This is a genomic window from Mesorhizobium sp. Primo-A (genome assembly GCF_003997175.1).
Lineage (GTDB): Bacteria > Pseudomonadota > Alphaproteobacteria > Rhizobiales > Rhizobiaceae > Mesorhizobium > Mesorhizobium ciceri.
In genome coordinates this window covers 225,535-279,434 of sequence record NZ_RZTG01000012.1, presented here as the reverse complement: position 1 = coordinate 279,434, position 53,900 = coordinate 225,535, and the positions used below count along the sequence as shown (strand labels likewise).

The 53,900-nt window shown below is 62.6% G+C and carries 54 protein-coding genes, 1 pseudogene and 1 riboswitch; of the genes and pseudogenes, 31 read left to right on the top strand and 24 right to left on the bottom strand.

The window, feature by feature from the left end; genetic code table 11:
* The first annotated feature begins 128 nt into the window (after positions 1–128).
* Together ribB and EOC83_RS23255 are read left to right on the top strand one after the other, a co-directional pair.
* Complete coding sequence (gene ribB / locus EOC83_RS23260; RefSeq protein WP_013532799.1) at positions 129–1,229, top strand: 3,4-dihydroxy-2-butanone-4-phosphate synthase; 1,101 nt, start codon at positions 129–131, stop codon at positions 1,227–1,229.
* 33 nt (positions 1,230–1,262) lie between these two features.
* Positions 1,263–1,805 (top strand): GNAT family N-acetyltransferase, encoded by a 543-nt coding sequence (locus EOC83_RS23255; RefSeq protein WP_063167667.1) that lies wholly within the window; start codon positions 1,263–1,265, stop codon positions 1,803–1,805.
* A gap of 37 nt (positions 1,806–1,842) precedes the next feature.
* Here the strand turns inward: EOC83_RS23255 and EOC83_RS23250 are convergent, their stop codons facing one another.
* Entirely contained in the window at positions 1,843–3,066 is a 1,224-nt protein-coding gene (locus tag EOC83_RS23250) for an MFS transporter (RefSeq protein WP_063167668.1), read from the bottom strand.
* A 120-nt stretch (positions 3,067–3,186) separates the two neighbouring features.
* On the opposite strand from EOC83_RS23250, the gene EOC83_RS23245 reads away from it, so the two are divergent.
* Complete coding sequence (locus EOC83_RS23245) at positions 3,187–3,795, top strand: TetR/AcrR family transcriptional regulator (protein ID WP_013532796.1); 609 nt, start codon at positions 3,187–3,189, stop codon at positions 3,793–3,795.
* 284 nt (positions 3,796–4,079) lie between these two features.
* Positions 4,080–5,063, top strand: a complete 984-nt coding sequence (locus tag EOC83_RS23240; protein ID WP_063167669.1) for a hypothetical protein — start codon at positions 4,080–4,082, stop codon at positions 5,061–5,063.
* 122 nt (positions 5,064–5,185) lie between these two features.
* On the opposite strand, the pseudogene bluB reads toward EOC83_RS23240, so the two are convergent.
* A pseudogene (bluB, locus tag EOC83_RS33300) lies at positions 5,186–5,803 on the bottom strand (5,6-dimethylbenzimidazole synthase); the annotation flags it as partial.
* Positions 5,804–5,913: 110 nt separating this feature from the next.
* A riboswitch (cobalamin riboswitch) is annotated at positions 5,914–6,094 on the bottom strand.
* A 121-nt stretch (positions 6,095–6,215) separates the two neighbouring features.
* Between bluB and EOC83_RS23230 the strand changes: the two are divergent.
* From EOC83_RS23230 to EOC83_RS23205, 6 genes are all read left to right on the top strand, one after another.
* Positions 6,216–7,142 carry a histone deacetylase family protein gene (locus EOC83_RS23230; protein ID WP_063167671.1) on the top strand — a complete coding sequence of 309 codons (927 nt, stop codon included), beginning with the start codon at positions 6,216–6,218 and terminating at the stop codon, positions 7,140–7,142.
* 3 nt (positions 7,143–7,145) lie between these two features.
* Positions 7,146–7,397 carry an exodeoxyribonuclease VII small subunit gene (locus EOC83_RS23225; protein WP_013532792.1) on the top strand — a complete coding sequence of 84 codons (252 nt, stop codon included), beginning with the start codon at positions 7,146–7,148 and terminating at the stop codon, positions 7,395–7,397.
* A gap of 110 nt (positions 7,398–7,507) precedes the next feature.
* On the top strand, positions 7,508–7,774 hold the full coding sequence (locus tag EOC83_RS23220; RefSeq protein WP_013532791.1) for a DUF2277 domain-containing protein: 267 nt from the start codon (positions 7,508–7,510) through the stop codon (positions 7,772–7,774).
* Between the two features lie 39 nt (positions 7,775–7,813).
* Positions 7,814–8,734, top strand: a complete 921-nt coding sequence (locus EOC83_RS23215; protein WP_063167672.1) for a pirin family protein — start codon at positions 7,814–7,816, stop codon at positions 8,732–8,734.
* Positions 8,735–8,876: 142 nt separating this feature from the next.
* The gene (gene dxs / locus EOC83_RS23210; protein WP_063167673.1) at positions 8,877–10,790 is read left to right on the top strand and encodes a 1-deoxy-D-xylulose-5-phosphate synthase; all 1,914 of its coding nucleotides are present in this window, start codon (positions 8,877–8,879) and stop codon (positions 10,788–10,790) included.
* 148 nt (positions 10,791–10,938) lie between these two features.
* Positions 10,939–11,232, top strand: coding sequence for a hypothetical protein (locus tag EOC83_RS23205; RefSeq protein ID WP_024503606.1), 294 nt, complete (start codon positions 10,939–10,941; stop codon positions 11,230–11,232).
* Positions 11,233–11,320: 88 nt separating this feature from the next.
* Here the strand turns inward: EOC83_RS23205 and EOC83_RS23200 are convergent, their stop codons facing one another.
* Both EOC83_RS23200 and EOC83_RS23195 read right to left on the bottom strand, forming a co-directional pair.
* Positions 11,321–12,472, bottom strand: a complete 1,152-nt coding sequence (locus EOC83_RS23200; protein ID WP_063167674.1) for a GNAT family N-acetyltransferase — start codon at positions 12,470–12,472, stop codon at positions 11,321–11,323.
* Positions 12,469–13,464 (bottom strand): sterol desaturase family protein, encoded by a 996-nt coding sequence (locus EOC83_RS23195; RefSeq protein ID WP_063167675.1) that lies wholly within the window; start codon positions 13,462–13,464, stop codon positions 12,469–12,471. Before EOC83_RS23195 ends, EOC83_RS23200 begins: the two co-directional genes overlap by 4 nt.
* Before the next feature lie 326 nt (positions 13,465–13,790).
* Here EOC83_RS23195 and EOC83_RS23190 point away from each other — a divergent pair, with 326 nt between their 5' ends.
* A complete protein-coding gene (locus tag EOC83_RS23190) occupies positions 13,791–14,555 on the top strand; it encodes a TlyA family RNA methyltransferase (protein ID WP_063167676.1) in 765 nt (254 codons plus the stop codon).
* Positions 14,552–15,793: a class I SAM-dependent RNA methyltransferase gene (locus tag EOC83_RS23185; protein ID WP_063167677.1), complete on the top strand. Its 1,242-nt coding sequence runs from the start codon at positions 14,552–14,554 to the stop codon at positions 15,791–15,793. Before EOC83_RS23190 ends, EOC83_RS23185 begins: the two co-directional genes overlap by 4 nt.
* Before the next feature lie 16 nt (positions 15,794–15,809).
* On the opposite strand, the gene EOC83_RS23180 is transcribed toward EOC83_RS23185, so the two are convergent.
* Both EOC83_RS23180 and EOC83_RS23175 read right to left on the bottom strand, forming a co-directional pair.
* The gene (locus EOC83_RS23180) at positions 15,810–16,469 is read right to left on the bottom strand and encodes a transglutaminase-like cysteine peptidase (RefSeq protein WP_063167678.1); all 660 of its coding nucleotides are present in this window, start codon (positions 16,467–16,469) and stop codon (positions 15,810–15,812) included.
* A 198-nt stretch (positions 16,470–16,667) separates the two neighbouring features.
* Positions 16,668–16,823, bottom strand: coding sequence for a hypothetical protein (locus EOC83_RS23175; RefSeq protein WP_244514273.1), 156 nt, complete (start codon positions 16,821–16,823; stop codon positions 16,668–16,670).
* Positions 16,824–16,864: 41 nt separating this feature from the next.
* Here EOC83_RS23175 and EOC83_RS23170 point away from each other — a divergent pair, with 41 nt between their 5' ends.
* Entirely contained in the window at positions 16,865–17,158 is a 294-nt protein-coding gene (locus tag EOC83_RS23170) for a hypothetical protein (protein ID WP_063167679.1), read from the top strand.
* A gap of 23 nt (positions 17,159–17,181) precedes the next feature.
* Here the strand turns inward: EOC83_RS23170 and tldD are convergent, their stop codons facing one another.
* Together tldD and EOC83_RS23160 are read right to left on the bottom strand one after the other, a co-directional pair.
* Entirely contained in the window at positions 17,182–18,594 is a 1,413-nt protein-coding gene (tldD, locus tag EOC83_RS23165) for a metalloprotease TldD (RefSeq protein ID WP_024503610.1), read from the bottom strand.
* Positions 18,595–18,751: 157 nt separating this feature from the next.
* Complete coding sequence (locus EOC83_RS23160; protein WP_013532781.1) at positions 18,752–19,306, bottom strand: invasion associated locus B family protein; 555 nt, start codon at positions 19,304–19,306, stop codon at positions 18,752–18,754.
* Positions 19,307–19,565: 259 nt separating this feature from the next.
* On the opposite strand from EOC83_RS23160, the gene coxB reads away from it, so the two are divergent.
* The 12 genes from coxB (at position 19,566) to rnhA (ending at position 29,301) form a co-directional block, all read left to right on the top strand.
* Positions 19,566–20,582, top strand: coding sequence for a cytochrome c oxidase subunit II (gene coxB, locus EOC83_RS23155; protein WP_032809847.1), 1,017 nt, complete (start codon positions 19,566–19,568; stop codon positions 20,580–20,582).
* A gap of 38 nt (positions 20,583–20,620) precedes the next feature.
* Entirely contained in the window at positions 20,621–22,273 is a 1,653-nt protein-coding gene (gene ctaD / locus EOC83_RS23150) for a cytochrome c oxidase subunit I (RefSeq protein WP_013532779.1), read from the top strand.
* Between the two features lie 59 nt (positions 22,274–22,332).
* Positions 22,333–23,292 carry a heme o synthase gene (locus tag EOC83_RS23145; RefSeq protein ID WP_127224168.1) on the top strand — a complete coding sequence of 320 codons (960 nt, stop codon included), beginning with the start codon at positions 22,333–22,335 and terminating at the stop codon, positions 23,290–23,292.
* Positions 23,293–23,294: 2 nt separating this feature from the next.
* Positions 23,295–23,453, top strand: a complete 159-nt coding sequence (locus EOC83_RS23140; protein ID WP_013532777.1) for a hypothetical protein — start codon at positions 23,295–23,297, stop codon at positions 23,451–23,453.
* Positions 23,453–24,085, top strand: coding sequence for a cytochrome c oxidase assembly protein (locus EOC83_RS23135; protein WP_027164147.1), 633 nt, complete (start codon positions 23,453–23,455; stop codon positions 24,083–24,085). Before EOC83_RS23140 ends, EOC83_RS23135 begins: the two co-directional genes overlap by 1 nt.
* A 1-nt stretch (position 24,086) precedes the next feature.
* Positions 24,087–24,968: a cytochrome c oxidase subunit 3 gene (locus tag EOC83_RS23130; RefSeq protein WP_024503615.1), complete on the top strand. Its 882-nt coding sequence runs from the start codon at positions 24,087–24,089 to the stop codon at positions 24,966–24,968.
* Positions 24,969–25,059: 91 nt separating this feature from the next.
* Complete coding sequence (locus tag EOC83_RS23125) at positions 25,060–25,551, top strand: L,D-transpeptidase family protein (protein WP_063167681.1); 492 nt, start codon at positions 25,060–25,062, stop codon at positions 25,549–25,551.
* A gap of 21 nt (positions 25,552–25,572) precedes the next feature.
* The gene (locus tag EOC83_RS23120) at positions 25,573–25,959 is read left to right on the top strand and encodes a DUF983 domain-containing protein (protein ID WP_024503617.1); all 387 of its coding nucleotides are present in this window, start codon (positions 25,573–25,575) and stop codon (positions 25,957–25,959) included.
* The gene (locus tag EOC83_RS23115; protein WP_063167682.1) at positions 25,956–26,711 is read left to right on the top strand and encodes an SURF1 family protein; all 756 of its coding nucleotides are present in this window, start codon (positions 25,956–25,958) and stop codon (positions 26,709–26,711) included. The genes EOC83_RS23120 and EOC83_RS23115 overlap by 4 nt, the downstream gene beginning before the upstream one ends.
* Before the next feature lie 88 nt (positions 26,712–26,799).
* Positions 26,800–27,810: a 4-hydroxy-3-methylbut-2-enyl diphosphate reductase gene (gene ispH / locus EOC83_RS23110; protein WP_063167683.1), complete on the top strand. Its 1,011-nt coding sequence runs from the start codon at positions 26,800–26,802 to the stop codon at positions 27,808–27,810.
* Between the two features lie 5 nt (positions 27,811–27,815).
* Positions 27,816–28,778 carry a homoserine kinase gene (locus EOC83_RS23105; RefSeq protein WP_063167684.1) on the top strand — a complete coding sequence of 321 codons (963 nt, stop codon included), beginning with the start codon at positions 27,816–27,818 and terminating at the stop codon, positions 28,776–28,778.
* Between the two features lie 4 nt (positions 28,779–28,782).
* Positions 28,783–29,301 (top strand): ribonuclease HI, encoded by a 519-nt coding sequence (gene rnhA / locus EOC83_RS23100; protein WP_027164143.1) that lies wholly within the window; start codon positions 28,783–28,785, stop codon positions 29,299–29,301.
* A gap of 133 nt (positions 29,302–29,434) precedes the next feature.
* Here the strand turns inward: rnhA and EOC83_RS23090 are convergent, their stop codons facing one another.
* The 3 genes from EOC83_RS23090 to EOC83_RS23080 all read right to left on the bottom strand — a co-directional run bounded on the left by EOC83_RS23090 (position 29,435) and on the right by EOC83_RS23080 (position 31,357).
* Positions 29,435–29,911, bottom strand: coding sequence for a DUF2938 domain-containing protein (locus EOC83_RS23090; RefSeq protein WP_013532768.1), 477 nt, complete (start codon positions 29,909–29,911; stop codon positions 29,435–29,437).
* Between the two features lie 72 nt (positions 29,912–29,983).
* Positions 29,984–30,466, bottom strand: coding sequence for a peroxiredoxin (locus EOC83_RS23085; protein WP_027164142.1), 483 nt, complete (start codon positions 30,464–30,466; stop codon positions 29,984–29,986).
* 84 nt (positions 30,467–30,550) lie between these two features.
* The gene (locus tag EOC83_RS23080) at positions 30,551–31,357 is read right to left on the bottom strand and encodes a protein-disulfide reductase DsbD domain-containing protein (protein ID WP_063167685.1); all 807 of its coding nucleotides are present in this window, start codon (positions 31,355–31,357) and stop codon (positions 30,551–30,553) included.
* Between the two features lie 170 nt (positions 31,358–31,527).
* Between EOC83_RS23080 and EOC83_RS23075 the strand changes: the two genes are divergently transcribed.
* On the top strand, positions 31,528–32,136 hold the full coding sequence (locus EOC83_RS23075; RefSeq protein ID WP_013532765.1) for a YqgE/AlgH family protein: 609 nt from the start codon (positions 31,528–31,530) through the stop codon (positions 32,134–32,136).
* A 5-nt stretch (positions 32,137–32,141) separates the two neighbouring features.
* Here EOC83_RS23075 and EOC83_RS23070 read toward each other — a convergent pair whose 3' ends face one another.
* Genes EOC83_RS23070 through EOC83_RS33605 form a run of 5 tightly spaced genes read right to left on the bottom strand, consistent with a single transcriptional unit; the run spans position 32,142 to position 38,480 of the window.
* Positions 32,142–35,030 (bottom strand): EAL domain-containing protein, encoded by a 2,889-nt coding sequence (locus EOC83_RS23070; protein ID WP_063167686.1) that lies wholly within the window; start codon positions 35,028–35,030, stop codon positions 32,142–32,144.
* Positions 35,031–35,033: 3 nt separating this feature from the next.
* Positions 35,034–35,630: a GNAT family protein gene (locus tag EOC83_RS23065; RefSeq protein WP_013532763.1), complete on the bottom strand. Its 597-nt coding sequence runs from the start codon at positions 35,628–35,630 to the stop codon at positions 35,034–35,036.
* 15 nt (positions 35,631–35,645) lie between these two features.
* Entirely contained in the window at positions 35,646–36,938 is a 1,293-nt protein-coding gene (locus EOC83_RS23060) for a pitrilysin family protein (protein ID WP_013532762.1), read from the bottom strand.
* Positions 36,939–36,952: 14 nt separating this feature from the next.
* On the bottom strand, positions 36,953–38,350 hold the full coding sequence (thrC, locus tag EOC83_RS23055) for a threonine synthase (RefSeq protein ID WP_013532761.1): 1,398 nt from the start codon (positions 38,348–38,350) through the stop codon (positions 36,953–36,955).
* Position 38,351: 1 nt separating this feature from the next.
* Entirely contained in the window at positions 38,352–38,480 is a 129-nt protein-coding gene (locus EOC83_RS33605) for a hypothetical protein (protein ID WP_263499029.1), read from the bottom strand.
* Between EOC83_RS33605 and EOC83_RS23050 the strand changes: the two genes are divergently transcribed.
* Positions 38,479–39,210 (top strand): hypothetical protein, encoded by a 732-nt coding sequence (locus tag EOC83_RS23050; protein ID WP_013532760.1) that lies wholly within the window; start codon positions 38,479–38,481, stop codon positions 39,208–39,210. The two genes, EOC83_RS33605 and EOC83_RS23050, sit on opposite strands and share 2 nt — an antisense overlap.
* Positions 39,211–39,252: 42 nt before the next feature.
* On the opposite strand, the gene EOC83_RS23045 is transcribed toward EOC83_RS23050, so the two are convergent.
* Positions 39,253–39,939 (bottom strand): HAD family phosphatase, encoded by a 687-nt coding sequence (locus EOC83_RS23045; protein WP_013532759.1) that lies wholly within the window; start codon positions 39,937–39,939, stop codon positions 39,253–39,255.
* Positions 39,940–40,114: 175 nt separating this feature from the next.
* Between EOC83_RS23045 and EOC83_RS23040 the strand changes: the two genes are divergently transcribed.
* A complete protein-coding gene (locus EOC83_RS23040; RefSeq protein WP_013532758.1) occupies positions 40,115–41,248 on the top strand; it encodes a site-specific DNA-methyltransferase in 1,134 nt (377 codons plus the stop codon).
* A gap of 66 nt (positions 41,249–41,314) precedes the next feature.
* Here the strand turns inward: EOC83_RS23040 and EOC83_RS23035 are convergent, their stop codons facing one another.
* Positions 41,315–41,926, bottom strand: coding sequence for an HAD family phosphatase (locus EOC83_RS23035; RefSeq protein WP_013532757.1), 612 nt, complete (start codon positions 41,924–41,926; stop codon positions 41,315–41,317).
* The gene (gene mutY / locus EOC83_RS23030) at positions 41,919–43,124 is read right to left on the bottom strand and encodes an A/G-specific adenine glycosylase (RefSeq protein WP_013532756.1); all 1,206 of its coding nucleotides are present in this window, start codon (positions 43,122–43,124) and stop codon (positions 41,919–41,921) included. The genes EOC83_RS23035 and mutY overlap by 8 nt, the downstream gene beginning before the upstream one ends.
* Before the next feature lie 53 nt (positions 43,125–43,177).
* On the opposite strand from mutY, the gene EOC83_RS23025 reads away from it, so the two are divergent.
* The 3 genes from EOC83_RS23025 (at position 43,178) to smc (ending at position 48,152) form a co-directional block, all read left to right on the top strand.
* On the top strand, positions 43,178–43,678 hold the full coding sequence (locus EOC83_RS23025; RefSeq protein ID WP_013532755.1) for a DUF721 domain-containing protein: 501 nt from the start codon (positions 43,178–43,180) through the stop codon (positions 43,676–43,678).
* Between the two features lie 163 nt (positions 43,679–43,841).
* Positions 43,842–44,585 carry a DsbA family protein gene (locus EOC83_RS23020; protein WP_013532754.1) on the top strand — a complete coding sequence of 248 codons (744 nt, stop codon included), beginning with the start codon at positions 43,842–43,844 and terminating at the stop codon, positions 44,583–44,585.
* A 105-nt stretch (positions 44,586–44,690) separates the two neighbouring features.
* A complete protein-coding gene (gene smc, locus EOC83_RS23015) occupies positions 44,691–48,152 on the top strand; it encodes a chromosome segregation protein SMC (protein WP_013532753.1) in 3,462 nt (1,153 codons plus the stop codon).
* 263 nt (positions 48,153–48,415) lie between these two features.
* Here smc and EOC83_RS23010 read toward each other — a convergent pair whose 3' ends face one another.
* The 5 genes from EOC83_RS23010 to EOC83_RS22990 form a co-directional block, all read right to left on the bottom strand.
* A complete protein-coding gene (locus EOC83_RS23010; protein WP_082826424.1) occupies positions 48,416–48,631 on the bottom strand; it encodes a hypothetical protein in 216 nt (71 codons plus the stop codon).
* 180 nt (positions 48,632–48,811) lie between these two features.
* On the bottom strand, positions 48,812–49,180 hold the full coding sequence (locus tag EOC83_RS23005; protein WP_013532752.1) for a hypothetical protein: 369 nt from the start codon (positions 49,178–49,180) through the stop codon (positions 48,812–48,814).
* Positions 49,181–49,272: 92 nt separating this feature from the next.
* Positions 49,273–50,154: a hypothetical protein gene (locus tag EOC83_RS23000; RefSeq protein ID WP_013532751.1), complete on the bottom strand. Its 882-nt coding sequence runs from the start codon at positions 50,152–50,154 to the stop codon at positions 49,273–49,275.
* A 75-nt stretch (positions 50,155–50,229) separates the two neighbouring features.
* Positions 50,230–51,432, bottom strand: a complete 1,203-nt coding sequence (locus EOC83_RS22995; protein WP_244514274.1) for an alpha-2,8-polysialyltransferase family protein — start codon at positions 51,430–51,432, stop codon at positions 50,230–50,232.
* Positions 51,433–52,193: 761 nt separating this feature from the next.
* On the bottom strand, positions 52,194–53,831 hold the full coding sequence (locus tag EOC83_RS22990; RefSeq protein WP_013532749.1) for an ABC transporter substrate-binding protein: 1,638 nt from the start codon (positions 53,829–53,831) through the stop codon (positions 52,194–52,196).
* Positions 53,832–53,900: the final 69 nt, after the last annotated feature.

Below are 53,900 nucleotides of genomic sequence, written 5' to 3'. Positions count from 1 at the left end.
GGGGAATAGGGGAATAGGGGAATAGGGGAATATGTTGCGCTCTTAGCCCGGCCGGCCAAATCTTTTTGCTTTTCCCTACTCCCTTACTGCCCTACTCCCTTATTCCCCTGCGAGCAAAGCGAGCACTTATGCCTTACGACCAGAAGAAAATCGTCGAAGCCCTGCGTGCTTTCGAACGCGGCGAGATCGTCGTCGTCATGGATGATGACGGGCGCGAGAACGAGGGCGACCTGATCGTCGCCGCTGTCCACTGCACGCCCGAAAAGATGGCGTTCATCGTTCGCCACACCTCCGGCATCGTCTGTACGCCGATGCCGCGCGAAGAAGCCAAGCGGCTGAACCTTGCCCCCATGGTCGCCGACAACGATTCCGCCCACACCACCGCTTTCACCGTCAGTGTCGATTTCAAGCATGGCACCACGACCGGCATCTCGGCCGAAGATCGCACTTTGACCGTTCGCAATCTTGCCAACGGCAATGTCGGTGGCTCGGATTTCGTCCGCCCCGGCCACATCTTCCCGCTGATCGCGCGCGAAGGCGGCGTGCTGATGCGCTCAGGCCATACCGAAGCAGCGGTCGATCTGTGCAAGCTCGCCGGCCTGCCGCCGGTTGGCGTCATTTCCGAGCTGGTCAATGATGACGGCACCGTCAAGCGCGGTCCGCAGGTGCAGGCTTTCGCCGAGGAGCATGGCCTCAAGCAGGTTTCGGTCGCCGACCTCATCGCCTACCGGCAGCGCAAGGAAACGCTGGTCGAACGCGTCGCCTGCTCGGAAATCGACACGCTCGGCGGCAAGGCACAGGTCTTCACCTACACGCTGCCGTGGGACTCCATGCATCACGTCGCCATCGTCTTCGGCGACATTCGTGACGGCGAGGACGTGCCGGTGCGTCTGCATTCGGAGGATGTGGTGACCGATGTCTTCGGCACCAGCCACCGGCTCGACGCCATCATGAAGACAATGGGCGAGCGCAGGCGCGGTGTCATCGTCTATCTCAGAGAAGGCTCCGTCGGCGTTGCGCATCAGGAGCGCAAGCGGCCGGCAAGCGGCGACCGCGAGGATCACGAAGAGGCGCGCCGCCGTGAAAACGAGTGGCGCGAGATCGGGCTAGGCGCCCAGATACTCAAGGATCTCGGCATCTCCTCGATCAACCTGATCGCCTCGCGCGAACGCCACTATGTCGGCCTTGAAGGTTTTGGCATCCACATCGCCAAGACCGAGATCCTCTGAGCCTCCCGTCGATCCGGTTGCCGGAGAAGACGGATGAATGCGTCCCTGCCTTCCAGCCAGCGCAGCGAGCGGCTTTTGCTGCGCCGCCCAGAAGAGGCTGATCTGGATTTCCTGATCGATCTCTTTTCGCGCCGGGAACTTGTTGCGCATCGTCCGGGCCCTGTCCCGGATACAGCCCAGCAGAGCGCCGCGCGGCTGACGCGCGACATCGGTCATTGGCACAAGCACGGCTTTGGCCGCTGGGCGGTCGAGGCGGATGAAAAGCTGGTCGGCTTCGGCGGCGTCACGGTATCGGCGGATTTCGACGGTCTGAACCTGTCCTATCATCTTCATCCGGCGAGCTGGGGACATGGCTATGCCACGGAATTGGTGACGGAAGCACTGCGCACCGCGTTCGGCCCCTTGCGTGCCGATCGGGTTGTCGGCCTCGTCCGCCCCGCCAATCCGGCTTCGCGACGGGTGCTGGAGAAATGTGGCTTCGTCTTCGAAAAAGAGGTGATTCTGCACGGGGCGCCAACGATAGTTTTGGCATTGGCGCACCCAAGAAGAGTCAATATTTCAGGCCCGGCTGCCTAGAGCGGCGCGCCCGGCCTAAGGCCCGGGCGCGCCGGAACTATTCCGCAGCAATCGCGGCTGCTTCGCATCCGTCCGTCTCGCACTCAGCCGTGGCAAGGCTGCGCTGGCCAAGCAGCACCGTGGCCAGCGCGATCGTGCCTGAAGCCACAGAGACCCAGAACCCGTTCTGGGCACCGAACGCATCGACCACCGCGCCGGCCGCGAACGAGCCGAGCGCCATGCCGATGCCGATGCCGGTCATGACCCAGGTAATGCCTTCGGTCAGCATCGCCTCCGGCACATGCCGCTCGATCAGGCCGAAGGCGGTGATGAAGGTCGGCGAGATCGCCACGCCGCTGATGAACACGGTCAGCGCCAGCAGTGGCACGGTGTCGGCGGTGAGCGGCAACAGCGTGCCGAGCGCGACGAGGGCGACTGCGATGGCCAACTGGCGTTGCAGCGGCGCCTTCAGGCTGAGCGCGCCGACGATGATGCCGAGCACGAACGATCCCAGCGCATAAACGCCGATGACAAGGCTGGCGGCGCCGGGCTGGCCAAGCTCCTTGGTGATCGCCACGGTGCTGACTTCCGTCGTCGCGAAGGTCGCGCCGATGAAGATCAGGGCGAAGGTGATGATCTGAACCGGCCGCAGGCGGATCGCCGAGCCGCTTGAGCCATGGTCCACCGGCCGCACTTGCGGCTCCGTCGAGCGTTGCAGGATGAAGGCCGCTGATCCGAATGCGAGAAATAATGTGCTCACCAGAACGCCGGCTTCCGGGAACAGGGCAGCACTGAGACCGACCGATAGCGATGCCCCGGCGATATAGACCAGTTCATCGGCCGCGGACTCGAAGGCGAATGCGGTGTTCATCTGCGGCCGTCCGCGGAAAATCTCTGTCCAGCGCGCCCGCACCATCGCCGGCATGCTTGGCATGGCCGCGGCCAGTAAGGCCGACACGAACAGCGTCCACACCGGCCAGTCCTGGTTGGCCGCCGCTATCAGGACGGCGAAAGCCAGCACCGCGATGATGGTGGTGGGCACGACGATCCGTGTCTGGCCCAGGCGGTCCACCAGTCTGGATATCTGCGGCGCAACGAAAGCGTTGGCCAGCGCGTATGTTGCCGAGACGGCTCCGGCCAGCCAGTATTCGCCACGCGTCTGCGACAGCATCGCCACGATGCCGATGGGCGCCATGGCGATCGGCAGGCGCGCCATGAATCCGGCGGCCGCAAAGCCCTTGGTTCCGGGGGCACGAAAGATTTCCGCATAGGGATTTTGCATGGGTGGTTCCTCGACAAAGGACGATTCGGCAATTACATACGAAGCGTATGATTGTTAAATAGAGCATACGCCGCGTATGTCAATTGGCATACGTTACGTATGTGAATAGGGCCAGAAGCCATGCACAGACCCCGCAAGGAGATGATCGCCGAGACGCGCGCAAAGCTGATCGCGGCGGCCCGCCATGCCTTCGGCACAACAGGCTATGCGGAAGCCTCGATGGATGATTTCACCGCTTCGGCCGGGCTGACGCGCGGCGCGCTCTATCATCATTTCGGCGACAAGAAGGGGCTGCTGCAGGCGGTCATAGCCCAGATCGACGGCGAAATGGCGGCGCGCATCAATGAGGTCGCGTCGAGAGCGCCGACCCGCTGGCAGCATTTCGTCGACGAGTGCTCGACCTATATCGAGATGGCGCTGGAGCCGGAAATCCAGCGCATCATGTTCCGGGATGGCCCGGCCGTGCTGGGGGATCCAGCGCAATGGCCGAATGCCAGTGCGTGCATCGTGTCAATGACCGACCATCTGACCGCGCTGCAGGAGGAGGGGGTCGTTGTCTCGAGCCTCGACCCCGAGACGGCCTCGCGACTGATCAACGGAGCGAGCAGCCAGGCAGCGCAACGGATCGCCAATTCGGACGACCCCGAAGCGACGTCCAAGAAGGTGGTGACGGCGTTCAAGCAACTGCTCGAAGGCCTGCTCAAGAAGCCGGATCCGCAGTCGAATTGAAGTTCCCACCGGAGCTTTTCGTGCCGGCAGCTGTTCCCGATAGGAATTTTTTCTTGACACCTGCCCTCAGCTAAGGTACATATTCGTCCATGGTGCTGATTTGCGCCGGTGACCCGCCGCACAGGCGGGTTTTTCGTTTGATGCTCCGTCAGACAATGCGCCGGCGAAAGGCTGCGAAAGAAAACCGTTGCCCAGAATTCGTCGCCCTGTGGTGCCAGGGCCGGCAATTGACAATCGCCGGGTTGAGTTCATCCTCTTCCACCATCTCTGAGGCGGAGGGGCACATGTGGGATTTCGAGATCGGCCGGTCGGTGTCCATCATGATGCGGACCTGGCCGTTCATCGTCTTTCGTATGATCGTCTATTTCGGCATCACGCTGGCCTACATCATGGCGACCGGCACCGGTGCCTCGGTCGGCTATGGCGTCGGCCATATCTCCACCGATCCCGACGGGCCCATGTCCTTTGCCCTGTGGGGCGGCGTGGTCGGGTTTGGCATCGTCTCGATCGCGGTCTACTGGATCCGCGAATACATCCTCTATATCGTCAAGGCCGGCCACATCGCCGTCATGGTTCATCTGATCGACGGCCGCGACATTCCCGGCGGTCAGGACCAGATCGCCTACGCCAGGGATGTCGTCACCCAGCGTTTTGCCGAGGCCAATATCCTTTTCGTCGTCGACCAGCTCGTCAAGGGTGCCATCCGCGCCATCACCGGCCTGCTCGGCGGTATCGCCGCCTTCCTGCCGATACCGGGCCTGAGCGGCCTGGTCTCCTTCATCAACACGGTGATCCGCCTGTCGCTGACCTATGTCGACGAGATCATCCTCGGTTACAACATCCGCATCAATTCAGCCTCACCCTTCGAGACGGCGCGCCAAGGCGTCGTGCTCTATGCCCAGAACGGCAAGGTCATGGTCAAGAACGCCGTCTGGCTGGCGGTCATCATGTGGGGCGTGTCGTTCGTCATCTTTCTGATGATGCTGGCGCCTGCCGGCGCCATTCTGTTCCTGATGCCCGGCCAGCTCGCCGGCTGGGCCTTCGTGCTCGCCATCGTCTTCGCCTGGGCATTCAAGGCGGCCTTCATCGAGCCTTTCGCCATCGCTTGCCTGATGCAGGTCTATTTCAAGACCATCGCGGGCCAGGTGCCGGATCCGGCCTGGGACGCCCGGTTGGCCGAGGCGTCGTCGAAGTTCAGGGAGCTCAAGGACAAGGCGCTCGCCTCCTTCGGCGGTTCGCGCTGGGGTACGGCCGGCGCCACACCCTGATCGGCCGGGCAGGTGGTGTCTGGTGAGGCAGAAACGGTGTTGAGGCGCGCCACGGTGGACTTGAGCTGTGTCTCGCCTTGCCCGGAAAACGTCTCGCTCATGATCAGTTCCGGCAGCGGCAGCCGCCGTCCCCAACCATGCGTTTCAAGGTCCGGTTTGGAAGCGAACTCGGAAACACGGCCGACGCAGAGATAGGCGATTGGCGTTACGTGATCCGGAATGGCCAACAGCCGCTTCAGCGCCTCAGCCTCGATGATGCTCACCCAGCCGACGCCAACGCCCTCGGCACGCGCGGCCAGCCAGAAATTCTGCACCGCGCAGACGGTGCTGTAGAGATCCATCTCCGGATTGTGCCAGCGTCCCAGCGGCGAACCCTTCGAGCGCTGCCGGTCGCAAGTGATGCAGATGTTGAGCGCGCTCTCGCAGATGCCTTCCAGCTTGAGCTTGCGGTACAGCGCCTGTTTTTCCGCCTCGATCGCCGGCAGTTCCTGCTCGCGCGCGGCCAGGAACAGGTCGCGCACCTCCGCTCGTCGTCCGGCATCGCGAATGACAATGAAATTCCATGGCTGCATGAAGCCGACCGATGGCGCGTGATGGGCGGCAAGCAGCAGCCGCGCCAGCACGTCGTCATCGATCGCGGTGGGCAGGAAATGGCTGCGCACGTCGCGCCGCGTGAACATGGCGCGATAGACCGCATCGCGCGCATTCTGGTCGAATCCATCGTCAATGGCAGCGGTCATATGTTCCGGCATCGCTTGTCCCCTTGCGATTGCAGATTCAAAACGGTCAGAGCGTACTTTGTGCGTCCAAATGGACGCACGTCGCTCTGATGCCACCCGCCCGACCATGCGGATGACGATGCCTGCCAGGCCGGTCTTCTGGCTTGGGATCAACCCGCGTCCGGTGCCTTCCCGTCATCGACAGTGGCATTTACCGGCGCGGTCCCCCTCACAGCGTTGGGCACGCCACGGAATTCAACCGTGTTCCCGATTCTCCCGCTTGCGGCGGGCACCAGGCAGTGCCAAGGACTTTACGCCGAAGCGCCGGCGAGGCCAATGCCTGCGGCGACACGAATGGACGCAGGCGCGATTTTCCCCAGTCATCGGCCGCCCGTGCATGGCCTTTGTCGATCCGGGTCACTAGATTAGGACGATGACCACCCGTCTCTACACGCATCCGATCTTCCTCGAGCATCTCACGCCGCCCGGACATCCCGAGCGGCCCGACCGCCTGCGTGCCATCGAGCGCGTGCTCGACGAGGAAGCCTTTGCCGGGCTCGATCGTATCCAGGCGCCGGAAGGCGACGAGGCCACCATCCTCTACGCGCATCCCGCCGATTTCGTCGCCCGCGTGCGCGCCGCCATTCCCGACGAGGGGATTGCCCGCATCGATGCCGACACCACTGCCAGTCCGAAGAGCTGGCAAGCGGCGATCACCGCGATCGGCGCCGCCAACGCCGCCGTCGATGATGTCTTTTCGGGCCGCGCCGACAACGTCTTCGTCGCCGCCCGGCCGCCCGGCCATCATGCCGAAAAGACCACGGCCATGGGCTTCTGCCTGTTCAACACGGCGGCGATCGCGGCGCGTTATGCGCAGAAGAAACACGGTGTCGAGCGCGTTGCCATCGTCGACTGGGACGTGCATCACGGCAATGGCACGCAGGATATTTTCTGGGACGATCCCTCGGTGCTCTATTGCTCGACACACCAGATGCCGCTTTATCCCGGCACCGGAGCGAAGACCGAAACGGGCGCCGGCAACATCGTCAACGCACCGCTGGCGCCGCAGACCGGCAGCGAAGTGTTTCGCGATGCCTTCCTGTCGCGCGTCCTGCCCGCGCTCGACAATTTCGCGCCCGACCTGATCATCATTTCGGCCGGGTTCGACGCGCACCACCGCGATCCGCTGGCCGAGATCAATCTGACCGAGGATGATTTCGATTGGGCGACCGGCCAGCTGATGCAGCGCGCGGCACGCCACAGCGGCAACCGGCTCGTCAGCCTGCTCGAGGGCGGCTACGATCTGCAGGGATTGGCATTTTCGGTCGCCGCCCATGTCGGGCGACTGATGAAAGGATGAACGATGGCTGGTGAGACCAACGAAGACGTCAAGGCGATGAGCTTCGAGCAGGCACTCGATGCGCTGGAGAAGATCGTCGATGATCTGGAGCGTGGCGACGTGCCGCTCGACCAGTCGATCAGGATCTATGAACGTGGCGAGGCGCTGAAGGCGCATTGCGACCGGCTGCTGAAGGCCGCCGAGGACAAGGTCGAGAAGATCAGGCTGTCGCGCGACGGCAAGCCGGTTGGAACGGAGCCGCTCGACGCGGATTGAGGCCGGTCCGAACGATGGCCTCGCCTCACCGGTTTTTGGACATGATCATGATCGAGGATATAACTCGTTGCGATTGAAACAGCTCAAGGACAAGAGGAGATACGGAAGCGATGTGCAGAAACATCAAGACCCTGTTCAATTTTGATCCGCCGGCAACCAATGACGAGGTGCGCGACGCGGCCCTTCAGTTCGTCCGCAAGCTGAGCGGAACGACGCGACCCTCGAAGCAGAACCAGCACGCCTTCGATCATGCCGTCGACGCCATCGCGGCCTCGGCGCGCGAACTGCTCGATTCCCTGGAAACCCATCAGCATCCGCGCAATCGCGAAGAGGTGGCGGCCAAGCTGCGGGCAAAGGCGGCCATCCGCTTTGCCTGATGCGGCCAGGCGGCCTTCGACCACCGACAAGGAGAGTCCATGAGCTTCTTCCCCGGGAAAGACCCTGAGGTGGGCGATGCGTTCGCCAGCGATCAGATCGAATTGATGGTCATTCCGAACGCCAAGGACATCGGTGGTTTTCAGGTGCGCCGTGCCCTGCCAACGGCAAAAAGGCGGTTGGTCGGTCCGTTCATCTTCTTCGACCGCATGGGTCCCGCGATCCTGCGGGCCGGCCAGGCGCTGGACGTCCGTCCGCATCCGCATATCGGACTGTCGACGGTCACCTATCTGTTCGACGGCAAGATCCGGCACCGCGACTCCCTCGGCACCGAAATGGTCATTCAGCCCGGCGACGTGAATTTGATGACCGCCGGCCGCGGCATCGTCCATTCGGAGCGTACGCCGGAGGAACTGCGTGGCGCGCCGATGTCGGTATCCGGCCTGCAGACATGGCTGGCGCTGCCGGACGACAAGGAAGAGGTGGCTCCTGTGTTCGAGAACACAGGAGCGCTCAGGCTTCCCGAGATTGATGCCGAAGGCGTCAACGGGCGCCTCATCATCGGCGATTTCCAAGGATTACGGTCCCCGGTCAGGGCCGATTCGGAGACGCTCTACGCCGACCTGCGCCTGGCGCCCGGCGCCAGCGTGAAAATCCCTGCCGATGCGGAAGAGCGCGCCATTTACACGCTGGAAGGCGAGGTCTCGATTTCGGGCGATGTGTTCCCAGCCGAACGGCTGCTGGTCTTCCGTCCCGGTGACGAGATCGTCGTGTCGTCGCAGACCGGGGCGCATTTCATGCTGTTCGGCGGCGCCTCTCTTGGTTCGAAGCGTTACATCTGGTGGAATTTCGTCTCGTCGTCGAAAGAGCGTATCGAACAGGCGAAAGAGGAATGGAAGACAGGCCGCTTCGACATCGTTCCAGGAGACGAGGAAGAGTTCATTCCGCTGCCGGAAAGCTGATGCCTGTCGCCCAAAGTGGCCCGGTTTTGGGGAAACGACCTGCATAGAAGCAAAAGACCACAGTCTGATCCGCGTCACTGACACGCATTTACTTTCGCCGGCCGGCGGCCTATTTCGCCCATCAACCGAAAGCCTGAGCACCGTGAACGCAACGCCGCATACGCCGCTTCTCGACAAGGCCCGCATCCCGGCCGACCTGCGCATGCTTGCCGAGAGTGAGCTGCCGCAACTGGCGTCCGAGCTTCGCGCCGAGCTGGTCGACGCGGTATCCCGCACGGGTGGTCATCTGGGCGCCGGCCTTGGCGTGGTCGAGCTGACAGTGGCGCTGCACTATGTCTTCAACACCCCCGATGATCGGCTGATCTGGGATGTCGGCCACCAGGCCTATCCGCACAAGATCCTGACCGGCCGCCGCGACCGTATCCGCACGCTGCGCCAGGAAGGCGGCCTGTCCGGCTTCACCCGCCGCGCCGAGAGCGAGTACGATCCCTTCGGCGCTGCCCACTCCTCGACATCGATATCGGCCGGCCTCGGCATGGCCGCGGCCCGCGATCTCTCCGGCGGCCGCAACAATGTCATCGCCGTCATCGGCGACGGCGCCATGTCTGCCGGCATGGCCTACGAGGCGATGAACAATGCCGGCGCGCTCGATGCACGGCTGATCGTCATTCTCAACGACAACGACATGTCGATCGCGCCGCCAACCGGCGCCATGAGCGCCTATCTGGCGCGGCTGGCCTCCGGCAAGGCCTATATCGGCCTGCGCGATTTCGGCAAAAAACTGACATCTTATCTCGGCAAGCGGGCGGATCGTGCGATCACAAGGGCGGTCGAGCATGCACGCGGCTACGTCACCGGCGGCACGCTGTTCGAGGAACTCGGCTTCTATCACATCGGCCCGATCGACGGCCACAATCTGGAGCATCTGATCCCGGTCCTGAAAAATGTCCGAGACAATGGCGAAGGCCCGGTGCTCATCCATGTCGTCACCCAGAAGGGCAAGGGCTATGCGCCGGCGGAAGCCGCCGCCGACAAATATCACGGCGTCAACAAGTTCGACGTCATCACCGGCGCGCAGGCCAAGGCGCCGGCCAACGCACCGGCCTACACCAAGGTGTTCGCCGAAAGCCTGGTCCAGGAGGGCCGCGAGGACGACCGCATCGTCGCCGTCACCGCAGCCATGCCGAGCGGTACCGGCCTCGACCTGTTCGGCGAAGCGTTCCCGTCGAGGACCTTCGATGTCGGCATCGCCGAACAGCACGCGGTGACCTTCGCCGCCGGCCTCGCCACCGAAGGCTACAAGCCGTTCGCGGCCATCTATTCCACCTTCCTGCAGCGCGCCTACGACCAGGTCGTCCACGACGTCGCCATCCAGAAATTACCGGTGCGCTTTCCCATCGACCGCGCCGGCTTCGTCGGCGCCGATGGCGCCACCCATTGCGGCGCCTTCGACACCACCTTCCTGGCGACACTGCCGGGCTTCGTGGTGATGGCGGCGGCCGACGAGGCGGAGCTGCGCCACATGGTACGCACCGCGGCAAGCTATGATGACGGCCCGATCGCCTTTCGCTATCCGCGCGGCAATGGCGTTGGCGTCGACATGCCGGAGCGTGGCTCCGTGCTCGAAGTCGGCAAGGGCCGCATCGTCAGGGAGGGCACCAAGGTAGCATTGCTGTCCTTCGGCACACGGCTGCAGGATTGCCTGATCGCCGCCGAGGAGCTAGGGGCTGCCGGGCTCTCCACCACGGTCGCCGACGCCCGTTTCGCCAAGCCGCTCGACGAGGATCTGATCCGGCGGCTGGCCCGCTCGCATGAGGTTCTGGTGACGGTGGAGGAGGGCGCCGTCGGCGGCTTCGCCAGCCATGTGCTGCAGTTCCTCGCCCATGAAGGCCTGCTGGAAAGCGGCCTGAAGGTGCGCCCGCTGGTGCTGCCCGACGTGTTTACCGACCACGCCAAGCCGGAAAAGATGTATGCCGATGCCGGGCTCGATGCTGCCGGCATCGTGCGCACCGTGTTCGTCGCGCTCGGGCATACGGTTCGCGCCCAGCGCGCCTGAATCAAAGTCTCAGTGACTTGAATCAGTTTGCCGGCCAACGTTCTTAACGCGTTGTTTACGCTGCCGTTTGGCGCTTTGCTTACCGTGTCTCTTGGCCGTTTTTCAACGGCGCCCTGCTAGATCGTGATCAGGCAGGGAGACAGCAACAATGAAAACGCTTCTGTGCGGCGCAGCGCTTTGCGCCGTCATCGTCGCGCCGGCCACAGCCGAAACGCGCTATGATCGCAGCCTCGAAAAGGCGGCCATGGGCATCGTCGCCGGCAAGATGGGCGACATCCGCGGCGGCTTTTCCTTCAAGCAGGTGCCGCAACTGGTGGTTCTGCCGGCCCCCGTTCCCGCACCTGCGGTTGCCATCGAGCCTTCACGCGAGCAAGCGTCGGGAGGGCGTGCGGATGGGTTGTCTCCGGCCGTCGAGCGCCCGGTTTCGCGAAGCGTATTCTGAGCTAGAGACCAGCAAGCCCTGATCGGGATTGCCCGATCGTTTCATCGTGCTTTGCCGCTGTGCGGGTGATCTAAAGGCGTCGGCACTGCTACTCCGCCGCCACCAGCTCCGCTTGTTGCGCCGGTTTCTCGGGGCGCCAGGATTGCGCCGCGTGGCGGGCGCGGTCTGCCAGGGCGGCAAGGCGTCCGCGCAGGTTTCGTCCACCCACCACTGACGACAAGATCACCGAATGCGTCGCAAAGCGGCGCTTGAAATCCTCGCCGCCGCAGAGAAAATCGATCGTGGTCAAGCCCCTGTCGAACGACCACTGGATGTAATCCATCATCAAGACCATGCCCGGCGAGGCCCGTTCGAAGGCCGGATCATAGGTGGTGACGAAAGCCATCATGGTTCCATGCTGCTCGAAATTGATCGATATGGCGATGATCTCGTCTTCGCGTTCGAGCACGAAGATGCGCAGCAACCCAAGCCCGGCCAGAACGGAGATCAGTGCCGGCAGCGCGGGGGAACCTTCGTCGAACAGGTCCGAAACGCGGCCGTGTTTTGCGAGCCATAGCCGTTTCAGCGCGGCGACGCGTTCCAGCACCGGCTCGCGGGCTTCGTGCGCATCCATCAGGCGGAAACGCAGCGCGCCGCCTTCCTCCATGAATTTGTAACCACGGCGATAGTTTTGCCGGGTTTTCTTCGACTGGCTTTCAAACCATTGTGCGCCGCGTTGTCCGGCGCTGGAAACTCGGTAGCTGACCTCGCTGCGGTGGCTCGGCTGCAAGATGCTGCCCTGGCCTGGGGCGGCGGGACCAAGCAGGGTCCGGAATCGAGCATCGGGCAACAGCCGATTGAGATACGCAAGATCGAAGCCGCTATCGTCGAGGATATGTTGCCAGAGTTGCGGCAGGATCTGTGGCTCTGCATCGGGAGCAAGCAGGACATCGCCATAGTCGCAGTGATCCTTCGCCGCCCATTCCAGCATACGGATGCCCGAGCGCCAGAAGGTCGCGAGCGCAATGACCGCCTCGAGGCGCTCGCCGCTCCAGACCAGGCCGATCCTGAGGCCGCGGCGGTCCTGATGCGGTGTGGTGTGCCACCAGGCCGAGATCCAGTCGGGATGCTGGAAAACGAGGCCGCCGGCGCGTTGCCAGAGCGCTGCCCAGGCGGGCGCGATTTCTGCCAGTCGCTCTGGCGAGGTTGCAATTTCGATCCGGTGCGCTTGCTGCATCCGAAACACGGCCGGTCCGTTCATGGCTTGCCCCCCTGCGGCGATTGCTGTGGCTCGGGCTTGTCGGCGCGGAAATGTCTGGCGATCTGCCGCCACATCCGCTGCAGCGGCATGACATAGAGGCCTGCGAGCGACTGGTAGTCGCGCACGTTGCGTTCGATCAAACCGAACTTGAAGTCCTCGTCGGGTTTCGGAACGCACAGAGTTCCGAAGAGCCGATCCCAGAACGAGAAGAGCAGCCCGAAGTTCTTGTCGTAATGGCGCGGGTCGGTGCTGTGGTGCAACTGATGCCAGTGTGGGCACAGGATCAGATTGTTCAACGGCCCAAACGAGATCTTGAAATGCGTGTGCCTGACGAAATCCATCATCAGGATGTTGCGTATGATGTAGACGTTGACGCCGAAGACCGTCAGTTCAACCAGGTTCAGCGACACCAGCGACCAGATGCCGACGCAGATGCCGGGAATGACGCCGTCCCAGGCCCGGTTCATCAATTCGTCGAGCGGGTGGACGCGATCCTTGGTGATGCCGACCATCACCTCGGCCGAATGGTGCACCTTGTGCAGTTCCCAGAGCACCGGGTAGCGGTGCTGGGCGACATGATAGAGATAGTACGAAATGTCGTAGGCAAGCAGCATGGTGAGGGTGAAGATCGTCACCGTCACAGGCCCCGCCGGCCCCTCGATCAGAGGCGGCTGGATTGCCAGCAGCGTGGAGAGCAACCAGTTCGTCGCATAGCCGACGGCGCTGACGAAGACGACGCCGGCGGGCAGCATGAGGAATGGCATCAGCGCCTTCCGCGTCACCCAGAACAAAAGGTCGGCTTTCGCCGAAGGATGCGTGATGACCTCATGCGGGACCGCGAACTCGAAGAACTCTTTCCAGCTCTTTTTCTCGACCGTGCGCCAATAGGCGACCAGGGCACTGGCCAAAGCAGTCAGCAACAGAAGTCCGGTCGCCAGCAGGCCGGCGCCAGAAATCCGGTCAAGAACCTTGTAGACGATGTCGCTGGCCATTTCCAAAGTTGCCGCCTCTTCATCCGGGTTTTCCCGTCGTCGCGGTCATAACATTGAAGTCCTCAAGCAAATGCGATGAAAATTGGTTAAGAAATCATGAGGCTTTCTAGATTGTTGGTATTTACCCGCAGGCGGTGAGACCTCATGCTTCGGCGGTCATCCGTCTCAACGGGCGTAACGCATGGGTATTCATAAGGATGGTCGGCGGGACGGGACGCCTCACCATCGTCGCCGTGCAAGATGCTGAGCGTGATGATGGGAACGGGAGACGAAATGCTTCCAGCTGGCGCTCTTGCCATCGTCGTCGGCTTTCGCCATGAAGGCCGATGAATTCGCCTCTGCCAGCCAGCGCACGCCAGCGGCTCGACGACCTGCTCGTCCAGCGCGGGCTGTTTGCCAGCCGCTCGCGTGCCCGCGACGCGGTCGAGCGCGGCACTGTGACCGTCGACGGCCTCATTGCGCGCAAGCCCGGCCAGAGCGTTTTGCCGCAATGTCACGTTACCATCGATGATCCGGCGCAAGGCTATGTGTCGCGCGCGGCACTCAAGCTGATCGGCGGGCTCGATCATTTCGGCCTCGATCCTGCCGGCCGTGAAGCGCTCGACATCGGCGCCTCGACCGGCGGCTTCACCCAGGTGTTGCTCGAGCGCGGCGTGGCCCATGTCACCGCCGTCGATGTCGGTCATGGCCAGATGCATCCTGATATCGGCGGCGACCCGCGTGTGACGGTGATCGAAGGGCTGAACGCCCGCGACCTCGCCGTCACCGATCTCGGCGGGCGTATTCCGGATTTCATCGTCTCCGACGTCAGCTTCATCTCGCTGAAACTGGCGCTGCCGCCGGCCCTTGGTCTGGCCAAGGCTGGCGCAAAGGCCATGTTTCTGGTCAAGCCGCAATTCGAGGCCGGCAGGGAAGCGATCGGCAAGGGTGGTCTGTTGAAGGATCCCTTCGACGCCGCCCGTGTCGCCGGCCTGCTGCAGGATTGGCTGGACTCCGTTCCCGGCTGGCGCTCGCTGGGGCTGCATCTGTCGCCGATCGATGGCGGCGACGGCAATCGCGAATTCCTGCTCGGTGGGATCAAGGACCGATGAGCGCGCGCTTCAGCATCAGGAAACTTGGCGCCCAGGGCGACGGTGTCGCCGAGACCGAGACAGGCGATCTGTTCATTCCCTTCACACTGCCCGGTGAAACGGTCACCGCCGCGCGCGAAAGGGATCGCGCCATGCTGATGGCGGTGCTGGAAGCATCGCCGCTGCGCATCGATCCCGCCTGCCGCCACTTCACCGAATGCGGCGGTTGCGCGCTCCAGCATTTCGAAGCCGAAGCCTATCGCCAGTGGAAGCGCGAAAAAGTGGCGCACATCCTGAAGGGCAAGGGCATCGATTGCGAGATCGGTGACCTGGTCGCCTGCGCACCGCAGACGCGCCGCCGTGTCGTGCTTGCCGCCCGGCGCACCGAGACAGGCATGCTGCTCGGCTTCCATCGCCATCTGTCGCCGGAGATCGTCGCCATATCGGAATGCCCGATCTCGCTGCCGGAGATCGTTGCCGCGCTCGATCGCTTGAAGGCGCTCGCCGAATTGGTCTGCGCAACCGCCAAATCGTTCCGGCTGGCGGTCACCGTGACCGGTTCGGGGCTCGATGTCGCGGTTCACGAATCCGGCAAGCTCGGGGAGCACCAGCGCCGGATCGCGGCTAACTTCGTCATGGCGCAGGGCTTTGCCAGGCTGTCCATCGATGACGAAATCATTATCGAGCCGAAAAAGCCGGTGGTCATGTTCGGCAGCGTCGCTGTCGCCTTGCCCCCGGGCGCGTTCCTGCAGGCAACCGAGGCCGCCGAACAGGCGATGGCCGACATCGTCGGCGGACATCTGAAGCGTGCCAAGAAGGTGGCGGATCTTTTCGCCGGTTGCGGTAGCTTTGCTCTGCGCCTGGCCGCGAAGTCGGAAGTCCATGCGGTGGAAGGCGATGCGGCAGCGCTTTCAGCGCTCGACCGTGGATCGCGCTTCGCCACCGGCTTGAAGCGGGTGACGGGCGAACGCCGCGACCTGTTCCGCCGGCCGCTGACGTTCAAGGAGTTGAATGCGTTCGACGGTGTGGTGTTCGACCCGCCGCGCGCCGGCGCCGAGGACCAGTCGAAGCAGATCGCCCGCTCGGATGTTCCCTACGTTGCCGCGGTATCCTGCAATCCGGTGACGCTGGCTCGCGACCTGCGCATCCTCATCGACGGCGGCTACGCCTTGAAGAGCGTGACGCCGATCGACCAGTTCCTGTGGTCGCCGCAAGTCGAAGCGGTGGCACTGCTGGAGAAGCCGAAGAAGCGGCGATAGCCTGGAGGCTTCGGCCCTACGAACTTGGCGACAGTCGTTTCGACGTGCCGCCGCGTTGGTTGATCGACACCCAGGTGTTTGGGTTCTGCTGCGACTGACGTTTCACGAAGTAATAGCCCGTCGCATTCCAGGGCCTGATCTCATTGACCAGATTGTCCAGGACAAGATCACCCTTGTCGGTTTTCACCGTCAGAATGGTGTGGCCTTCATTGTCCAGGTCGCGCACCACGGTCATCAGCAACGCTTGCCGGGGGAATCCCGCTGCCAGAAGAAGCTTGCGCTTGTAGAGCGCGTAGATCTTGCAGTCGCCCTTACCGTCTACCGGATAGTCCCAGTGATCCGCCATCGTACCCCAGTGATCGAAATTGCTGACGGGTTTGATGGCGCTGTTCGCCTTGTGATTTATCCGCTTGAGGATGCGTAGGTTCTGCGCGGTCAGCTTGATATTCGCGGCCGGCAGAGCGGGCACCTTGCACTCCTTTGGCCGGCGATGGCAGAAATCGACCCAACCGTAGGGGACGCTGGTGCTTCCACCAATTGCGGCAGATTGCGTCGATCGCGACTTGAACAATGTCGACTGTGCCGCCGCCGGACTGGCTTGCAACCATGTCGCGCCAATCAACGAAACGAAGCCAAGCAGGAAAGAGGAGGTCAGGACGCCGGGGAAATGCCGCATTGCCAACACCACCGCAACCAGAAGGCCGGCACTGCGTTCGTGCGGAAACGGCAGCCCAGGCAGTTAAACACCTAACAATTTCCTAATGCCGATTGTGTTCACTTCAAGGTGCAGCCGGGAATTCAAACTGGAAAACGCAAGCATCAGCGGGCGCATTCGGTCTGACTCGACCATCAGGGCGCCAGCGACGGACCTTTGTCATGCTTCCTGCAAGCTGTCATATCCCGCCGTCTTTGCAGCCTTGAGGAAATTACGATCAAAGGTTGCAAAGCCAGCGCAATGAGCTGATTTCCCCAGATGCAGAGCATCTGCGAAATCCATTCCCTTCTTTGCGAGGTCGAGTGCGGACGACACCACCGCGCTGTCCGCGACCTCTACTGTTGGGAGCCCGCCAAATGTCCGCAGCGCGATGTCAGGCGCCGCATAACGTAAGCGCCGGCGCAACTCTCATGATGGCGCTCTCGGGTGCGCTCGTCGCCTGGATTTTGCGAAAGATCGCTCGAACCGGGCTATTGCCGTCCTATGCACTTGGCATCGCAGCCATGACGTTTGTCGCAGCTGCGCTGTATGTCTCCGGCCACGACGGGACCGTCGACTACCTGAGTGCTTGGGTCAAATATGCGATCGGTGGCGTCATCGCCTTCCTGATTCTCTACACGACTTCGCGCCGGTCTATCGGCAAGGCATAAGCCCGGCCATCGGGGCCGTTCGCTCAGACCCGCGTGCCGCCCACCGTCATCTGGTTCATGCGCAGATGCGGCTGGCCGACGCCGACCGGCACGCCCTGTCCGGCCTTGCCGCACATGCCGATGCCGGTGTCGAGCTTCATGTCGTTGCCGATCATCGAGACGCGATGCATGGCGTCCGGACCGTTGCCTATCAGCATCGCGCCCTTGATCGGCTGCGTCACCTTGCCGTTCTCGATCATGTAGGCCTCGGTGCAGCCGAACACGAATTTGCCCGAGGTGATGTCGACCTGGCCGCCACCGAAGGAGACGGCATAGATGCCGTTCTTGACCGAGGCGATGATTTCGTCCGGCTCCATGTCGCCCGCCGTCATATAGGTGTTGGTCATGCGCGGCATCGGCTGGTGTGCGTAGCCTTCGCGGCGGCCGTTGCCGGTTGCCTTCATGCCCATCAGCCGGGCGTTCTGGCGATCCTGCATGTAGCCGACCAGCTTGCCGTCCTCGATCAGCACATTGCGGGCCGAAGGCGTGCCTTCGTCGTCGACTGTCAGCGAGCCGCGCCGCTCGGGCATCGTGCCGTCGTCGACGACGGTCACCCCCTTGGCGGCGACCTGCTGGCCGAGCAGTCCGGCGAAGGCCGAGGTCTTCTTGCGGTTGAAATCGCCTTCCAGCCCATGGCCGACGGCCTCGTGCAGCATGACGCCCGGCCAGCCGCTGGACAAGACGATGTCGAAAGTGCCGGCCGGCGCCGGTATCGCCTCAAGATTGACCAGAGCTTGCCTGAGCGCCTCCTTGGCGGCGTGCTTCCAGCTGTCCTCGACCAGGAATTCGCCAAACGCCTTGCGGCCGCCCATGCCGTAGGAGCCGCTCTCCTGGCGGTCGCCATTGCCGACAACGACGGAGACGTTGACGCGGACAAGCGGGCGGATGTCGCGCACCATTTGGCCGTCGGCGCGCACGATCTCGACATGCTGCCAGGATGCGGCGAGCGATGCCGAAACCTGCCGCACGCGCGGGTCCTCGGCGCGCAGCCAGGCGTCGATTTCCTGCAGGAGCTTTGCCTTGGCCTCGAAGGAGGGCGAGGGGATCGGGTTCTCTTCGCCATAGAGATGGCGGTTGGTGCGGGCGGGTGCGGCGGCAAGCGTGCCGGAATAGCCGCCCTTGACGGTCGAAACGGCATCGGCCGCGCGCAGCAGCGAAGCTTCGGAGAGATCGCTGGAATGGGCATAGCCGCTGGCTTCGCCGGCAACCGCGCGCAGGCCAAACCCTTGGTCGGTGTTGAAGTTGGCGGTCTTCAGCCGGCCATTGTCGAACATCAGCGCTTCGCTCTCGCTGTATTCGAGGAACAGCTCGCCGTCATCGGCGCCGTTGATGGTTTCGGCGACGATCTGCTTGATGCGATCGTCTGAAATGTCGAATTGGCCGATCAGGCTGTTCATGGCGCGTCCGTTCACAGGAGGAATGGGTCTTTGCCACGATGTAGGCGCGAAGGTGCGCCGAGACAATCGCTCAGCCGCATTGTGAAGACAAAAGCGGTTTGCCAGCAGACCGTCGACGTCACTTCTGGTTGATGAAGCCGGTGATGTCGCCGGGCTTTCAGGGGAGGGCGGCGAAGCCGTCGGCAAAACCCTTGAGGTCGACCGGGATGCCGATGCCTTCTTCCGGGGTCTGGAAGACAATGAAGGTGGCCGACGTGCCGGTCTTCAGCGTGTCGAGAAGCGGCTTTTCGAGGATAACCTCGGCATAGCAGCCGTCCTGGAAACAGCGCACGAAATAGGCGCGACCGATGTCCTTGCCGTCGACATTGAGGCCAAGCCCGTTGGGCAAAAGCACGCCGAGCGGCGCCAGAACGCGCAGGATCTCCGCCTTGTTGTCGGCGGTGCGCAGCACGACGACCGACAGTCCCATCTCCGGACGGTCCTCGGCGACGACGTTCTGCATCATCACGCATTGTTCCGAGGTGGCACCGGCCGGCGTGTCGCAGATGATCGACCATGCGCCATGCGTCGAGCGAACGGTACCGCTCGGTTGCGCGGCGTTCGCCGTGCCGGACACGATCGCGGACAAGCCGATGCCAGACAGGGCGGCGAAAAAGATGACCTTCGCCCAGTTTCTCGAAAACCGAGAGTTTCTCGAAAGCCAGTAATTCATGACGGCTCCATTGCGAATCACGGCACTTTAAGCCGCGCCAAAGCCAAGTAAAGGACGAGACCGCACCAGGTCTGCCCCGAAAAAGCCAATACGGCGCTTTTCCCTGCCAATTTCGCCCGAATTGCGACGTTCGGCACGTGCGCGCCGCGGGAATGCCGCTGTGGGTTCAATGTAGGCGATTCGGGGCTGCCGCGGCTGCCTCCAAAGGCACATCCGGGCTTGCGCGCAAAAATGCCGCACGGTTTCGTCCGCTCCTTTCTTGCGGAGGGAAAAAGAGTATGGTTTGAACCAGCTTGAAACTGTCGGGATTCCCGTCCCGGCATTGTTCGTTATTCTCGTGGGTACCACAGCGAGGAACTGGGAGACGATGAGGGCGATGAGAAATTTCCTGGCAAACGCCAAGGTTCCAGCAAGTGCCAAGTTTCTAAGTGCTTGTGCCGCTATCACGTTTTTCGCCGGCGCATCCGCCCATGCCGACCAGCCCAAGAACTGGGAGACAACCTTCCAGGCGCCGGCGACCGACATGATGCGGCAGATCGAGTGGTTCGGGAACTACACAATGTGGTTCATCGTCCCGATCACCATCCTGGTGCTGATTCTTCTCGCCTATTGCATCATCAGATTCCGCGCGAGCGCCAACCCGGTTCCGTCCAAGACCAGCCACAACACGTGGATCGAGTTGATCTGGACGATCGGACCTGTCGTCATCCTGCTCCTCATCGCTATCCCCTCGTTCCAGCTGCTGACCGCGCAATACACGCCGCCGGAAGAAGCAAAGCTGACCGTCAAGGCGACCGGCAACCAGTGGAACTGGGACTACGAGTACCAGACCGACAACACGCTCTCTTTCAACTCCGCGATCCTCCAGGACGCCGAACGCGCCGCTGCCGGCAAGGAGGACCGCAAGGTCTACCCGCGCCTGCTGGCCGTCGACAACGAGCTGGTCGTGCCGGTCAACACCATGACCCGCGTGCTCGTCACCGCGACCGACGTGATCCACTCCTTCGCCATGCCGTCGTTCGGCATCAAGATCGACGCCGTTCCGGGTCGCACCAACGAGACCTGGTTCAAGGCGGAGAAGGAAGGTATTTTTTACGGCCAGTGCTCGCAGCTCTGCGGCAAGGACCATGCCTTCATGCCGATCGCCATCCGCGTCGTCTCTGATGCGCAGTTCAAGACCTGGCTGGCGGCAGCCAAGACCGATCTGCCCGGCGCCAACAAGACGCTGATGGCCGAGGTCGACGGCCAGAACAAGGTAGCGGCCGCCGGCAACTGATGCCGCGGGTTAGCAAGATTTAGGGAACGGAGCGGAACATGGCAGACGCTGCAGCTCACGACGGGCACGACCACAAGCCTTATCACGGCTGGGTGCGCTGGGTTTATTCGACCAACCACAAGGACATCGGCACGCTCTACCTGATCTTCGCGATCATGGCCGGCATCATCGGCGGCGCCTTGTCGGTCGCCATCCGCATGGAACTGCAGGAGCCTGGCATCCAGATCTTCAGCGGTCTGGCGCAGATGGTCTACGGCATGAACGGTGACGCCGCGATCGACGGCGGCAAGAGCATGTACAATGCCTTCGCCACCGCGCACGCCCTGATCATGATCTTCTTCATGGTCATGCCGGCGCTGATCGGCGGTTTTGCCAACTGGATGGTCCCGATCATGATCGGCGCGCCCGACATGGCGTTCCCGCGCATGAACAACATCTCCTTCTGGCTGCTGCCGCCGGCCTTCATCCTGCTGCTCACCTCGATGTTCATGCCGAGCGCACCGGGTGCCTATGGTGTCGGTGGCGGCTGGACGCTTTATCCGCCGTTGTCGACTTCGGGCCAGCCCGGGCCGGCCATGGATCTGGCGATCCTGTCGATCCACATTGCCGGTGCCTCGTCGATCCTCGGCGCCATCAACTTCATCACCACCATCTTCAACATGCGCGCGCCTGGCATGACGCTGCACAAGATGCCGCTGTTTGCCTGGTCGGTGCTGATCACCGCCTTCCTGCTCCTGCTGTCGCTGCCGGTTCTGGCCGGCGGCATCACCATGCTGCTCACCGACCGCAATTTCGGCACCACCTTCTTTGCGCCCGACGGCGGCGGCGACCCGATCCTGTTCCAGCACCTGTTCTGGTTCTTCGGTCACCCTGAAGTGTACATCCTGATCCTGCCGGGCTTCGGCATCATCAGCCACGTCATCTCGACCTTCTCGAGGAAGCCGGTGTTCGGTTATCTCGGCATGGCCTACGCCATGGTGGCGATCGGCGCCGTCGGCTTCATCGTCTGGGCGCACCACATGTACACGACCGGCCTGTCGCTCGATACGCAGCGCTATTTCGTCTTCGCCACCATGGTCATCGCGGTGCCGACAGGCGTGAAGATCTTCTCCTGGATCGCGACGATGTGGGGCGGGTCGATCTCGTTCAAGACGCCGATGCTGTGGGCGCTAGGCTTCATCTTCCTGTTCACCATCGGCGGCGTCACCGGCGTCCAGCTGGCCAATGCCGGCCTCGACCGCTCGCTGCATGACACCTATTTCGTCATCGCCCACTTCCACTACGTGCTGTCGCTGGGCGCGGTGTTCGCCATCTTCGCCGGCTGGTACTACTGGTTCCCGAAGATGACCGGCTACATGTATTCGCCCGTCATCGCCAACACCCACTTCTGGGTCACCTTCGTCGGCGTGAACCTGATCTTCTTCCCGCAGCACTTCCTCGGTCTCGCCGGCATGCCGCGCCGCACCATCGACTACCCCGATGCGTTTGCCGGCTGGAACTATGTGTCGTCCATCGGCTCGTATATCTCGGCCGTCGGCGTCCTGATCTTCCTCTATGGCGTGTTCGAGGCCTTCCAGAAGAAGCGGATCGCCGGCGCCAACCCATGGGGCGAGGGCGCAACGACGCTCGAATGGCAGCTGCCTTCGCCGCCGCCCTTCCACCAGTGGGAACAGCTGCCGAAGATCAAGTAAGGCGGCTGTTCGCTCGAATACGAAACCGCCGGTCCGCCGGCGGTTTCGGCCAACGGATGATGGACTTAAGTACGCATGGCCCTTGTCGACGACCATTGATTGACGAAGCGGGCTTTCGCATGTCGGAAGCGACGGCGGGCGATTTCTTCGCGCTGCTGAAGCCGCGCGTCATGTCGCTGGTGGTGTTCACCGCCTTTGTCGGCCTGGTCGCCGCCCCCGTGACCATCAACCCTCTGCTGGCGGTGATCGCCATCCTGGCTATTGCGATAGGTGCTGGCGCCTCCGGCGCGCTCAACATGTGGTACGATGCCGACATCGATGCCGTGATGACCAGGACCGCCAGCCGCCCGGTCCCGGCCGGTCGCATCCAGCCGCACGAAGCGCTGACCTTCGGGCTGGTGCTGTCGGTGCTGTCGGTGATGACGCTCGGCGTGCTGGTCAACTGGCTGGCGGCGACGCTGCTGGCCTTTACCATCTTTTTCTACGCCGTCGTCTACACGATGTGGCTGAAGCGCTGGACGCCGCAGAACATCGTCATCGGCGGGGCCGCCGGTGCCATTCCGCCCGTGATCGGCTGGGCCGCGGTGACCGGGACGGTCAGCCTCGAAAGCGTTGTCTTGTTCCTGATCATCTTCCTTTGGACGCCGCCGCATTTCTGGGCGCTGGCGCTTTTCAAATCCGAGGACTACGCCAAGGCCGGTATTCCGATGATGCCCAACGTCGCCGGCCACGCTTCGACGCGCCGCCAGATCTTCGCCTATGCGCTGGTGCTGGCCCCGGTAGGCGTGCTGCCGTGGCTGCTCGGCTACACCACGCCCTTCTATGGCGTGGCCGCCCTGCTGCTCGGGGTCGGTTTTGCCTGGTACGCGTGGAAAGTGCTTGGCATGGCCGACGATGACCGCGTCATGAAACCGGCCAAGGCCCTGTTCGCCTATTCGCTGCTTTATCTCTTCGCCATCTTCGCTGCCTATCTGGCCGACAGCGTTGTCGAACGCGCGCTTGCCATGGGTGGAGCATGACCATGATCGAGGAAAAGCTCGAGACCGTCACGTTGACCGAGCGTCAGAAGAAGGCGCAGCGCAGCCGTTCTATCGCCATCGGCGTGGCGCTGGCGCTGCTGGTGGTCATTTTCTACATCGCGACGATCGTGAAGTTCGGCCACAATCTGGGCACGATGTGATGAGCGTCGAGAAGTCCAGGAAAGCGGCGGGCAAGAACAGCAACGTCATCGTCGCGGCTGTCTGCCTCGCCTTCTTCACCGGCATGATCGGCATGGCCTATGCCGCGGTGCCGCTCTACAAGATGTTTTGCCAGGCGACCGGCTATGGCGGCACGACGCAACGTGCCGAGAAGCAGTATGCCGGCCGCGTGCTCGACCGCGAGATCACCGTCCGCTTCGATGCCAACGTCGCCGGCGTGCCATGGGAGTTTCAGCCGGTCCAGCGCTCGATGACGATGAAGATCGGCGAGACCGTGCAGGCGCACTACCAGGCGACCAACAAGTTCGATCGTTCGGTGACCGGCCGCGCCACCTTCAACGTGCAGCCTGAACTGGCGGGCCCCTATTTCAACAAGGTCGAGTGCTTCTGCTTCACCGACACGACGCTGAAGCCCGGCGAGACGCTGGACATGCCGGTCCTGTTCTACGTGGACCCCGACATCGTCAATGTGCCGGAGCTCAAGGACGTGAAGACGATCACGCTGTCCTACACGATGTTCCCGGTCGAGAAGACCAAGCCGGTCGCCTCCTCGGCGCCGACCGATGGCAACAGCAAGACAATTTCGAATACCGAAGCAAATCTCGGGGGTTGATATGGCAGACGCGCACGCAAAACCACAGCATGACTATCATCTCGTCGACCCGAGCCCATGGCCTTTCCTAGGCTCGGTAGGGGCGCTGGTCATGGCCTTTGGCGGTGTCGCCCTGATGGAATATCTGAAGGGCGGGTCGTTCCCGATCTTCGGCTTCAACATCGCCAATCCGTGGCTGTTCTTCATCGGCCTCGTGATCGTCCTCTACACCATGTTCGCCTGGTGGTCGGACACGATCAAGGAAGCGCATGAGGGTCATCATACGCGGGTCGTGTCGCTGCACCTGCGCTATGGCATGATCATGTTCATCGCCTCGGAGGTGATGTTCTTCGTTGCCTGGTTCTGGGCCTATTTCGATGCCAGCCTTTTTGCCGGTGAGGCACAGAACTACGCGCGCGCCACATTTACTGGTGGCGTCTGGCCGCCGAAGGGCATGGAGGTTCTCGATCCCTTCCATTTGCCGCTCTACAACACCGTCATCCTGCTGCTGTCGGGCACCACGGTGACCTGGGCGCACCATTCGCTTCTTCACGGCGACCGCAAGGGGCTGATCAACGGCCTGGTGCTGACCGTTGGCCTCGGCATGCTGTTCACCATGGTGCAGGCCTACGAGTACATGCACGCTCCGTTCGCTTTCAAGGATTCCATCTATGGCGCCACCTTCTTCATGGCGACCGGCTTCCACGGGTTCCACGTCATCATCGGCACCATCTTCCTGTTGGTCTGCCTGATCCGGGCGATGAAGGGTGATTTCACCCCCAAGCAGCATTTCGGCTTCGAGGCGGCCGCCTGGTACTGGCACTTCGTCGACGTGGTCTGGCTGTTCCTGTTCGCCTCGATCTACGTCTGGGGATCGGTCGGCGCGGTGATCGAGGGCCACTGATCCAGGCCTGAGGGATTTTCATTTCTGGAGGCGGCCGCGGCAACGTGGCCGCCTTCTTCTTTTTGGCGCAATGATCGCTGATCGATAGCCAATGCGACTGACAATCTTCCGGGCTATTTGCGCATTGATGATCGGGGCACTCCCGGCCTTTGCCGGCGAGAAGGTGGACCTGGTGCGTGTTCACAAGGCCGAACGCCGGCTGGAACTGATCGGCGACGGCAAGGTCCTGCGAAACTACGGCATCGCGCTCGGCGGCGATCCCGTCGGGCACAAGCACCAGGAGGGCGATCAGCGCACGCCCGAGGGGAACTATGTCCTCGACTGGCGCAACCCGAACAGCATCGCGCACAAATCGATCCATATTTCGTACCCCAATGCCGACGATGAGGCCGCCGCCAAGGCGCGCAATGTCGGCGCGGGCGGCATGATCATGATCCACGGCCAACCGAATGGTTATGGCTGGTGGGGCTGGCTGCTTCAATTGGTCGACTGGACCGACGGCTGCATTGCGGTTACGGACTCCGACATGGACGAAATCTGGGCGCTGGTGGCCGATGGCACACCGATCGAAATCGAGCGGTAAGCAATGAGCGACGACGCTCCCATGAGTGAAGACAGGGCGATCTGGCCGCCGATCGATCCGATCTCGGCCGGCCTGCATGGCCGCTGCCCGCGCTGCGGCGAGGGGCGGTTGTTCTCCGGCTTCCTCACTGTCGGCAAGCGCTGCGTCAATTGCGGCCTCGATTATTCCTACGCCGATGCCGGCGACGGGCCGGCGGTGTTCGTCATCCTGATCATAGGCTTCCTTATCGTCGGCCTGGCGCTCTGGGTTGAAGTCACGCTTAGCCCGCCGCTCTGGCTGCATCTGCTGGTCTGGATTCCGCTGGCTGTCGTGCTGTGCCTGGCGGCGCTGAGGCTGATCAAAGGCGTGCTGCTGACGCTGCAATACCGCAACAAGGCGGCCGAAGGCCGGTTGGATCGCGGCGAATGAGCGAGGCAACCGTTAAAGCCGATGGCCGATCGCGGCCTAGGACGGCATTGCTGCTCGGCCTTGGCCTTGTGCTGTTCCTGATCCTGCTGGCGCTCGGCACCTGGCAGGTGCAGCGCCTTTATTGGAAGGAAGGCCTTCTGCAGACCATCGACCAGCGCACTCATTCAGCGCCGCGGCCGCTGGCCGAGGTCGAGAAAGAATTCGCAGCCACCGGGGACGTCGATTATACGCCCGTCGCCGTCACCGGGACGTTCCTGCATCAAGGCGAACGGCATTTTTACGCGACCTGGGAGGGTGATGCCGGCTTCAATGTCTACACGCCGCTGGCGCTCGACGACGGCCGCTTCGTCCTGATCAATCGCGGCTTCGTGCCTTACGATCTGAAGGACGCCGCCAAGCGCGCCAAGGGACAGGTGACCGGCAGAGTGACGGTCACGGGGCTCGCTCGCAACCCCCTGCCAGCAAAGCCGTCGATGATGCTGCCCGACAACGATGTGGCGAAGAACATCTTCTACTGGAAGGACCGCGACGTCATGGCGGCGAGCGCGGGCCTGCCGGCTGGGTTCACGCTGGTGCCGATCTTCATCGACGCAGACAAGACGCCAAATCCAGGCGGATTGCCGGTTGGCGGCGTCACCATCATCGACCTGCCGAACAGCCATCTGCAATATGCCGTCACCTGGTACGGGCTTGCCGCCACGCTCGCCGCCGTGCTCATCCTGCGGCTTCGCCGCCCCGCGAAAGAGGAATGAATGCGAGCGACGCCCCCTTTCTACCGATGCCCTTGACAGGGCAGGGGTGCGCACCTCATTTCGGCTTTGATCAACCGGCCCGGATTTAATGCTTCAGACAACCACCAAACCACCTCTGACGATCCGGCTCTGCCAGCCGCGCGGTTTTTGCGCCGGTGTCGACCGTGCCATCCAGATCGTCGTGCTGGCGCTGAAGAAATATGGCGCGCCGGTCTACGTCCGCCATGAAATCGTGCACAACCGCTACGTCGTCGAGGGGCTGCAAAGCCTTGGCGCCGTCTTCATCGAGGAACTCTCCGAGATCCCGGCCGAACATCGGCAGTCGCCCGTCGTGTTCTCGGCGCATGGCGTGCCGAAATCGGTGCCGGCGGATGCGAAGGCGCGCAATCTCTTCTATCTCGATGCCACCTGCCCGCTGGTGTCGAAGGTCCACAAGCAGGCGATGCGCCATCAGCGGCTCGGCCGTCATGTGCTGTTGATTGGTCACGCCGGACATCCCGAGGTGATCGGCACCATGGGCCAGCTCCCGGACGGAGCGGTGACCCTGATCGAAACCGAAGCCGATGCCGCAAAGCTCTCGCCCACCGATCCGCAGGCGCTAGGCTTCGTTACCCAGACCACATTGTCGGTCGAGGACACCGCCGGCATCATCCGCGCCTTGCAGGATCGCTTTCCGGCGCTGCAGGCGCCAGCGGCGGAATCGATCTGCTATGCCACCACCAACCGCCAGGAAGCCGTCAAGGACACCGCGCCGGGCGCCGATCTCTATCTGATCGTCGGCGCGCCGAATTCCTCCAATTCGCGACGACTTGTCGAAGTGGCGGAGCGTGCAGGCGCCACCATGTCGCTTCTCGTGCAGCGCGCCGCCGAGATTCCGTGGAATGACATCGGCAACATTTCGACGCTCGGCCTGTCGGCCGGCGCGTCGGCGCCCGAAATCATCGTCGACGAGATCATCGACGCGTTCCGGCAGCGCTTCGATGTCACGATCGATCTGGCCATCACGGCCACGGAAACGGAGGATTTTCCGGTCATGCGGGTACTGCGCGATGTCGAACTGACGCGGGCCGACATGGCCTTCGTCAATGGAGCCGCGTAAGGCACATGGCGGTCTACACTGACGTCGCGGAAGGCGAACTCGGCGCATTCCTGAAGCACTATCCGGTCGGCGATCTCCTGTCCTACAAGGGCATCGCCGAAGGCACCGAGAACTCGAACTTCCTGCTGCACACCTCGAGCGGCTCCTACATCCTGACGCTCTATGAGAAGCGCGTCGAGAAGGCGGATCTGCCGTTTTTCCTTGGGCTGATGGGCCATCTCGCCTACAAGGGCGTGTCCTGCCCGCTGCCGGTGACCGCCCATGACGGCAGCGTCATCGGCACGCTCGCCGGCCGGCCGGCGGTCATCATCACCTTCCTGGAAGGGCTTTCGTTGCGGCGGCCCACAGCCACGCATTGTGCCGAGGTCGGCAAGGCGTTGGCGCAATTGCATCTGGCCGGCGCCGATTTTTCGATGACACGTCCGAATGCCCTGGCCATCGACGGCTGGCGCAAGCTCTGGGACGCAGCGCGCGACCGGGCCGACGAGGTCGAGCCGGGCCTGGCGGCCGAGGTTGATGCCGACTTTGCCGATTTTGAGCGCAACTGGCCCAAAGACCTGCCGCAAGGCATCATTCATGCCGATCTTTTCCCGGACAACGTTTTCTTCCTCGGCGAAAAGCTCTCCGGCCTGATCGACTTCTATTTCGCCTGCGACGACCTCTATGCCTACGATGTCGCCACCTGCCTCAACGCCTGGTGCTTCGAGAAGGATTTTTCCTTCAACCTGACCAAGGGCAAGGCGCTGCTCGCCGGCTACAAGAGCGTCCGGCCCCTGAGCGACCAGGAAAAGGCTGCGCTGCCGATGCTGGCGCGCGGTTCGGCGTTGCGCTTCATGCTGACCCGGCTATACGACTGGCTGACCGTCCCCGATGGCGGGCTGGTGATGAAACGCGATCCGACCGAATACATCAGAAGGATGCGGTTCCACCGGGCGATCAAATCTCCTTCGGAATATGGATTGGCCTGATATCATGAGCAAACAGGTTGAGATCTTCACCGACGGCGCTTGTTCGGGCAATCCCGGCCCTGGCGGCTGGGGCGCGATCCTGCGCTTCAACGGCACCACCAAGGAGCTTTCCGGCGGTGAGGCCGAGACGACCAACAACCGGATGGAACTGTTGGCCGCTATCTCGGCGCTGAACGCGCTGAAGGAACCGTGCACGGTCGAGCTTCACACCGACAGCAAATACGTCATGGACGGCATTTCCAAGTGGATCCACGGCTGGAAGAAGAACGGCTGGAAGACCGCCGACAAGAAGCCTGTCAAGAACGGTGAACTCTGGCAGGCGCTCGACGAGGCCAACAAGCGCCACAAGGTCACCTGGAACTGGGTCAAGGGCCATGACGGCCATGTCGAGAACGAGCGCGCCGACGAACTCGCGCGCGAAGGCATGGCGCCGTTCAAGAAAGGCCCGTTCAAGCCTGCAGCAGCGCCAAAGCCTGCTGCGCCGGCAATCGCGAAGGTGCGGCGCTCGACCCAGAGCTATTGAATTTCAGGAGCGGCGCGGCTCGGGTACGAAGAAGCAGATCAGCCAGCGGGCGGCGGCAACTACTACGATATCGGCGCGCATTCCGTTGTCTACGGCTGGCAGCCGATCGACAGGCCGACACAGCCGTAAGCGCTTATCGTATCAGCAGCGCCGTGCCCCAAAGCCCAAGTGCGAACACCGTATGCGACACCAGGTTCAGCGCCCGGATCCGCATCGGGTTGGGCCGCTTCGAGGCGGCCCAGCCGGCGCCCATGCCGGGTGCCAGCAGGAACCAGCCGGCGCCGACGGTGACAATGCCGAGGATGAAGGCCGGCAGAAATGTCGGCGCGGCAAGCCAGCCCGCTCCGGCCAGCACCACCAGGATGATGCCGTAGATGATGCCGACAAAATAGTGAAAGGCCCAACCCAGCGCCTTTTCATGCGCGTATGGTGCTGTATCGCCGATATCGTCGTGAAAGACCTTGTCACGGAGATGCCAGACCCAGCGGCCGACCGGCCCCCAGTTCGGCCGTGGCTGGCCGAACGCCTTGTGCAGGAAGATGGCCCAGAGATCCATCAGCACGGTGGCGCCGACGCCGATCGCGATAGCGCGCCAGAAGATGTCAAACATCGCTAGGATCCCCCCAAAGCAAGCCATGAACCACAAGCGCCATCGCCGTTGCGGCCGAAGGCGCACTGAAGTTCAGAGCTGTCCCAGAATATGGGCCGCGCCGGACTCGTCGACACCGGGCTTGGTCTCGACATTGAGCGCGGTGACCTTGCCGTCGTCGACGATCATCGAAAATCGTTTCGAACGCAGCCCCATGCCGCTGGCGGAAAGGTCATTGTCGAGGCCCACTGCCTTGGCGAAATCGCCACTGCCGTCGGCCAGGAACAGGATCTTGCCCTCGCCGCCGGTGAAGCGCGCCCAGGCGCCCATGACATGGACGTCATTGACCGAGACGACGGCGATGGTGTCGACGCCGCGCGCCAGGATGGCGTCATGGTTCTCGAGATAGCCGGGCAAGTGGTTGTTGCTGCAGGTCGGCGTGAAGGCGCCGGGAACTCCAAACAGAACGACCTTTTTGCCCGGGAATATCTCGGCCCCGGTGATCGGCTTGGCGCCGTCGTCGGTCATCGTCTTGAAGGTCACGTCAGGCAGCTTGTCGCCAACGGAAATGGTCATGGATTCCTCGCTTGGGAAATGGGGAAGGACGTGTCTTTGCGTAGCGAACCCAACGGCTTCCTGCAACCGTTGCGATGGGCTGGATCAAGGGAAAGGCAGAACCCCTTCGACAGCGCCCGCCGCACTCGTCAGCGTATAGTGAAGCCCGCCATCAGTCGGCGTCGTCGAGGGGCGGTCGAGGATCGGCACGGTGAAAATCAGCTTGCCGTCCTTTTCGCTGCGGGCCGGGGTGCCGAACATGTAGTCCTGCTCGCCGGCAACGAAGAAATCCGCCGCCGCCGGATCGCCGGGAAAGCTCGCCTCGACAATCAGCGTCTCATGGTCGCCCGGCAGCACATTGATGCCGAAATCGGACCTCGCGGGCGCAGGCAGTGCCGTAAAACTCGCCTTCACCAGCGCCGCGTCCTCGGCATTGTCCGGATCGGAGGCGGGGTCGACGGTCAGCCGCGTCTGCACCGGAATGCAGATCGTTTCGCAGATGCCGAGAAAGATGTCGGCATCGATCACCGCCGGCTGGTTCGGCGTCGCCAGCGTGAATGTCACCGGCAGAGAGACCGGATAGTTGTAGCCCGCCCATTTGCCATAGCCGTCGTCATGGCGCTGCGGCGCCGGAAACGACAGAGCGGCGTCGGCGACGTTGGTGCTGGCCGAAATGTCGAGTTGCGGCGGCACGCCCGCGTCTCCCGGATCGCGCCAATATGTCTTCCAGCCGGGCTTGAGCGCTATGTCGAGAACGCCCTGTATGCGGCCGGCATCGTCGGCTTTGCCTGATGTAACCAGCCGGACCTTGCCGCCTTCGCTGTTGTACCACGCCGACGAAGAGGCGGCGGCGGGAAGAGCGGTGGCCGATCCGATGCCGGCGCCGAGCAGCAGGATTTTCAAGCTTCGCATGGCGGTGATTTGATCGTCCGTTCGTGGCCGCGCAATGATTTCATGGCCTTGCCGGTATCATATTTGCGTGACTTCGAGGGAGAAGAATGTTCGAGCCGCCGCCACAGGCTTTGGTCGAATCCAGCACGGCGCATCTTTTCGGCGCTTTGGAAACGCGTTACGCTCCCTTCATGGACTTGTTGCGCCACAAGAAGACGGTCGCCAGTCGCGGCTTTCTCGACGATCAGTTCCTGATTGCCATGCCCGGCATGAAGGACGACCGTTTCACGCGCTCGGTCATCTATGTCTGCGCCCATTCCGATGAAGGCGCCATGGGCCTGATCATCAACCAGACGCAGCAGATGCTGTTTCCGGACTTGCTCGTGCAACTGGGCATCATGAACGAGCAGGAGGCAATCCGCTTGCCGGCTCAGGCCCGCGATTTCGTCGTGCGCAATGGCGGCCCCGTGGATCGCAGCCGGGGCTTCGTCCTGCATTCGGGCGACTATCGGGTGGAATCATCGCTGACCGTTTCCGACGACATCTGCCTGACGGCGACCGTCGACATATTGCGCGCCATATCGTCCGGCCGCGGGCCTCGTCATGCGCTGATGGCGCTCGGCTATTCCGGCTGGGGCGCGGGCCAATTGGAGACCGAGATCGCAGAAAATGGCTGGCTGACCTGTCCGGCCAGTGCCGAGCTTCTGTTCGACACCGATATCGAGCGCAAATACGACCGGATCCTCGCCTCGATCGGTATCGACCTTGCGCATCTCAGCCTCGCTGCCGGACACGCCTGATCCGTTTACGCTTGCGTCAGCGGATACTGCTCTTTCAGCGTCTTCAGCACCTGGTCGCCCGGCATCGGCGCGCCGAACATGAAGCTCTGGACATATTCGCAGCCCATCTGGCGCAGTTCCAGCGCGTCGCTCTCGTCCGAAATGCCCTCGGCGACGACGGACAGGCCGAGTTCATGCGCCATGTTGACCATCGATTTCAGCAGCACCGCGCGCTTGGGCGTGTTGTCGTCGACGAAGCTCTTGTCGATCTTGATGGTGTCGAAGGGGAAACGCGTCAGATAGGCCAATGACGAATAGCCGGTGCCGAAATCGTCCAGCGACAGGCCGATGCCGAGCTGCTTCAGCTTGGTCAGCACATGGGCGGTCTGCTCGGGATTGTCCATGACAAGCGATTCGGTGAGTTCGAGCCGGAAGCAGCGCGGCTTCAGGTTGGCCCGAGCGATGACCGAGCGGACGTCGCTGACCAGGTCGCGGCGGATCAACTGGCGGCTGGACAAATTCACCGAGACCGACAGCGGCGCGTCGCCGATCTGCTTTTGCCAGCTGGCGAGGTCTTCCGCCGCCTGCTGCATGGCAAACAGGCCGAGCTGCACGATCAGGCCGCAGCTTTCGGCGACCGGGATGAAATCCGCCGGCGGGATCATGCCGCGGCGCGGGTGGTCCCAGCGCAGCAGCGCCTCGAAGCCGGCGACGCTGCCGTCCTCGAGCCGGACGATCGGCTGGTAGGCAAGGGTGAATTCGCGCCGCTCGATGGCGCGGCGCAGGTCGGATTCGAACTGCAGCCTGTCGGTGCCGACAGTGCGGAAAGCCGGACGGAACGGCTCGATTCTGTCGCCGCCGAAGCGCTTGGCCTGATGCATGGCAAGCTCGGCATCCTTGACCATGTCCTCGGCCGACATCTGTGGCGAATTCCAGGTGATCAATCCGATCGAGGCGGTCAGCACGATCTCGCGCTTGGCAAAGGTGATCGGATTGTTGATGGCATGCTTGATGGCATCCGCCACGGCGGCGATGCGGGCCGGGTCCTGTTCGGACAACAGCATCAGCGCGAACTGGTCGCCGGCAAAGCGCGACAGCGAGTCCTTCGGCTTGAGCAGCCGGTGCAGGCGGCGCGCGATGGTCAAGAGGATGGTGTCGCCGGCCGAGATGCCGAGCCCGTCGTTGACCTGCTTGAAACGGTCGATGTCGATGACGAAGACGGTCGGGCGCACCTTCTCTTCGGTGCGCGCGATCGAGATGATCGCTTCCAGCCGGTTCATCAAAAGTTCGCGGTTCGGCAGGCCGGTCAGGTTGTCGTGCACGGCATCGTGCAGCAGCCTTTCCTCGGACTTTTTCTGCTCCGTCACGTCGACCATGGTGCCAACGCAGCGGATGACTTCGCCGTCGGATCCGATGACCGGGCGCGCACGCAGCGAGAACCAGTGATAGTGGCCGTCAGCGCCGCGCAGGCGGAAGTTCTGCGACACCCGGCCGCGCCGGTGCTCGAGCACGACGTCGAGCGTCGTGCGGAACGTGTCGCGGTCGTCGGCATGCAGCACCGGCAGCCAGTTACGCGCCGCACCGCCGAGGCTGTTCGGCGCCAGCCCGAGTTGGATGCTGACATCGGGCTTGGTGACGACGCGGTCGCGCAGCACGTCCCAGTCCCACACCGTGTCGCCCGATCCGGCCACGGCAAGCGCCTGCCGCTCCAGGTCGGAGAACAGGCCCTGATGCAGCGCGCCGCCGGCAAAGGCATGCTGCATGACGGTGAAGCCGATCAGCAGGATGATCAGGATCAGCCCGCCGCCCAGGGCCGGCTGGGCGATGTCGTTGTCGAGCATGCCGGTGATCGCCATCCACGACCCGCACAGCCACAACAGCACCATGACCCAACTGGGCACCAGCATGATCGCACGATCATAACCACGAATCCCGAGGAAGATGATCAGGCCAAGCCCCGTCAGTGCGGTGGCGGCGAAGGACAGCCTGGCGATGCCGGCGGCGACCGCGGGATCGACGATCGCAACGCCGGCGATCAGCACCAGCCCGAGGATCCAGACCAGTGCGCCATAACTGAAATGGCCGTGCCATCGGTTGAGGTTGAGATAGGCGAACAGGAACACCACGAAGGTTCCCGCCAGCGCCACCTCCGTTCCCGCCCGCCACATCTGCTCATTGCCGGGCGAGATCTCGATGACCTTGTTGAGGAAGCCGAAATCGACGCAGATATAGGCCAGTACCGCCCAGGCAAGCGCGGCGGTCGCGGGGAACATCGAGGTCCCCTTGACCACGAAAAGGATGGTCAGGAACAGCGCCAGCAGGCCCGCAATGCCGATGACGATGCCGCGAAACAGCGTGTAGGAATTGACCGAGTCCTTGTAGGATTCGGGATCCCAGAGGTAGACCTGCGGCAGCTTCGGCGAGGCCAGTTCGGCGATGAAGGTGATCACCGTGCCGGGGTTCAGCGTCACCCGGAAAACGTCGGCGTCGGGACTGGTCTGGCGGTCGAGCGCGAAGCCTTCGCTGGGCGTGATGGCAGCGATGCGGGTCGAGCCCAGATCCGGCCAGAAGATGCCGGAATTCACCAGGCGGAAATGCGGTGCGACGATCAGCCGGTCGAGCTGCTGGTCGGTGGTGTTGGCGAGCGCGAAGACAGCCCAGTCGCCGGTCGAACGGGCATCATTGGCCTCGACCTCGATGCGCCGCACGATGCCGTCCGGACCCGGCGCGGTCGACACCTGGAAATTCTCGCCCTGGTTGCGGTAGATCTCGACGGCGCCGGAAAGGTCGAGCGCGACGTCGTCGCGGGCGATCTTGATCGGCTCGACGGCGAAGGCCGACGATGCCGCCCACAGCGTCAGGAGTATCGCGAGGACAATGGCGAACAGCGGCCCGTTGCGCAGGAATTTCGTCAAAAATCAGTCCTTCGTTCCAACGCCCGGCGGATCGTCCGCGATCCGGGCGTAGAGGTAGTGGTCCTGCCAGATGCCGTTGATCCTGAGATAGGATCGCAGCAGTCCTTCGCGCCGAAATCCGGCTTTTTCAAGCACGCGGATCGACCTGATATTGTCGGGAATACAGGCCGCTTCGATCCGGTGCAACCTCAGCGTATCGAAGGCGAAGCGGGTCACCACCTTGACCGCGTCGGTCATCAGGCCGCGGCCGCCGAAGCGCTCGCCGATCCAGTAGCCGACATGGCCGCTTTGCGAGACGCCATGGCGTATGTTGCCGAGCGTGATGCCGCCGGCAAGCTTGCCGCTGCTCCTCTCGAAGATAAAGAAGGCGATAGCGGTTCCCTGAGCATAATCCTCGCGGTAGCGGCTGATGCGCAGCCGCCATGCGTTGCGGTCGAGTTCATCGGGAGTCCAGCGTGGCTCCCATGGTTCGAGGAAAGCGCGGCTTTCCCCGCGCACCGCCGCCCACTCGCGATAGTCGTTGGTGAACGGCACGCGCAGCGTGACACGGTCGCCTTTCAGTGCCGGCAGGTCACGGCGAAAGAAAGGGAGCGCGAACATGGCGCTTTGAGGGGCTTAGACGGCGAGCTTGCGGGCCGCGGTCTGCGTGCCCGCGAGCGATTCGAGAATCGCCTCGTAGGGCGCCAGTGTGCCCACAGGCCCGACAGCGGTAAGCGTCGGCTTGGTCGAGAACAAACGCGACGATAGATCGGTCAGCCGCTCGATCGTCAGCGCCGACAGCCGTTCCATCAGTTCCTCCTTGGCGATCGGCCGGCCGAACAGAAGCAGTTGCCGTGCGATCTGCGAAGCGCGGCTGGCCGGGCTTTCGGCTGACATGATCAGTCCGGCGCGATATTGGGCGCGCGCCCGGTCGAGTTCTTCCTGCAGGATCTTCTCACCGGCCTTCTGCAGTTCGTCGATGATGACAGGCACCAGTTCGGCGATGTCGCTCTGGCCGGTCGCTGCATGGACGCCGAAGACGCCGGTGTCGGAAAAGCCCCAATGGAAGGCATAGACCGAGTAACACAGGCCGCGCTTCTCGCGGACCTCCTGGAACAGGCGCGACGACATGCCGCCGCCGAGGATCATCGACAGCACCTGCGAGGCGTAGAAGTCGCGCACATGATAGGCCCGGCCTTCGAACCCCAGCACGATCTGCGCGTCCATCAGGTCGCGGTCCTCGCGAAAATCGCCGCCGACATATTGCGCATATTGCGGGATGGTGCTGTCGGCCTTGCTGCGGAAGCCGCCGAGCTGCTTTTCGACCTCGCGCACGAAATTGTCATGCTTGATGTCGCCGGCGGCGACAATCACCATGCGCTCGGCGCCATATTGCCGCTCTATGAAGTCGTGAAGTTGTTTCGAGGTGAAGGACTTGACCGTTTCGGGCGTGCCGAGAATGGAGCGCCCAATCGTCTGATGGCGATAGGCGGTTTCCGTGAAACGGTCGAAGACGATGTCGTCGGGCGTGTCGTGCGCGGCGCCGATCTCCTGCAGGATCACATGCTGTTCGCGTTCGAGTTCCTGCGGGTCGAATTCGGACTCCTGCAGGATGTCGGCAAGAATGTCGACGGCTAGCGGCACGTCGTCGGAGAGCACCCTGGCATAGTAGGAGGTGGTCTCGACGCTGGTGGCGGCGTTGATTTCGCCGCCGACGTCCTCGATCTCCGAGGCGATTTCGAAGGCGCTCCGCCTTTTCGTGCCCTTGAACGCCATGTGCTCGAGCAGATGGGCCATGCCATGCTCGTCGTCACGTTCATTGCGGGCACCCGACTTCACCCAGGCACCAAGGGCAACCGATTCGATGCTTTGAAGGGTTTCGGTGGCGACTGTCAGGCCGTTCGACAGACGGCTTACCTCAACACCCATATGGCTACTACTCCCTAACGCGCCGCCCGCGCGCGGCGGCCGACGTAATCTTCCACCATTTTCAGGTCGGATGGAAGTACCGTGTATTTTTCCTCCGATGTCATCAACCCACCTAGCCATGCGGGCAGTGCGGGCGACACGCCGCTGGCGGCTTCGACGGCGGCCGGGAATTTTGCCGGGTGTGCTGTACCCAGCACCACCATCGGCACGGCGCCTGACGCCTTGCCTGCGGCGACATGCACGGCTGCCGCAGTGTGCGGATCGAGCAGATAGTTGCTGGTCGCGAGCGTCGAGCGGATGGTGGCGGCGACCTCGTCCATATCAGCGCGGCCGGCGTCGAATTCGGACCGCATCCCGGCGATTTGGTGGGGTTCGATGGTGAAAGCACCGGACTGCTTCAGGCCGTCCATGTAGCGCCGCACGGTCGCGGCGTCACGGCCGGAGGCCTCGAACAGCAAGCGTTCGAAATTCGACGACACCTGGATATCCATCGACGGCGACGTGGTCGCAAAGACGCCCTTGGTGCGGTATTCGCCGGTCGAAAAAGTGCGCGCCAGGATGTCGTTGTCATTGGTGGCAATGACCAGCCGATCGATCGGCAAGCCCATCTTCTTGGCGGCATAGCCGGCAAAGATATCGCCGAAATTGCCGGTCGGCACGGTGAAGGAAACCGGCCTGTCCGGCGCGCCGAGCGACAGCGCCGAGGAGAAATAATAGACGATCTGGGCCATGATGCGGGCCCAATTGATCGAATTGACGCCCGAAAGCGCCACCCGGTCGCGAAAGCCGTGATCGTTGAACATGTCCTTGAGCAGGCCCTGGCAATCGTCGAAATTGCCTTCGATCGCCAGCGCATGGACATTTGCAGCCGTCGACGTCGTCATTTGCCGCTGCTGCACCGGCGAGACGCGGCCATGCGGGAAAAGGATGAAGATGTCGGTCCGGCTGCGACCGGCAAAGGCATCGATGGCAGCCCCGCCGGTATCGCCCGAGGTGGCGCCGACGATGGTGGCGTGCTGGTCGCGTTCGGCAAGCACATGGTCCATCAGCCGGGCCAGAAGCTGCATCGCCACGTCCTTGAAGGCGAGCGTCGGCCCGTGGAAGAGTTCCAGGACGAAGGTGTTGGGGCCGGTCTGCACCAGCGGGCAGACAGCCTCGTGGCGGAAGGTGGCATAGGCTTCGCGGACCAGCCGCTCGAAGACGGGCGCCGGGATTTCGCCGCCAAGGAACGGCGACAGCACGCGGATGGCAAGGTCGGGATAGGCAAGGTCGCGCATGGCGCGGATCTCGGCGGCGGAAAACTGTGGCCACTCGCGCGGCACGTAGAGCCCGCCGTCGCGCGCCAGCCCAGCCAGCACGGCGTCGGAAAATCCAAGAACGGGGGCTTCCCCGCGGGTACTCACATAGTGCATGTCACAATTCCGTTACTGCCTGGCTTTTTCCGTCCACCGCAAGGTGGTTAATTCTGCACTGGCTCAGTCGCATTTTTGCCGCGCGGTTGATATACGTCACCAGCTTTGCGAGAGGGAAGTGCAGTTTCATGGCGTTTCGTACATTCAGTGGTCGCTTTTTGGCGGGTCTTGCGCTCACCGGCTTTATGCTTGCCGCCGCCGGCTGCCAATCGGGCGACAATGGCATCCTGAACCTCGGCATCGGCAAGAAGGAGGACCCGACGGCGCCACCGCCGCCGCAGGATCCCAAGATCCTGGCCAGCCAGTTGCAGGCCTATTGTCCCAGGGTGACCGTGCGCGACGGCACGGCCTTCTTCAACACCTATTCCAGGGAAGCTCAGAAGCCCAAGCCCAGGATCAAGAAGACCGGCGATGCCGCGCAGGATGCCGCGGCCCAGGCCGAGGCTGACGCCGCTGCTGCAACGCCGCCCGACGATTCGGCCAATATCATCTACCAGGCGTCGGTCAGCGACGTGACACGCGACTGCAGCCGTGCCAACGGCCAGTTGGCGATGAAGATTGCGGTCGCCGGCAAGATTGTCCCCGGACCGAAGTTTTCTCCAGGCACGATCACCATGCCGATCCGAACGGCGGTGATGCACGGCACCCAGGTCCTCTATTCGCAGCTCCACCAGTATCAGGTCCAGGTCACCGATCCTTCCGTTGCCACGCAGTTCGTCTTCACCGATTCCAATGTCGTCGTGCCCGAGCCGACGGCCCAGGATTATCAGGCCTTTGCCGGCTATGACGAAACCGCGCATCAGGCAACGGCCAACAAGTCGAAGAAGACCCGCCGCAAGAGGGCTGCCGCGACGAACTAGGTCTCGGCAGTTGCATGAGGCGTGCGTCGCGGCGCACGCTTCTCAGGCGTCCGACCACTCCGACAGCGCGGCGATCACGCTTTTCAACTCTGCCCAGCGGCGGATCACCGTTTCGGCGCCGGCCTCGGTGAGCGCGTCGGCATGGCCGGGATAACTGTGTCCCGCGCCGGTGAAGCCGATCACCCGCATGCCCGCCGCCCTTGCGCCGTGGACGCCGTGCACGGAATCCTCGATGACGAAAGTGTTCGCCGGGTTGGCGTTGAGTTTCTCCGCCGCGAACAGGAACACGTCCGGCGCCGGTTTCGTTTTCGCGGTCGGTGTTTCCATCGCCGAAAAAATCCGGTCGGTGAAAAACGGCAGAAGATGCACCTTTTCCAGCATGAATTCGATCCTCTCGGAGCGTGAATTCGAGCAGACGCAGCGCGGCACGGTTACCGCGGCAACGGCCTCGCGCGCGCCATCGATGGCGCGGACGTCACTGCGCAGTTTGCGGTCGACCAATTGTTCCTCCCTGTCGATCAGAGAGGCTTGGAAGGGAATGCGGGACTTTTCCTCGACCCGCAGCATGATGTCCTTGAAGGTCAGGCCGGCATAGCTCTCCGAAATCTCCTCAGCCGATATCTCGTATCCGGCCAAGGTCAAAAGCTCGGCGTCGACGCGGGCGGCGATGATCTCGGAATCGACGAGCACGCCGTCGCAATCGAAGATGACAAGGTCTGGCTGGGGCATGGTGATCCGGACAATGGGAGGGCGAAGTGGCCTCGGAAGGCTCAGGCGGCGCGGCATACACCAACAGGGCCGCCTTCGCAAATTCGCCACACCAGTCCCTTGCCTTCACGGAATATTTACGCTGATCGGTAACCATAACCAGGAGTAAACAGTAACGCGTGCCTTGGGTGTCAGAATGTCTGCCGTGCGTCTTCTCGACGAGCTTTCCCACGCTCCCCAGCAATCCGAATGGCTGGACACGATCCTCAAGGGCGACTGCGTCGCCGCGCTAGACCGGCTGCCCGAAAAATCGATCGACGTCATCTTCGCCGATCCGCCCTACAATCTGCAGCTCGACGGCGACCTGCACCGCCCTGATCAGTCGAAGGTCGACGCCGTTGACGACGATTGGGACCAGTTCGAGAGTTTCGAGGCCTATGATGCTTTCACGCGTGCCTGGCTGCTGGCGGCGCGCCGGGTGCTGAAGCCCAACGGCACCATCTGGGTCATCGGCTCCTATCACAACATCTTCCGTGTCGGCGCCAAGATGCAGGATCTCGGCTTCTGGATCCTAAACGACGTCGTCTGGCGCAAGACCAACCCAATGCCGAATTTCCGCGGCCGCCGCTTCCAGAACGCGCATGAGACGATGATCTGGGCCACGCGCGACCAGAAGGGCAAGGGTTACACCTTCAACTACGAAGCCATGAAGGCGTCCAACGACGATATCCAGATGCGCTCCGACTGGCTGTTTCCGATCTGCACCGGCGGCGAGCGGCTGAAGAACGACAATGGCGACAAGCTGCACCCGACGCAGAAGCCGGAAGCGCTGCTTGCCCGCATCATGATGGCCTCGACCAAACCGGGCGACATCGTGCTCGATCCGTTCTTCGGCTCCGGCACCACCGGCGCGGTGGCCAAGCGCCTCGGCCGCCATTTCGTCGGCATCGAGCGCGAGCAGGCCTACATCGACGCCGCCAACGAGCGCATCGACGCGGTGCGGCCGCTGGATGGTGCCGATCTCACCGTTCTCACGGGCAAGCGCGCCGAGCCGCGCGTTGCCTTCGTCAGCCTGATCGACACCGGCCTGATGATGCCGGGTGCGACGCTCTACGATGCCAAGAAGCGCTGGGCGGCCAAGGTGCGGGCCGACGGCACGGTGGCGATCGGCGACAGCGCCGGTTCGATCCACAAGGTCGGCGCCGAAGTGCAGGGGCTGGATGCCTGCAACGGCTGGACCTTCTGGCATTATGAGCGCAGCGGTGGCCTGACCCCGATCGACGAGCTTCGCCGCATCGCGCGGCTCGGCATGGAGCGGGCAGGGGCCTGAGCCCCTGCCAATTGCTTCGAATGCCTTTGATTCAAAGGCTCAACGGATCGCGCGAAGCGATTCAAATCAGGCCTTGATTCCGAGACGTTCAAGGTCTGCTTGAAGCGTCCTTGCGTCGGTGAACAGCACCGATTGCCAGCCTGCCGCCTTGGCGCCGTCGACATTCTTCTGGCTGTCATCGATGAACAGCGTCGCGGCCGGTTCGAGGCCGAATGCGGCGACGTGGTGATCGTAGATGGCTCGGTCGGGCTTGATCTGGCGAATATCGGCCGACACCGTCACGCCGCGCGGACGATTGAGGAAATCGAAGCGCTCGCGGGCCTCGGCCAGCGTGTCGCTGGCGAAATTGGTCAGCATGGTCACGTCGTGGCCGCTCTCGATCAGACCGACCATGATGGCGACGCTGTCCTCATAGGCATGCGGCACCATCTCGTGCCAGTGGCGGCGGAAACCGCGGATGTTTTCCGCGTGATCGGGATGGTCCGCGATCAGCAGCGCCTCGGCCTCTTCCCAGGTCCGGCCGCGATCCTGCTCGATGTTCCAATCATGCGTGCAGACATTGTCGAAAAACCACTTTCTCTCTTCGGCATCCGGAATGAGGCGGCTGAACGGAATGTTGGGATCGTAGTGGATCAGCACGCGGCCGATATCGAAAACGATGTGGCGTATTTCAGTCATGGGGCCTCTTTGCACTGTGTGGCGACGGCTTTTTCGTCGCGCCGGGTATCGCAGCCTCGATTGCCTTTTTCATGACAGTCGGCAGCGCCTCGCCGGAAATCTCGTGAGCGAGCGACCAGAAATGCCCGTCTGGCGCATCACCTTTGATGTGAGCGTGAAAGACTTCGAGTTCGAGAGCGAAATGCGTGAAGACATGCGCAATGCGGCCCGCATGCCGCCAGTCGGCGGGAAACGGCGCGGCCGCTTGCGTGGTTGCCCCATCGATCCGCGCGGTCCAGCCTGTCGTCGGCACCTCGGTCATGCCGCCGAGCAAGCCCTTCTCGGCCCGTTTGCGCAGAAGGATGGCGCCGTCGGCCCGTACGGCGACAAAGGCCGCGCCGTGCCGCTGCGGCTTGTCGGCCTTGGGCAGGCGCACCGGGAAGTGCTCGGGATCGCCTGAAACGACCGCGTCGCAGTCTTCGCGCAGCGGGCACAGCATGCAGCGTGGCCGGCGTGGCGTACAGATGGTGGCGCCGAGATCCATCATCGCCTGGGCGAAGTCGCCAGGCCTTATCCCGGGCACCATGCGCTCGACATGGGCGCGGATCTCGGGCTTGGCTTCGCTGAGCGGGGTTGTGATCGAAAACAGCCGGGAGATGACACGTTCGACATTGCCGTCGACAACCGCGGCGGGGCGGTCGAAGGCAATCGCCGTGATGGCCGCCGACGTATAGGCGCCGATGCCGGGCAATTCTCTCAAACCAGTCTCCGTGTCGGGAAACCGGCCGCCACGCGCAGCCACAAGATCGGCACAGGCCTTGAGATTGCGGGCGCGGGAGTAGTAGCCGAGCCCGGCCCAGGCCTTCATCACGTCCTCCGCTGGCGTCGCGGCCAGCGCCTCGACATCGGGCCATTTCTCGACGAAAATCCGGAAATAGGCCTTCACTGCTTCGACGGTGGTCTGCTGCAGCATGACCTCGGAGAGCCAGATGCGGTAGGGATCAGGCCGCACGCCGCGTGCATGCTCACGGGGCGTGATGCGCCACGGCAATTCACGGTGATGCACATCATACCAGCCGAGCAGGCGGGATGCGATATCGTCGCTGACACCGGATGCAGCTGTGCTGCTATCTCCAGATGCAGCTATGCTGCTATCTGCGGATGTGGCTTTGCCACTATCCCAGGATGCGGTCTTGCGGGTCTGGTCTGCTGGTGCCATTGATCTTGTATTGGCCTGGCCGGTATCTGCTGGGTCGTCGCTGGAGGACGTACATGGCAGGGAGAACGCCCTACGGCAATCCCGTCCCGGTCAGCGATCTCGCGACCAGGATCCTCGATCCGGTGCTGCGCAAGCGGGCCGGCATTTCGATCGGCCTCGTCCAGTCATGGGACGAGATCGCCGGCCCACGGCTGGCCAGCCACTCGCGCCCCGAAAAAATCCAGTGGCCGCGCCGTATGCATGAGGACGATCCGTTCGAGCCGGCCGTGCTGGTCATTGCCTGCGAAGGCATGGCGGCACTTCATCTGCAGCACGAGACGGGCGAGATCATCAACCGGGTCAACGCCTTCCTCGGCTTCACCGCCATCAACCGCATCAGGATCCTGCAGAAGCCGGTGACAGCCGACAAAGGAAAGCGCAGACCGGCCCTGAGACCGCTGACCGCGGCTGAGAAGACGAAATTGTCGGGGACTGTCGGCCTGGTCGATAATGAAGGACTGCGCGCCTCGCTGGAGAAACTTGGCGCGACCATTATTGGGGAGAGAAAATCATAGGCGTCTTGAAGAAAGTCATGGATTCGTCGTCTATATCTCGCATTCGTGATCGCCCTTGTCAGGTTTCGCGATTGGATTGGGGATCGAGATGCCTTAATTCGCGCCAACTCTCGCCTTTTCGTGTCTTTGCATTGCAAAATCCAACCCTTGTCAGGTGATTCGTATGAACCGTCCCCCGTTTGGCCAAAGCTTGTCTCGCAGAAACGTCCTGTCTTCGCTGGCCGCCATTCCGGCGGTGGCCCTGCTCGCGGCCTGCAGCGACTCTGGCGAGGAGGCGAAGGCTGCGAATGTGAAGCCCGCTGAGCCGGCCGCTCCCGCAAAGCCGGCCACGCCGGCCGCCGCCACCGCGCCGGAAGCCCAGGGCACCGTGGACATGACGGAACTGATGAAGCCGGGCGCGCTGCCCGACAAGCAGCTTGGCAAGGACGACGCCAAGGTCACCATCGTCGAATACGCCTCGATGACCTGCCCGCATTGCGCGCATTTCGCCGAGACCACCTTTCCGGACCTGAAGACCAAGTACATCGACACCGGCAAGGTTCGCTACATCCTGCGCGAATTCCCGTTCGACCCGAGCGCCGAAGCCGGTTTTATGCTGGCGCGCTGCGCCAAGGATAACTATTACCCCATGGTCGACGTCCTGTTCCGGCAGCAGGCGAACTGGGTTGGCGTCCAGAATACCAAGGATGCGCTGCTGCAAATCTCGAAGCTCGCCGGTTTTACACAGGAGTCCTTCGAGGCCTGCTTGACGGACCAGAAACTTCTGGACGATGTGAGATCGGTCCAGAAGCGCGGCGCCAATGAATTCAAGGTCGACTCGACACCGACCTTCTTCATCAACGGTAAGACCTACAAGGGGGCGATGTCGATTGAGGAAATGTCGGCCATCATCGACCCTCTGCTCTGACGTCCAGTCAGCCCTGAGGCGGCGGCGCTTCGGCGTGCGCGGCTTCTCGTTGTGCTGCGAATTCCTTTCGCAAAACCACGGAAATCCGCTTAGCGGGCGGCGCGAATGAAGTTTTCGCGCCTTCGCCTCCTTGGTTTCAAATCTTTCGTCGAGCCTGGCGAGTTCGTCATCGAACGCGGCCTGACCGGCATTGTCGGGCCCAATGGCTGCGGCAAGTCGAACCTTGTCGAGGCGTTGCGCTGGGTGATGGGCGAAAGCTCCTACAAGAATATGCGCGCGTCCGGCATGGACGACGTCATCTTCTCCGGCTCGGGCACGCGTCCGGCGCGCAACACCGCCGAAGTGACGCTCTTCCTCGACAACAGCGACCGCTCGGCGCCCGCTGCCTTCAACGATGCCGACGAACTGCAGGTGTCGCGCCGCATCGAGCGCGAGGCCGGTTCGCTTTACCGTATCAACGGCAAGGAGGCCCGCGCCAAGGACGTGCAGCTTCTGTTCGCCGACCAGTCGACCGGTGCGCGTTCGCCGTCGATGGTCGGCCAGGGCCGCATCGGCGAACTGATCCAGGCCAAGCCCCAGGCACGCCGCGCCCTGCTCGAAGAGGCGGCAGGCATTTCCGGCCTGCACACCCGCCGCCACGAGGCAGAACTGCGGCTGAAGGCGGCCGAACAGAACCTGGAACGGCTGGACGACGTCGTCGGCGAGCTGGAAAGCCAGATCGAAAGCCTGAAGCGCCAGGCGCGCCAGGCGTCCCGCTTCAAGAACCTGTCGGCCGATATCCGCAAGGCAGAAGCGACGCTGTTGCATCTGCGCTGGACGCTGGCCAAAACCCAGGAAGGCGAGGCGCGATCGGCGCTGGCGGTTGCCACGGCACTGGTCGGCGACCGCGCCGCGGCCCAGATGGCCGCCGCCAGGGAGCAAGGCATAGGCGCCCATCGGCTGCCGGACCTGCGCGACGCGGAAGCCGCCGCCGCCGCTGCCTTCCAGCGCCTCTCGATCGCCAAGTCGCAGATCGAAGAGGAAGCCGGCCGCATCCGCGCCCGTCAGAGCGAACTCGAGCGCCGGCTGCAGCAGCTCGACGGCGATATCGCGCGTGAGGAGCGCATGGTCCGCGACAACGCGGACATTCTCGAGCGCCTGCGCGCCGAAGAGGCGGCACTCAATTCGGAAAATGCTGGTGCCGCCGAGCGCGAGGCCACCACCCGCGCGGCTTTCGAACAAGCGGCATCTACGCTTTCACAAAGCGAAGCCAAACTCGCCGCGCTGACTGCCGAGCGGGCCGAGGCTGCCGCCTCGCGCAACCAGATCGAACGGACGCTGCGCGATACCGCCGAGCGCCGCGACCGCTTCGCGCGTCAGCTTGCCGATGTCGACCGGGAATTGTCGGAGATACTCTCCAAGGTCGCTGGCCTGCCCGATCCGGCCGAGAAGCGGGTGCTGGTCGAACAGGCCATGGCGCTGCTGGAGGAGGCCGAGGCTGCCGTGTCCGAGGCCGAGCAGTCGGTCATCGATGCCCGCGCTGCCGAAAGCGCTGCCCGGCCACCGCTTCAGGATGCCAGGGCCGAGCTGGCAAGGATCGAAACCGAAGCGCGCACGCTGGCAAAAATCCTCAATGCCGCCAGCGGCGATCTCTTCCCGGCCGTGCTGGAGCAGATCAGCGTCGATCGCGGTTTCGAAACGGCGCTGGGTGCAGCCCTTGGCGAAGACCTCGACGTGCCGCTCGACCGCAGCGCGCCGGTGCATTGGGGCGAAGGCGCGATCCAACCCGGCGACGCGGCTCTGCCGGAAGGCGTGAAGAGCCTGGCCAGCGTGGTCCACGCGCCGGCACAGCTCGCCCGCCGCCTGGCGCAGATCGGTATCGTCGATGCCGCCGGCGATGGCCGCCGGTTGCAGCCGCTGCTTGCTCCCGGCCAGCGGCTGGTCAGCCGCGAGGGCGCGCTGTGGCGCTGGGACGGCTTTACCGCCAGTGCCGACGCGCCGACCGCCGCGGCGCAACGGCTGGCGCAGAAGAACCGGCTGGCTGAGCTCGATGCCGAGGCGATACAGGCGACGCTCGTCCTGCGCCAGGCCGAGGAGGCGCTGGGAGAGGCCGAACAGGCGCTCCGCCTGGCAAGCGAGGCCGAGCGCAACACGCGCCAGGCCGGTCGTGACGCACAGCATCGGCTGGACGCCGCCCGCAATGCACTGGCTGAGGCCGAGAGGGCCGGCGGCGAATTGCAGAGCCGGCGCGCAGCACTCGATGAAGCGCGCGCCCGCATCGTCGACAGCCATGAGGAGATTTCGGCCGCCTTCGCCGAGGCGGAAATGCTGCTGCAGGACGCGCCCGATCTTGGCGATCTGCAATTGCAGCTCGAACAGTCCTCGGCCAATGTCGCCCGCGACCGCGCCGCGCTTGCCGATGCGCGTGCGGTGCATGAGGGGCTGCGCCGCGAAGCCGAGGCGCGCGCGCGCCGGCTCGATGCCATTGGCGCCGAACGCAGCAATTGGCTGGAGCGGGCCGAAAACGCCTCGACGCAGATCGCCTCGCTTGGCGAACGCAAGGCCGAGGCCGAGGCCGAACGCGAGCGGCTGGCGGATGCGCCCGATGAAATCGACGCCAAGCGGCGCGCCCTGCTGTCGCAGCTCACCGAGGCCGAAACCTTGCGCAAGGCGGCGGCCGACCGTCTGCAGGAAGCGGAGAACCGGCAATCCGAACTGGACAAGGCCGCCACCGGCGCCATCCAGTTCCTGGCTGAGGCGCGCGAGAGCCGCGTTCGCGCCGAAGAGCGGCTGACCGCGGCCGACGAACGCCGGCTGGAGGTCGAGGCGCGCATCCAGGAAACGCTGAACACACCGCCGCATGTGGTTATTCGCCATACCGGTCTGGAGGCTGACAGCCCGATGCCTGAGATGCCCGAGATCGAGCGTCAGCTGGACCGGCTGAAGATCGAGCGCGAACGGCTGGGCGCCGTCAATCTGCGCGCAGAGGAAGAGCAGAAGGAGCTTTCCGACCGGCTGGAGGCGATCGTGTCGGAGCGCGAGGACATCATCGAGGCGATCCGCAAGCTCAGGCAGGCGATCCAGAGCCTCAACCGCGAAGGCCGCGAGCGGCTGCTTGCCGCCTTCGATGTCGTCAACGGCCATTTCCAGCGGCTGTTCTCGCATCTGTTCGGCGGCGGCACGGCGGAATTGCAGCTGATCGAATCCGACGATCCGCTCGAGGCCGGCCTCGAAATCCTGGCCCGCCCGCCCGGCAAGAAGCCGCAGACCATGACGCTGCTGTCGGGCGGCGAGCAGGCGTTGACGGCGATGTCGCTGATCTTCGCGGTGTTCCTGACCAATCCGGCGCCGATCTGCGTGCTCGACGAAGTCGACGCCCCGCTCGACGACCACAATGTCGAGCGCTTCTGCAACCTGATGGACGAAATGGCCGCCACCACCGAGACGCGCTTCGTCATCATCACCCACAATCCCATCACCATGGCGCGCATGAACCGGCTGTTCGGCGTCACCATGGCCGAACAGGGCGTCAGCCAATTGGTGTCGGTCGACCTGCAGGCGGCCGAGGCCATGCGCGAGGCAAGCTGACCCAGGTCAGCGCTGGCTGGAATGGGCCGCACCGGAGCAATTTCAGGAAAAGGGTGCAAGCGGTTCTCGCTCGGCAAAAAATGTCAGGGCCGCGGACTGTGCCTGTGCGAATGATGTTTGGCCGGGGACCAGACGAAATAGAGCGAGCCCAGTTTCAGCACAGGCACCCTGTGATCCCGCTCGCGATCACGCAGTTCCCGGTAGGTCTTCACCTTCAGTGTGCCCCCCGGCAATCTGATTCGCAAAGCCATGATGCATAGAGCTTACGTGCTTTCTCCAGACGATGGAAGATTCATTTCAAGTTCCTCATCAGTATTCGAGCTCCTGGAGGGGCGATCAGGAATTGTACTGGGCCACCAGATGACGAAATATTTGCCAAACTGCCAGACCGGGACTTCGCCCTTGTACTCTCGCCGCCGCAACTCATAACGTTGCTTGACCTTCAATACACCGCCCGGAAGCCTGATCTTGATCGTCATCGTCCCTCAATACTGATGGCGCACTTCCTGGGTGCCGCGCCCAAAATATCTGTCCGGCCAAGTTAGAAAAATCGCTCACTCTCGGATCGGATCGTTGCAATCCGATTTCGCTGAGTCAATGGAGCCGAGGGCGAACTCCTGTGGCTATCGGCGCCGTGCAGATAAGGCTTGAGAGCGGGCTCAACCTCTGCGCCGCAAGATCCAGTTCACACAGATCACGGCCACGAGGCCACATGCGATGCCGGCGCAATCGGCAAACCAGTCGAACACATCCAGATCGCGCCGTATCAGCGCCGTGCCCTGCAGGACCTCGATCGCCGCTCCAATCATGGCCAGGAAGACGATTAGTCTTGCTTTTCGATCGGGCCAGCCGAGCCCTCCAAGGAAAGTCATGACGGCAAAGGCGCTGGCGTGGTTCAGCTTGTCGGAACGGAAACCGATATCGATCCCGTACTCTTCAAGTCGGGGTATAGGCAGCAGTGCAAGGGCAAGAACAGCGGCAAGCGTGGCGAAAAAGGCGATCCGTTCGACGGCTGGATAAAATCTCATTCTGTTCCAATCTTTGCCTAGCCGCCGGGAAAGTCGAATCCGGCTCGGTATTGGCAGTTCAGGCTGAAACTCGGATCGACGGCGTTGTTCTTCTAAAGCCGCAATTTTTGCTTGAGCTTTTTCAGCCAGGTCTGTTCCGCCTCATCCTGATTTTGATGCGCCGGGACGTAGCGCGGCCGTATCTTTTTTCCTTTGATGTAGAATGGCTTTTCGACTTCTCCAACCAGATTGACGAAAAGCCGGGATTTGTTGGTGGGTTGGCGGACTGTGACGCCGTGGACCGATTCAATCGAGTTGATGAACAATACAAGAATGTTCTTGTCGTATTGAACTGTTTCGACGCATTCCAAATGGGTGTCGTCGACATAGGCATCATTGAAGAGTGTCGCTTTGGCTTTCAGCGTGGCGTATTTGGACTGGAAACGACTAATTGTCAGGTCCCCGCCAACGGCATCATAATCTTCCGGCCTCATATAAAACAGGCCAGAAAATAGCTTGTCGCCATTGTCGATGTGGCTTGTCCGCACCGAGCCGGCATTGGTCACCGGCGTGTTCCCGCTGAGCATCGCATCCATCAGTATGTCGCGTGTTGCATAGGTGTCACTAAACCTGATGCCCGCTTTCATATTCTTGAGGCGTTCATAATTGGGGTAATAATCAGGGTAAAGCTTGTGAATATCGTCATAGAACAGGTCGGCGACCTCGCCGAAAAATGCTTGCGATACATGGTAGGCGATAAAATCGCGCCATATTTGCGGCACGGCTTCGTTCGACCGAACGCGGTGGGCCTCATAATCCCACCTGGTGTTGTTGCGGCGTGTATCGATTTCGAGCGTTTCCGGAGCGGGAAACGTGCCGGCCAATTCCTGGTAGAGATCGAGGGGAAGGGCGTCAGGCAGGATGATGTGTGGAAACGGCTCCGATCGAACGTCGGCCTTGGTGGCTCGTTGAAGGACTGAAAGCGGCTTTGACATCGATGGTGTCCCAGATCGAGTTTGTCCGAATTTGGACAGCGAGGATCGTGTTCAACCTGTTCGGGTTACCGCCTTTCAACGGATCCCTTTCTGCGTCTCGTTCAAAGATTGGAGCGTTGAAAAGGGCTCCGCATGGGCTTTTACCATTTCGCTCATTAGAATATCCGCGCCAGTCATGAGGGGGACCAGGGTTTCCGCAAATGTGTATGTTTTGATGCCGTAAAGCCACTTCAGGTAAAGAAGGGCAGCTGACGTGCCGGAGACGCAGCCAACGATGTTCATTCGGGATACGACAAGCTCTATCGGATATATGTGTGGCAGGTTAGCTTCCATGATCCTGGTGTTGGCGTCGGCCGTCACATTGCCAACTGCATCCAGCAATTCGGGGAAGAAGGGCTTGCTTATTCTGGGATGTTCCTTCCAGACGACGTCGTATCCCCTCTCGACGATCTGCTCCGCAATTCGTCTATAGATCGCCGCCTCTTGCGCGTACGACATTATGCGGTTTCGCGACAATGCCTGGCCGAGCAGCAGGATCCGTGGGTTGGCTGACGCACGGCAATGTTCATCGCCGCCGGAAAGCGCATCCCTGCAGGCTTCACCTATTACGTCGCGCATCAGCGAAGCGCCGACCTGAAATCTTGGTACGTTCTCCAGTGCATCGTGAATGGGGATTTCGTGAAGCAAAGAATAAAACTTCGTCACCCGTCTCAGATGGTGTCTTTCTATCCTGTCGGCCGCTTTCCTCAATCGGAACGCCGGTGAAATTGTAGAGAGTCCTGCAATCAAGACCGCGGTGATGCGTCGTCGAAACCTTGTGCCCGGCGGCCGTGACATGGTTGCCATCTCGAATGGAAGGTATGACGTCAAGCCATCCTCATACAAAACGATCTTGGCTTCAGGGTATGAATCCAGCAGTATTTTTTCCGACGGCCGGTTAACGAAGCAGGCCCAGATTTCAGCTACGGAACTCGCGTCGAGACCAATTGTGTCTCGGATCAGACGATGGATCCGGAAAATTTGCAGTTGCCCATATTTACGCTCGGACGTCAGAAGGTCGTACGCCCATATGATCCGTCTCCAGGTCCATACTTTAGACGCAAGTTCAGCAAGACCGGTCTTGAAATGCTCGGAAACGCCGGCCGTTTCATAAAGCAGGAGATAGTCCTCATGCTCCTGATCCGCCGGGGAGCTTCCATCCATTGTTGATTGGCGAAGTGAGGCAACCAGGCTGAGCAATTGCCAGCTGCCAAAGACGCAGCATATTCGAGCTGGCAATTTAAGATCTCCAGATCGGATGGAAATAACGCTGCATGTTCCGCGATCTCAACCGCAAAATTGCTTCATATCCGACAGGCCGTGTGGCTCGGGGCGTCCCACCCGCTTCGTAATACTGCCTATCGCGTCGGTAGGAAATATCTTTCAGACGGCGGGTCTAACGTCCAAGACAGGCTAGAGTTCCGCACAATAGGCAGGCGAATTCACTTCAACTGAGCGGCAGAGACCTGTCGAGATCCGGCAATAGCACCCGGTGCGGCAGACCGCTCATGCGGTCGTCTTGCTGCTTCGGGTCCCTCTCGGCACCAAGAGCACGAATTCTCCCGGTTCTCGGGAAGGTCGTTGCCCGGGAAAGCGGGTTTCGCTTCCCCCAGTCAAAAGTAAGCTCCAGCCATGAACCGGAGCTAGATGATGACAGAGGCAGAAACCAGAATGTTTCACACACTTGATGTGCCAGCCGGTCCGGTGTGGCGGCCTGCAATCCCGGCCGACCTGACAAGGCAGGGCATGTGTGGGCGCATCTGCGCATCATGCCCGATACAAAGCCCGCACTGCCCCTCGAACGCCCTTGAGGCCGACGCTTCGGCGCAACGTCCCCGGTGAGCAGGCCAGAGCAATTCTAGGAAAAGTGTGAAGCGGTTTTCCGGCCAAAATTGCCTCAAAACAAAGAGTTAGAGCAGCTCGCCGTTTCCGTGAAACGGTGAACTGCTCTGAGGGCGGCGCCGGAAAATGCGCCGCCCTGTCGGAGGGGTCGTCCGCGATCAGGCGGCGAGCCAGGCCCGTGTGAAATCCTGCTCATAGGCCTGGTGCATCTGGTAGCCCATCAAGGAAGGTTTCATATGGCAGAACAGCTTTCGCCAGTAAGGCTGAACGATGATGCCGGAATCCTGCAGCATGACCTGGAGTTCCTTCATTACCACACGGCGCTGCTCCGGATCGGCGATGGAATTGGCCTTGTGGACCTTGGCATCGAAGTCTGGATCGGCGAACCCCGTCTCGTTCCATGCCGAACCGGTCTGATAGGCAAGCGCATAGGTCTGGATGCCGAGCGGTCGGGCGTTCCAATTGGTCGTCGCGAAGGGATACTTCGTCCAGTGGTTCCAGAACGCCGATTCCGGGATGACGGTGCGTTTCACCTTGAAGCCGGCGTCGCGCATCTGCTGGGCGACGGCATCGGAGCTTTCCTTGCGGTAGTCGGCTTCGACCGAGATCAGATCGAACTCGAAATCGAGCTGGCCGGCTTCCTCGAGCAATGCCCTGGCCCGGGCCGGATCACGTTTGATCGGCGGCAGGTCGGCGTGTTCGGGATGCATCGGTCCGACATGATCGTTCTGCGCGACGATGCCCATGCCGTCGGCGCCCAGTTGCAGCACCGCTTCGTTGTCGACCGCAAGCTGTATGGCGTTGCGCACGCGCTTGTCGTCATAGGGTTTGGCGTTGACGTTGCAGCGCGAGACCAGGGTGGCGGCAGTGACGATCTCGCTTTTCTTCAGGCCCAGCCTGTCGAGCATGGCGACGTCATAGGACTGCGTCTGGCCGTTCAGGTCGATCTCACCGGATTCGAAAGCGGAGACGGTGGCGGCCGAGTCGGTGCCGTAGTCGGTCCAGTCGATGCCGTCGAGGAACACCTCGCCGCCCCACCACGACCCGTCCGGCCGCTTGCGCACCGAGGCAGCAACGCCGACATCGAGTTTTTTAAGCTCGAATGGACCCGTGGAAACGGGGTTGGCCGACAGTGGCGCTGCCTTCGGATTGAACGTGCGGTGGACGATCAATGCCGGGTAGTCGGTCATCGCAGGGATAATGGTGATGTCGGGCTGCGACAGTTTCAGGACCAGGGTGTGGTCGTCGCGAACCTCGATGGCACCAGTGCGCGCCACCTTGGTGTCGGGATCGATCAGGGCGGTCATGCGCCCCGCCATCGAGTTGCCGGCGGCATCCTTCTCACACCAGCGCGTGATGTTGAAGGCGACATCCGTGGCGGTGAAATCGTCGCCGTTCGACCACTTCACCCCTGGGCGCACCTTGAGCACATATTCCGTGGCGTCCGCATTGATCTCCCAGCTCTGCAGCAGCACCGGCTCGAAGGTGAAATCCGGCTTCCAGCGCACCAGCGGTTCGAGAAACTGCATGGCGATGTTGCCCATCTGCGAAACCTTGAACTTGCGCGGGTCTTCCAGCTCCATCACCTGCATGGCAACACGCAGCACGCCGCCCTTTCTGGGTTGGGCGGCTTCCTCGGCCCGCGCCGGAACCGGTTGACCGATGAGCCCATAGGCAATCGCCGTGCTGGCGCCGAAGGCGCTGGCCAACGCCAGGAACTCGCGGCGGCCAAGCGCGCCGCTCTTCGCGCCTTTCGCAAATGTGCCGATCGCCGGATGAAGAGGTCTGGATGTCATATCGGTTCTCCCATTGTTGATTTTACGCCCAAATTCGGTGGAATGCCCTTGCCGCGTCGTTGCTGGGCG

What these genes read in the sequence shown, in the direction of transcription:
- ribB (WP_013532799.1), top strand. Translation starts at nt 129, where the DNA reads ATGCCTTACGACCAGAAGAAAATCGTCGAAGCCCTGCGTGCTTTCGAA.
- EOC83_RS23255 (WP_063167667.1), top strand. Translation starts at nt 1,263, where the DNA reads ATGAATGCGTCCCTGCCTTCCAGCCAGCGCAGCGAGCGGCTTTTGCTG.
- EOC83_RS23250 (WP_063167668.1), bottom strand. Translation starts at nt 3,066, where the DNA reads ATGCAAAATCCCTATGCGGAAATCTTTCGTGCCCCCGGAACCAAGGGC.
- EOC83_RS23245 (WP_013532796.1), top strand. Translation starts at nt 3,187, where the DNA reads ATGCACAGACCCCGCAAGGAGATGATCGCCGAGACGCGCGCAAAGCTG.
- EOC83_RS23240 (WP_063167669.1), top strand. Translation starts at nt 4,080, where the DNA reads ATGTGGGATTTCGAGATCGGCCGGTCGGTGTCCATCATGATGCGGACC.
- EOC83_RS23230 (WP_063167671.1), top strand. Translation starts at nt 6,216, where the DNA reads ATGACCACCCGTCTCTACACGCATCCGATCTTCCTCGAGCATCTCACG.
- EOC83_RS23225 (WP_013532792.1), top strand. Translation starts at nt 7,146, where the DNA reads ATGGCTGGTGAGACCAACGAAGACGTCAAGGCGATGAGCTTCGAGCAG.
- EOC83_RS23220 (WP_013532791.1), top strand. Translation starts at nt 7,508, where the DNA reads ATGTGCAGAAACATCAAGACCCTGTTCAATTTTGATCCGCCGGCAACC.
- EOC83_RS23215 (WP_063167672.1), top strand. Translation starts at nt 7,814, where the DNA reads ATGAGCTTCTTCCCCGGGAAAGACCCTGAGGTGGGCGATGCGTTCGCC.
- EOC83_RS23205 (WP_024503606.1), top strand. Translation starts at nt 10,939, where the DNA reads ATGAAAACGCTTCTGTGCGGCGCAGCGCTTTGCGCCGTCATCGTCGCG.
- EOC83_RS23200 (WP_063167674.1), bottom strand. Translation starts at nt 12,472, where the DNA reads ATGAACGGACCGGCCGTGTTTCGGATGCAGCAAGCGCACCGGATCGAA.
- EOC83_RS23195 (WP_063167675.1), bottom strand. Translation starts at nt 13,464, where the DNA reads ATGGCCAGCGACATCGTCTACAAGGTTCTTGACCGGATTTCTGGCGCC.
- EOC83_RS23190 (WP_063167676.1), top strand. Translation starts at nt 13,791, where the DNA reads ATGAATTCGCCTCTGCCAGCCAGCGCACGCCAGCGGCTCGACGACCTG.
- EOC83_RS23185 (WP_063167677.1), top strand. Translation starts at nt 14,552, where the DNA reads ATGAGCGCGCGCTTCAGCATCAGGAAACTTGGCGCCCAGGGCGACGGT.
- EOC83_RS23180 (WP_063167678.1), bottom strand. Translation starts at nt 16,469, where the DNA reads ATGCGGCATTTCCCCGGCGTCCTGACCTCCTCTTTCCTGCTTGGCTTC.
- EOC83_RS23170 (WP_063167679.1), top strand. Translation starts at nt 16,865, where the DNA reads ATGTCCGCAGCGCGATGTCAGGCGCCGCATAACGTAAGCGCCGGCGCA.
- tldD (WP_024503610.1), bottom strand. Translation starts at nt 18,594, where the DNA reads ATGAACAGCCTGATCGGCCAATTCGACATTTCAGACGATCGCATCAAG.
- EOC83_RS23160 (WP_013532781.1), bottom strand. Translation starts at nt 19,306, where the DNA reads ATGAATTACTGGCTTTCGAGAAACTCTCGGTTTTCGAGAAACTGGGCG.
- ctaD (WP_013532779.1), top strand. Translation starts at nt 20,621, where the DNA reads ATGGCAGACGCTGCAGCTCACGACGGGCACGACCACAAGCCTTATCAC.
- EOC83_RS23145 (WP_127224168.1), top strand. Translation starts at nt 22,333, where the DNA reads ATGGACTTAAGTACGCATGGCCCTTGTCGACGACCATTGATTGACGAA.
- EOC83_RS23140 (WP_013532777.1), top strand. Translation starts at nt 23,295, where the DNA reads ATGATCGAGGAAAAGCTCGAGACCGTCACGTTGACCGAGCGTCAGAAG.
- EOC83_RS23135 (WP_027164147.1), top strand. Translation starts at nt 23,453, where the DNA reads ATGAGCGTCGAGAAGTCCAGGAAAGCGGCGGGCAAGAACAGCAACGTC.
- EOC83_RS23130 (WP_024503615.1), top strand. Translation starts at nt 24,087, where the DNA reads ATGGCAGACGCGCACGCAAAACCACAGCATGACTATCATCTCGTCGAC.
- EOC83_RS23125 (WP_063167681.1), top strand. Translation starts at nt 25,060, where the DNA reads ATGCGACTGACAATCTTCCGGGCTATTTGCGCATTGATGATCGGGGCA.
- EOC83_RS23120 (WP_024503617.1), top strand. Translation starts at nt 25,573, where the DNA reads ATGAGTGAAGACAGGGCGATCTGGCCGCCGATCGATCCGATCTCGGCC.
- EOC83_RS23115 (WP_063167682.1), top strand. Translation starts at nt 25,956, where the DNA reads ATGAGCGAGGCAACCGTTAAAGCCGATGGCCGATCGCGGCCTAGGACG.
- ispH (WP_063167683.1), top strand. Translation starts at nt 26,800, where the DNA reads ATGCTTCAGACAACCACCAAACCACCTCTGACGATCCGGCTCTGCCAG.
- EOC83_RS23105 (WP_063167684.1), top strand. Translation starts at nt 27,816, where the DNA reads ATGGCGGTCTACACTGACGTCGCGGAAGGCGAACTCGGCGCATTCCTG.
- rnhA (WP_027164143.1), top strand. Translation starts at nt 28,783, where the DNA reads ATGAGCAAACAGGTTGAGATCTTCACCGACGGCGCTTGTTCGGGCAAT.
- EOC83_RS23090 (WP_013532768.1), bottom strand. Translation starts at nt 29,911, where the DNA reads ATGTTTGACATCTTCTGGCGCGCTATCGCGATCGGCGTCGGCGCCACC.
- EOC83_RS23085 (WP_027164142.1), bottom strand. Translation starts at nt 30,466, where the DNA reads ATGACCATTTCCGTTGGCGACAAGCTGCCTGACGTGACCTTCAAGACG.
- EOC83_RS23080 (WP_063167685.1), bottom strand. Translation starts at nt 31,357, where the DNA reads ATGCGAAGCTTGAAAATCCTGCTGCTCGGCGCCGGCATCGGATCGGCC.
- EOC83_RS23075 (WP_013532765.1), top strand. Translation starts at nt 31,528, where the DNA reads ATGGACTTGTTGCGCCACAAGAAGACGGTCGCCAGTCGCGGCTTTCTC.
- EOC83_RS23065 (WP_013532763.1), bottom strand. Translation starts at nt 35,630, where the DNA reads ATGTTCGCGCTCCCTTTCTTTCGCCGTGACCTGCCGGCACTGAAAGGC.
- EOC83_RS23060 (WP_013532762.1), bottom strand. Translation starts at nt 36,938, where the DNA reads ATGGGTGTTGAGGTAAGCCGTCTGTCGAACGGCCTGACAGTCGCCACC.
- thrC (WP_013532761.1), bottom strand. Translation starts at nt 38,350, where the DNA reads ATGCACTATGTGAGTACCCGCGGGGAAGCCCCCGTTCTTGGATTTTCC.
- EOC83_RS23050 (WP_013532760.1), top strand. Translation starts at nt 38,479, where the DNA reads ATGGCGTTTCGTACATTCAGTGGTCGCTTTTTGGCGGGTCTTGCGCTC.
- EOC83_RS33605 (WP_263499029.1), bottom strand. Translation starts at nt 38,480, where the DNA reads ATGAAACTGCACTTCCCTCTCGCAAAGCTGGTGACGTATATCAACCGC.
- EOC83_RS23045 (WP_013532759.1), bottom strand. Translation starts at nt 39,939, where the DNA reads ATGCCCCAGCCAGACCTTGTCATCTTCGATTGCGACGGCGTGCTCGTC.
- EOC83_RS23040 (WP_013532758.1), top strand. Translation starts at nt 40,115, where the DNA reads ATGTCTGCCGTGCGTCTTCTCGACGAGCTTTCCCACGCTCCCCAGCAA.
- EOC83_RS23035 (WP_013532757.1), bottom strand. Translation starts at nt 41,926, where the DNA reads ATGACTGAAATACGCCACATCGTTTTCGATATCGGCCGCGTGCTGATC.
- mutY (WP_013532756.1), bottom strand. Translation starts at nt 43,124, where the DNA reads ATGGCACCAGCAGACCAGACCCGCAAGACCGCATCCTGGGATAGTGGC.
- EOC83_RS23025 (WP_013532755.1), top strand. Translation starts at nt 43,178, where the DNA reads ATGGCAGGGAGAACGCCCTACGGCAATCCCGTCCCGGTCAGCGATCTC.
- EOC83_RS23020 (WP_013532754.1), top strand. Translation starts at nt 43,842, where the DNA reads ATGAACCGTCCCCCGTTTGGCCAAAGCTTGTCTCGCAGAAACGTCCTG.
- smc (WP_013532753.1), top strand. Translation starts at nt 44,691, where the DNA reads ATGAAGTTTTCGCGCCTTCGCCTCCTTGGTTTCAAATCTTTCGTCGAG.
- EOC83_RS23010 (WP_082826424.1), bottom strand. Translation starts at nt 48,631, where the DNA reads ATGACGATCAAGATCAGGCTTCCGGGCGGTGTATTGAAGGTCAAGCAA.
- EOC83_RS23005 (WP_013532752.1), bottom strand. Translation starts at nt 49,180, where the DNA reads ATGAGATTTTATCCAGCCGTCGAACGGATCGCCTTTTTCGCCACGCTT.
- EOC83_RS23000 (WP_013532751.1), bottom strand. Translation starts at nt 50,154, where the DNA reads ATGTCAAAGCCGCTTTCAGTCCTTCAACGAGCCACCAAGGCCGACGTT.
- EOC83_RS22990 (WP_013532749.1), bottom strand. Translation starts at nt 53,831, where the DNA reads ATGACATCCAGACCTCTTCATCCGGCGATCGGCACATTTGCGAAAGGC.